This window comes from Janthinobacterium sp. SUN118 (genome assembly GCF_030397695.1).
Lineage (GTDB): Bacteria > Pseudomonadota > Gammaproteobacteria > Burkholderiales > Burkholderiaceae_D > Janthinobacterium.
Window position 1 is genome coordinate 397848 of sequence record NZ_JAPUBV010000003.1, and the last position, 55849, is coordinate 453696.

At 64.9% G+C, this 55849-nt stretch carries 54 protein-coding genes (2 of these 54 only partly in view); 28 read left to right on the forward strand and 26 right to left on the reverse strand.

The genetic code is table 11. From position 1 onward, the window contains the following. The 12 genes from pheA to O0880_RS20975 form a co-directional block, all read left to right on the forward strand. Positions 1-60: the final stretch of a prephenate dehydratase gene (pheA, locus tag O0880_RS20920; protein ID WP_071324917.1), read on the forward strand. The gene continues 1011 nt to the left of window position 1, outside the view; only the last 60 of its 1071 coding nucleotides appear in the window; the start codon falls outside the window, past its left edge; its stop codon occupies positions 58-60. 128 nt (positions 61-188) lie between these two features. Continuing rightward, entirely contained in the window at positions 189-1295 is a 1107-nt protein-coding gene (gene hisC, locus O0880_RS20925; protein WP_289888549.1) for a histidinol-phosphate transaminase, read from the forward strand. A 4-nt stretch (positions 1296-1299) separates the two neighbouring features. Next, positions 1300-2208: a prephenate dehydrogenase/arogenate dehydrogenase family protein gene (locus O0880_RS20930; protein ID WP_289888550.1), complete on the forward strand. Its 909-nt coding sequence runs from the start codon at positions 1300-1302 to the stop codon at positions 2206-2208. A gap of 18 nt (positions 2209-2226) precedes the next feature. Then, positions 2227-3582 (forward strand): 3-phosphoshikimate 1-carboxyvinyltransferase, encoded by a 1356-nt coding sequence (gene aroA, locus O0880_RS20935; RefSeq protein ID WP_289888551.1) that lies wholly within the window; start codon positions 2227-2229, stop codon positions 3580-3582. Between the two features lie 91 nt (positions 3583-3673). Continuing rightward, positions 3674-4342, forward strand: a complete 669-nt coding sequence (gene cmk / locus O0880_RS20940; protein WP_289888552.1) for a (d)CMP kinase — start codon at positions 3674-3676, stop codon at positions 4340-4342. 144 nt (positions 4343-4486) lie between these two features. Further along, a complete protein-coding gene (gene rpsA / locus O0880_RS20945) occupies positions 4487-6199 on the forward strand; it encodes a 30S ribosomal protein S1 (RefSeq protein ID WP_071650172.1) in 1713 nt (570 codons plus the stop codon). 17 nt (positions 6200-6216) lie between these two features. Continuing rightward, a complete protein-coding gene (locus tag O0880_RS20950; RefSeq protein ID WP_008446215.1) occupies positions 6217-6522 on the forward strand; it encodes an integration host factor subunit beta in 306 nt (101 codons plus the stop codon). Between the two features lie 240 nt (positions 6523-6762). Beyond that, on the forward strand, positions 6763-7068 hold the full coding sequence (locus O0880_RS20955; protein WP_071326647.1) for a LapA family protein: 306 nt from the start codon (positions 6763-6765) through the stop codon (positions 7066-7068). Positions 7069-7111: 43 nt separating this feature from the next. After that, positions 7112-8287: a lipopolysaccharide assembly protein LapB gene (gene lapB, locus O0880_RS20960; RefSeq protein ID WP_071324912.1), complete on the forward strand. Its 1176-nt coding sequence runs from the start codon at positions 7112-7114 to the stop codon at positions 8285-8287. A 78-nt stretch (positions 8288-8365) separates the two neighbouring features. Continuing rightward, positions 8366-9733: a UDP-glucose/GDP-mannose dehydrogenase family protein gene (locus tag O0880_RS20965; protein WP_289888563.1), complete on the forward strand. Its 1368-nt coding sequence runs from the start codon at positions 8366-8368 to the stop codon at positions 9731-9733. Then, on the forward strand, positions 9730-10674 hold the full coding sequence (gene rfaE1 / locus O0880_RS20970; RefSeq protein WP_289888565.1) for a D-glycero-beta-D-manno-heptose-7-phosphate kinase: 945 nt from the start codon (positions 9730-9732) through the stop codon (positions 10672-10674). Before O0880_RS20965 ends, rfaE1 begins: the two co-directional genes overlap by 4 nt. 174 nt (positions 10675-10848) lie before the next feature. Further along, positions 10849-11553 (forward strand): helix-hairpin-helix domain-containing protein, encoded by a 705-nt coding sequence (locus O0880_RS20975; RefSeq protein WP_289888566.1) that lies wholly within the window; start codon positions 10849-10851, stop codon positions 11551-11553. An 85-nt stretch (positions 11554-11638) separates the two neighbouring features. On the opposite strand, the gene O0880_RS20980 is transcribed toward O0880_RS20975, so the two are convergent. From O0880_RS20980 to O0880_RS20995, 4 genes are all read right to left on the reverse strand, one after another. Continuing rightward, complete coding sequence (locus O0880_RS20980; RefSeq protein WP_289888567.1) at positions 11639-12484, reverse strand: sterol desaturase family protein; 846 nt, start codon at positions 12482-12484, stop codon at positions 11639-11641. Between the two features lie 178 nt (positions 12485-12662). Beyond that, a complete protein-coding gene (locus O0880_RS20985) occupies positions 12663-13409 on the reverse strand; it encodes a PEPxxWA-CTERM sorting domain-containing protein (protein WP_289888568.1) in 747 nt (248 codons plus the stop codon). A 236-nt stretch (positions 13410-13645) separates the two neighbouring features. Beyond that, positions 13646-15211, reverse strand: coding sequence for a phospholipase D family protein (locus tag O0880_RS20990; RefSeq protein WP_289888569.1), 1566 nt, complete (start codon positions 15209-15211; stop codon positions 13646-13648). 125 nt (positions 15212-15336) lie between these two features. Further along, positions 15337-17106 (reverse strand): cyclic nucleotide-binding domain-containing thioredoxin-disulfide reductase, encoded by a 1770-nt coding sequence (locus O0880_RS20995; RefSeq protein ID WP_289888571.1) that lies wholly within the window; start codon positions 17104-17106, stop codon positions 15337-15339. Positions 17107-17354: 248 nt separating this feature from the next. On the opposite strand from O0880_RS20995, the gene cysM reads away from it, so the two are divergent. Then, positions 17355-18257 carry a cysteine synthase CysM gene (cysM, locus tag O0880_RS21000; RefSeq protein WP_071324906.1) on the forward strand — a complete coding sequence of 301 codons (903 nt, stop codon included), beginning with the start codon at positions 17355-17357 and terminating at the stop codon, positions 18255-18257. Between the two features lie 237 nt (positions 18258-18494). On the opposite strand, the gene O0880_RS21005 is transcribed toward cysM, so the two are convergent. The 5 genes from O0880_RS21005 to O0880_RS21025 all read right to left on the reverse strand — a co-directional run bounded on the left by O0880_RS21005 (position 18495) and on the right by O0880_RS21025 (position 24383). Beyond that, entirely contained in the window at positions 18495-18827 is a 333-nt protein-coding gene (locus O0880_RS21005) for a hypothetical protein (protein WP_034751784.1), read from the reverse strand. A gap of 441 nt (positions 18828-19268) precedes the next feature. Beyond that, positions 19269-20429: a lytic murein transglycosylase B gene (gene mltB / locus O0880_RS21010; RefSeq protein WP_289888575.1), complete on the reverse strand. Its 1161-nt coding sequence runs from the start codon at positions 20427-20429 to the stop codon at positions 19269-19271. 8 nt (positions 20430-20437) lie between these two features. Next, positions 20438-22480: a DUF3488 and transglutaminase-like domain-containing protein gene (locus O0880_RS21015; RefSeq protein WP_289888576.1), complete on the reverse strand. Its 2043-nt coding sequence runs from the start codon at positions 22478-22480 to the stop codon at positions 20438-20440. Beyond that, entirely contained in the window at positions 22477-23469 is a 993-nt protein-coding gene (locus tag O0880_RS21020; RefSeq protein ID WP_289888577.1) for a DUF58 domain-containing protein, read from the reverse strand. Before O0880_RS21020 ends, O0880_RS21015 begins: the two co-directional genes overlap by 4 nt. 5 nt (positions 23470-23474) lie before the next feature. Continuing rightward, entirely contained in the window at positions 23475-24383 is a 909-nt protein-coding gene (locus O0880_RS21025; RefSeq protein ID WP_289888578.1) for an AAA family ATPase, read from the reverse strand. A gap of 235 nt (positions 24384-24618) precedes the next feature. On the opposite strand from O0880_RS21025, the gene O0880_RS21030 reads away from it, so the two are divergent. Continuing rightward, complete coding sequence (locus O0880_RS21030; protein ID WP_071324901.1) at positions 24619-25545, forward strand: histone deacetylase family protein; 927 nt, start codon at positions 24619-24621, stop codon at positions 25543-25545. Here O0880_RS21030 and O0880_RS21035 read toward each other — a convergent pair whose 3' ends face one another. Both O0880_RS21035 and O0880_RS21040 read right to left on the reverse strand, forming a co-directional pair. Beyond that, positions 25546-25941: a hypothetical protein gene (locus O0880_RS21035; RefSeq protein ID WP_289888579.1), complete on the reverse strand. Its 396-nt coding sequence runs from the start codon at positions 25939-25941 to the stop codon at positions 25546-25548. It abuts the gene before it with no gap. Positions 25942-26124: 183 nt separating this feature from the next. Further along, a complete protein-coding gene (locus O0880_RS21040) occupies positions 26125-26988 on the reverse strand; it encodes a hypothetical protein (protein ID WP_289888580.1) in 864 nt (287 codons plus the stop codon). Positions 26989-27116: 128 nt separating this feature from the next. Here O0880_RS21040 and ylqF point away from each other — a divergent pair, with 128 nt between their 5' ends. Beyond that, positions 27117-28064 (forward strand): ribosome biogenesis GTPase YlqF, encoded by a 948-nt coding sequence (gene ylqF / locus O0880_RS21045; protein ID WP_083411975.1) that lies wholly within the window; start codon positions 27117-27119, stop codon positions 28062-28064. Positions 28065-28118: 54 nt separating this feature from the next. Here ylqF and O0880_RS21050 read toward each other — a convergent pair whose 3' ends face one another. Further along, on the reverse strand, positions 28119-28937 hold the full coding sequence (locus O0880_RS21050) for a class III extradiol ring-cleavage dioxygenase (protein WP_289888581.1): 819 nt from the start codon (positions 28935-28937) through the stop codon (positions 28119-28121). A 114-nt stretch (positions 28938-29051) separates the two neighbouring features. On the opposite strand from O0880_RS21050, the gene O0880_RS21055 reads away from it, so the two are divergent. Then, positions 29052-29942 (forward strand): LysR family transcriptional regulator, encoded by an 891-nt coding sequence (locus tag O0880_RS21055; RefSeq protein ID WP_289888582.1) that lies wholly within the window; start codon positions 29052-29054, stop codon positions 29940-29942. Here O0880_RS21055 and O0880_RS21060 read toward each other — a convergent pair whose 3' ends face one another. Together O0880_RS21060 and O0880_RS21065 are read right to left on the reverse strand one after the other, a co-directional pair. After that, complete coding sequence (locus tag O0880_RS21060; RefSeq protein WP_289888583.1) at positions 29943-30827, reverse strand: hypothetical protein; 885 nt, start codon at positions 30825-30827, stop codon at positions 29943-29945. After that, positions 30824-33112 carry a M1 family metallopeptidase gene (locus O0880_RS21065; RefSeq protein ID WP_289888584.1) on the reverse strand — a complete coding sequence of 763 codons (2289 nt, stop codon included), beginning with the start codon at positions 33110-33112 and terminating at the stop codon, positions 30824-30826. The genes O0880_RS21060 and O0880_RS21065 overlap by 4 nt, the downstream gene beginning before the upstream one ends. A 246-nt stretch (positions 33113-33358) precedes the next feature. On the opposite strand from O0880_RS21065, the gene O0880_RS21070 reads away from it, so the two are divergent. From O0880_RS21070 to O0880_RS21085, 4 genes are all read left to right on the forward strand, one after another. Continuing rightward, complete coding sequence (locus O0880_RS21070; protein WP_289888585.1) at positions 33359-34915, forward strand: TonB-dependent receptor; 1557 nt, start codon at positions 33359-33361, stop codon at positions 34913-34915. A 157-nt stretch (positions 34916-35072) separates the two neighbouring features. Further along, positions 35073-35744 carry a thiol:disulfide interchange protein DsbA/DsbL gene (locus tag O0880_RS21075; RefSeq protein WP_071324893.1) on the forward strand — a complete coding sequence of 224 codons (672 nt, stop codon included), beginning with the start codon at positions 35073-35075 and terminating at the stop codon, positions 35742-35744. Positions 35745-35757: 13 nt separating this feature from the next. Further along, positions 35758-35982 (forward strand): hypothetical protein, encoded by a 225-nt coding sequence (locus O0880_RS21080; RefSeq protein WP_071324892.1) that lies wholly within the window; start codon positions 35758-35760, stop codon positions 35980-35982. Between the two features lie 82 nt (positions 35983-36064). Then, the gene (locus O0880_RS21085; RefSeq protein WP_289888586.1) at positions 36065-36811 is read left to right on the forward strand and encodes an SDR family oxidoreductase; all 747 of its coding nucleotides are present in this window, start codon (positions 36065-36067) and stop codon (positions 36809-36811) included. Here the strand turns inward: O0880_RS21085 and O0880_RS21090 are convergent. The 6 genes from O0880_RS21090 to O0880_RS21115 all read right to left on the reverse strand — a co-directional run bounded on the left by O0880_RS21090 (position 36808) and on the right by O0880_RS21115 (position 42532). Further along, a complete protein-coding gene (locus O0880_RS21090) occupies positions 36808-37707 on the reverse strand; it encodes a biotin/lipoyl-binding protein (RefSeq protein WP_289888587.1) in 900 nt (299 codons plus the stop codon). The genes O0880_RS21085 and O0880_RS21090 overlap by 4 nt on opposite strands. Before the next feature lie 48 nt (positions 37708-37755). Next, positions 37756-37956: a DUF1656 domain-containing protein gene (locus O0880_RS21095; protein WP_071324889.1), complete on the reverse strand. Its 201-nt coding sequence runs from the start codon at positions 37954-37956 to the stop codon at positions 37756-37758. Continuing rightward, entirely contained in the window at positions 37946-40096 is a 2151-nt protein-coding gene (locus O0880_RS21100) for an FUSC family protein (RefSeq protein ID WP_289888590.1), read from the reverse strand. The genes O0880_RS21095 and O0880_RS21100 overlap by 11 nt, the downstream gene beginning before the upstream one ends. 10 nt (positions 40097-40106) lie before the next feature. Beyond that, a complete protein-coding gene (locus O0880_RS21105) occupies positions 40107-40613 on the reverse strand; it encodes a MarR family transcriptional regulator (RefSeq protein WP_071326643.1) in 507 nt (168 codons plus the stop codon). 64 nt (positions 40614-40677) lie between these two features. Continuing rightward, positions 40678-42090: an efflux transporter outer membrane subunit gene (locus O0880_RS21110; RefSeq protein WP_071324887.1), complete on the reverse strand. Its 1413-nt coding sequence runs from the start codon at positions 42088-42090 to the stop codon at positions 40678-40680. A 124-nt stretch (positions 42091-42214) separates the two neighbouring features. After that, on the reverse strand, positions 42215-42532 hold the full coding sequence (locus O0880_RS21115; protein WP_289888591.1) for a DUF4148 domain-containing protein: 318 nt from the start codon (positions 42530-42532) through the stop codon (positions 42215-42217). Between the two features lie 285 nt (positions 42533-42817). Here O0880_RS21115 and O0880_RS21120 point away from each other — a divergent pair, with 285 nt between their 5' ends. The 3 genes from O0880_RS21120 (at position 42818) to O0880_RS21130 (ending at position 44192) form a co-directional block, all read left to right on the forward strand. Further along, complete coding sequence (locus O0880_RS21120) at positions 42818-43147, forward strand: hypothetical protein (RefSeq protein WP_289888593.1); 330 nt, start codon at positions 42818-42820, stop codon at positions 43145-43147. Between the two features lie 128 nt (positions 43148-43275). Beyond that, positions 43276-43581, forward strand: coding sequence for a hypothetical protein (locus tag O0880_RS21125; RefSeq protein ID WP_289888595.1), 306 nt, complete (start codon positions 43276-43278; stop codon positions 43579-43581). Positions 43582-43727: 146 nt separating this feature from the next. Beyond that, positions 43728-44192, forward strand: a complete 465-nt coding sequence (locus O0880_RS21130) for a DUF2244 domain-containing protein (RefSeq protein ID WP_289888596.1) — start codon at positions 43728-43730, stop codon at positions 44190-44192. A 70-nt stretch (positions 44193-44262) separates the two neighbouring features. On the opposite strand, the gene O0880_RS21135 is transcribed toward O0880_RS21130, so the two are convergent. Together O0880_RS21135 and mgrA are read right to left on the reverse strand one after the other, a co-directional pair. Beyond that, positions 44263-44745 carry a hypothetical protein gene (locus O0880_RS21135; RefSeq protein ID WP_289888597.1) on the reverse strand — a complete coding sequence of 161 codons (483 nt, stop codon included), beginning with the start codon at positions 44743-44745 and terminating at the stop codon, positions 44263-44265. Positions 44746-44826: 81 nt separating this feature from the next. Further along, the gene (gene mgrA, locus O0880_RS21140) at positions 44827-45867 is read right to left on the reverse strand and encodes an L-glyceraldehyde 3-phosphate reductase (RefSeq protein WP_289888599.1); all 1041 of its coding nucleotides are present in this window, start codon (positions 45865-45867) and stop codon (positions 44827-44829) included. 121 nt (positions 45868-45988) lie between these two features. On the opposite strand from mgrA, the gene O0880_RS21145 reads away from it, so the two are divergent. Beyond that, positions 45989-47542 (forward strand): CYTH and CHAD domain-containing protein, encoded by a 1554-nt coding sequence (locus O0880_RS21145; RefSeq protein ID WP_289888600.1) that lies wholly within the window; start codon positions 45989-45991, stop codon positions 47540-47542. 244 nt (positions 47543-47786) lie between these two features. Here the strand turns inward: O0880_RS21145 and O0880_RS21150 are convergent, their stop codons facing one another. From O0880_RS21150 to O0880_RS21165, 4 genes are all read right to left on the reverse strand, one after another. After that, positions 47787-48653 (reverse strand): Kdo hydroxylase family protein, encoded by an 867-nt coding sequence (locus tag O0880_RS21150; protein WP_289888601.1) that lies wholly within the window; start codon positions 48651-48653, stop codon positions 47787-47789. A gap of 81 nt (positions 48654-48734) precedes the next feature. Then, positions 48735-49106, reverse strand: a complete 372-nt coding sequence (locus O0880_RS21155; protein WP_071324879.1) for a lysozyme inhibitor LprI family protein — start codon at positions 49104-49106, stop codon at positions 48735-48737. A gap of 222 nt (positions 49107-49328) precedes the next feature. Then, entirely contained in the window at positions 49329-49907 is a 579-nt protein-coding gene (gene sodB / locus O0880_RS21160) for a superoxide dismutase [Fe] (protein WP_071078930.1), read from the reverse strand. 330 nt (positions 49908-50237) lie between these two features. Beyond that, entirely contained in the window at positions 50238-51257 is a 1020-nt protein-coding gene (locus tag O0880_RS21165; RefSeq protein WP_071324878.1) for a substrate-binding domain-containing protein, read from the reverse strand. 475 nt (positions 51258-51732) lie between these two features. On the opposite strand from O0880_RS21165, the gene O0880_RS21170 reads away from it, so the two are divergent. The 4 genes in view from O0880_RS21170 to O0880_RS21185 are tightly spaced (at most 49 nt apart) and all read left to right on the forward strand, a layout consistent with a single transcriptional unit that may run on beyond the window. Further along, a complete protein-coding gene (locus tag O0880_RS21170) occupies positions 51733-53022 on the forward strand; it encodes an extracellular solute-binding protein (RefSeq protein WP_289888613.1) in 1290 nt (429 codons plus the stop codon). A 49-nt stretch (positions 53023-53071) separates the two neighbouring features. Next, positions 53072-54058, forward strand: coding sequence for a sugar ABC transporter permease (locus tag O0880_RS21175; RefSeq protein WP_071324877.1), 987 nt, complete (start codon positions 53072-53074; stop codon positions 54056-54058). After that, a complete protein-coding gene (locus O0880_RS21180) occupies positions 54055-54873 on the forward strand; it encodes a carbohydrate ABC transporter permease (RefSeq protein ID WP_071324876.1) in 819 nt (272 codons plus the stop codon). Before O0880_RS21175 ends, O0880_RS21180 begins: the two co-directional genes overlap by 4 nt. A 39-nt stretch (positions 54874-54912) precedes the next feature. Further along, positions 54913-55849 carry the 5' portion of a GH1 family beta-glucosidase gene (locus O0880_RS21185; protein WP_289888616.1) on the forward strand. The gene runs 422 nt beyond the window's last position, so the window shows 937 of its 1359 coding nt (coding positions 1-937); the start codon lies at positions 54913-54915; its stop codon lies beyond the right edge, outside the window.

The window sequence follows — 55849 nt, forward strand, 5'->3', positions numbered from 1 at the left end:
GAGTTGCAGGGCAATGCGGCTTTCTTCAAGGTGCTGGGGTCGTATCCGGTCAGTCTGTGACGCCAACGGTGGTGTCGGATTACGGCCTGCGGCCTAATCCGACCTACAATAAGCTGTAGGTTGGGTTAGCGCAGCGTAACCCGGCAAGAGCCACCAGCCTAATCATTCACCAACTTTTAAAGAACACCATGTCTAAAAATATCGGTCCAGAATACGTCCGCGCCATCGCCCCTTACCAGAGCGGCAAACCGATCGCCGAAGTCGCGCGCGAATTCGGCCTCGACGAGGCATCCATCGTCAAGCTGGCGTCGAATGAAAACCCGTACGGCATGCCGGAATCGGCCAAGCAGGCGATGATCGCCGCCATCGATGACCTGGGCCGCTACCCGGATGCCAACGGCTTCGACCTGAAAGCCGTGCTGTCGCAGCGCTATGACGTGCCGGCCGACTGGATCACGCTGGGCAACGGCAGCAACGACATCCTGGAAATCGCCGCGCACGCGTTTGTCGAACACGGCCAGTCCGTCGTTTATTCGCAGTACTCGTTCGCCGTGTATGCGCTGGCCACGCAAGGCCTGGGCGCGCGCCACATCGTCGTGCCGGCGCAAGCCTATGGCCATGACCTCGACGCCATGGCGGCGGCAATCGCCGACGACACGCGCCTGGTCTTCATCGCCAACCCGAACAACCCGACCGGCACCTTCCTGTCGGCCGCGCAGCTCGAAGCCTTCCTGCAAAAGGTGCCGCAGCATGTCGTCGTCGTGCTCGACGAGGCCTACAACGAATTCCTGTCGGCCGGCGACCAGTACGAGTCGACGGCGTGGGTGCGCCAGTATCCGAACCTGGTGGTCTCGCGCACCCTGTCGAAGGCCTATGGCCTGGCCGGCCTGCGCGTCGGTTTCGCCATCGCCCAGCCGGCGCTGACGGACCTGATGAACCGCATCCGCCAGCCATTCAACGTCAATTCGATGGCGCAGGCGGCAGCCATCGCCGCCCTGAACGACAAGGAATTCCTCGAGAAGAGCGCGCGCAACAACGCGGCCGGCTACCGGCAGTTCACGGAAGCGTTCACGCAACTGGGCCTGGAATACGTGCCGTCGCACGGCAATTTCGTGCTGGTGAAGGTGGGCGAGGACGACGGCGCCGGCGCGCGCGTCAACCTGGCGCTGCTCAAGCAGGGCGTGATCGTGCGCCCCGTGGGCAGCTATGGCTTGCCGCAATGGCTGCGCATTTCCATCGGCCTGCCGCAGGAAAACGCGATCTTCATCGCCGCGCTGACGAAAGCGCTGGCCTGACGCCATGACGACGCCTGCACTGAAAAAGGTCGTCATCTTCGGCGTGGGCCTGATCGGCGGCTCGTTCGCGCGCGCGTTAAAGCATGCGGGCGCGGTGGCCACGGTGGTCGGCATGGGCCGTTCGCCGGCCTCGATGGCGCGCGCCCTGGCGCTGGGCATCATCGACGAGATCGGCGGCGACATGGCGGAGGCCATCGCGGGCGCCGACCTGGTGCTGCTGGCCGCGCCCGTGGCGCAGACGGGGGCGATCCTGGCCTCCATCGCGCCGCATCTGCAGCCGGGCACCATCGTCACCGACGCGGGCAGCACGAAAAGCGACGTGGTGGCGGCGGCGCGCGCGGCGCTGGGCGGCAAGGTGGCGCAATTCGTGCCCGGCCATCCGATCGCGGGGCGCGAGACGAATGGCCCCGACGCCGCCATCATTGACTTGTATCAAGGCAAGAAAGTGGTGCTCACGCCGCTGGCGGAAAATGCCGCGGCCGACGTGGAGCGCGTGGCGGCCGCATGGCGTGCCTGCGGCGCCATCCTGCACGTCTTGACGCCCGCAGAACACGACAAGGTGTTTGCCGCCGTCAGCCATCTGCCGCATTTGCTGGCCTTTGCGCTGGTCGACGACATCGCCAGGAAGCCGCACGCGGGCCTGCTGTTCCAGTACGCGGCCAGCGGCTTTCGCGACTTTACGCGCATCGCCGGCTCATCGCCGGAAATGTGGCGCGACATCAGCCTGGCCAACCAGCCGGCGCTGCTGCATGAACTGGATGCCTACCTGGCGCAGTTGACGGCGCTGCGCGCGCACCTGGCCGCCGGCGACGGCGCCGCCATCGAAGGCGTGTATGCGAACGCCCAGCACGCCCGGCAGCAATGGATCGAGGCGATCGAAACGGCAGAAGTACCGGCCGCGCCCGCACAATAAATATTCAAGGATTCCAGCATGACGCAAACCAAGCAATACCCCCACCATATCGACCTGAAGCCGGTCATGCACGCCGCAGGCACGGTGCGCCTGCCCGGCTCGAAAAGCATTTCCAACCGCGTGCTGCTGCTGGCCGCGCTGGCCAAGGGTACGACGAAGATCGTCGACCTGCTCGCCTCCGACGACACCTTCGTCATGCTGACGGCCCTGACGTCGCTGGGCGTGAAATGGACGCAGGACGAGTTGCAGGGCGACCCGGCCACGGCGCACCAGATCCACCACGTGGAAGGCTGCGGCGGCGTGTTCCCGCACCACGCGGCGGACCTCTTCATGGGCAACGCCGGCACGGCGATCCGCCCGCTGACGGCGGCGCTGGCCGTCATCGGCGGCGATTACACCCTGCACGGCGTGTCGCGCATGCACGAGCGTCCCATCGGTGACCTGGTCGATGCGCTGAATGCCGTCGGCACGCAGATCGAATACACGGGCGAGCGGGGTTTCCCGCCGCTGCGCATCCGCCGCGGTCATATCCACGCGCAGCGCATCGCCGTGCGCGGCAACGTGTCGAGCCAGTTCTTGACGGCCCTGCTGATGGTGGCGCCGCTGATGGCGCGCGATCACGCGGTGACCATCGACGTGACGGGCGAGCTGATTTCGAAGCCGTACATTGAAATTACCCTGAACCTGATGCGCCGCTTCGGCGTGACGGTCGAGCATGACGGCTGGCAGTCGTTCACCGTGCAGCCGGGCCAGCAGTACCAAAGCCCGGGCACCATCCACGTCGAGGGCGATGCCTCGTCGGCGTCGTACTTCCTGGCGGCCGGCGCCATCGGCGGCGGTCCCGTGCGCGTGGAGGGCGTGGGGCGCGACAGCATCCAAGGCGACGTGCGTTTCGTCGAAGCCTTGCAGCAGATGGGCGCGACCATCACCATGGGCGAGAACTGGATCGAGGCCCGTTCGAACGGCGTATTGAAAGCCGTCGACATGGATTTCAACCACATTCCCGACGCCGCCATGACGATCGCCGTGGCTGCCCTGTACGCGGACGGCACGAGTACCCTGCGCAATATCGCCAGCTGGAGGGTGAAGGAAACGGACCGCCTGGCCGCCATGGCGACGGAATTGCGCAAGCTCGGCGCGGACGTGGAAGAGGGGGCCGACTACCTGCGCGTGACGCCGCCGGCCGAGATCCAGCCAGCCACCATCGACACGTATGACGACCACCGCATGGCCATGTGCTTTTCGCTCGCCTCGCTGGACGGCGCCGCGCGCCGCGGCAACGAGATGCGCATCAACGACCCGAAATGCGTGGCCAAGACCTTCCCCGAGTATTTCGCCGCATTCGCGGGGATTGCCAAGGATACTTTGATTTAACCAGGTAACCCCAGGTGAAACCTGGGGTCGGACCCTGAGGGGCCGACCCCGGCGCCGCTTCGGGGTTCAGTCTTTTTATTGTGACAAAACTATGCCGAACTCCAACATCCCAGTCATCGCCATCGACGGCCCCACCGCTTCAGGCAAGGGCACGGTGGCGCACCGCGTGGCCGACAAGCTCGGCTTTCATTACCTCGATTCCGGCGCGCTGTACCGCCTGACGGCCCTGTCGGCGCTGCGCCGGGGCACGGACTTGCGCGACGAACACGCGCTGGCCAAGCTGGCCGAACACCTGCCATGCCACTTCGCCGGCGGCGAAATCCTGCTCGCGCATGAAAACGTCACCGAGCAGATCCGTGCCGAAGAAGTGGGCAATACGGCGTCTAAAATTGCTGTTTTGCCAACTGTGCGCCACGCCCTCGTGGGCTTGCAGCTGGGCTTTCGCAAGACGCCGGGCCTGGTGGCCGACGGGCGCGACATGGGGACGGTGATCTTTCCGCATGCCGCGCTGAAGGTATTCCTCACGGCCAGCGTCGAGGCGCGCGCGCAACGGCGCTACAAGCAATTGATAGACAAGGGTTTTTCTGCTAATATGGAAGACCTTCTGATGGATTTGCAGGCGCGGGACGAACGTGATACTCACCGTGCGATTGCGCCGCTGGTCCCCGCGGAAGGGGCGCATGTCCTCGATACCTCGGGAATGACGGCCGATGAGGCTGTTGAAACCGTGTTGAAATGGTATGCGTCGGCAGCAAAATAAGCAGCAAAATAGCGTGCTTTATGTCATCTGTAATGCCTGCTATGTGGTGCCCGTGACGGCTCCTGGCCTGTCCGGGTGTGTCAAAAACCTAACCCAGTTTAAGTCGCATCGTGCGATCTCTGCTGGATAACCTGTGTGAACCCTATGTCTACTGTTACAACTAACGAATCTACCGGTATGGAAAGTTTTGCTGCGCTCTTCGAGGAATCGTTGTCGCGTCAAGATATGCGCTCCGGCGAAGTTATTTCCGCTGAAGTCGTGCGCCTCGACCACAATTTCGTGATCGTGAACGCTGGCCTCAAATCCGAAGCATTCATCCCTGTCGAAGAATTCAAGAACGACCACGGCGAACTGGAAGTCAAAGTTGGTGACTTCGTTTCCGTGGCGATCGAATCGCTGGAAAATGGTTTCGGCGATACCATCCTGTCGCGCGATAAAGCCAAGCGTCTGGCTTCGTGGCTGGCTCTGGAAAAAGCGATGGAATCGGGCGAAATCGTCGTCGGTACCGTCAATGGTAAAGTCAAAGGCGGTCTGACCGTGTTGACCAACGGCATCCGCGCATTCCTGCCGGGCTCGCTGGTTGATACCCGTCCTGTCAAAGACACCACCCCATTCGAAGGCAAAACCCTCGAATTCAAAGTGATCAAGCTGGATCGCAAGCGTAACAACGTGGTTCTGTCCCGCCGCGCCGTCATCGAAGCTTCGATGGGCGAAGAGCGTCAGAAACTGATGGAAACGCTGAAAGAAGGCACGGTCGTGACCGGCGTCGTCAAAAATATCACCGACTACGGCGCGTTCGTGGATCTGGGCGGTATCGATGGCCTGCTGCACATCACCGACCTGGCATGGCGCCGTGTACGTCACCCGTCGGAAGTGTTGACGGTTGGCCAGGAAATCACCGCCAAAGTCCTGAAATACGATCAAGAGAAAAACCGTGTTTCGCTGGGCGTGAAACAACTGGGCGACGATCCTTGGACCGGTCTGTCCCGTCGTTACCCACAAAGCACCCGTCTGTTCGGTAAAGTAACGAACCTGACCGACTACGGCGCGTTCGTTGAAGTGGAACAGGGTATCGAAGGTCTGGTACACGTTTCCGAAATGGACTGGACGAACAAAAACGTTGCTCCTAACAAAGTTGTCCAACTGGGCGACGAAGTAGAAGTGATGGTTCTGGAAATCGACGAAGAGCGTCGTCGTATCTCGCTGGGTATGAAACAGTGCAAAGCCAACCCATGGGACGACTTCGGTGTGACCCATAAGAAAGGTGACAAAGTCCGCGGCGCGATCAAATCGATCACCGACTTCGGCGTGTTCATCGGCCTGGCTGGCAACATCGACGGTCTGGTGCACCTGTCCGACCTGTCCTGGACCGAAACCGGCGAAGAAGCCGTGCGTCGCTTCAAGAAAGGTGACGAACTGGAAGCCATCGTTCTGGCCATCGACGTTGAGCGCGAGCGCGTTTCCCTGGGCGTCAAGCAACTGGAAGGTGACCCATTCAACAACTTCGCAGCCATGAACGACAAAGGCTCGCTGGTAACCGGTACCGTTAAATCGGTTGAGCCTAAAGGCGCCGTGATCCAACTGTCCGAAGAAGTTGAAGGCTACCTGCGCGCTTCCGAAATCTCGCGCGACCGCGTTGAAGATGCTGGCACGCACCTGAAAGTCGGCGATACCGTCGAAGCAATGGTGTTGAACATCGACCGCAAAGCCCGTGGTATCCAACTGTCGATCAAAGCGAAAGACAACGTTGAAACCCAGGAAGCCATGCAGAAGATGGCAGCTACCGACAACAACGCAGCTTCGGGCACCACCAGCCTGGGCGCCTTGTTGAAAGCTAAGTTCGATAACAAGAACTAAGACTGCGGATACGGCAGATGACAAAGTCCGAGCTGATCAACCGCCTCGCTGAGCGTTATTCTCAGCTGGTGGCGAAAGATGCGGAGTATGCCGTCAAGACCATTCTCGATGCGATGACCAACGCCCTGGCGACCGGTCAACGTATCGAGATCCGCGGTTTTGGCAGTTTTGCCCTGAACAGCAGGCCCCCGCGCATCGGTCGCAACCCGAAATCCGGCGACAAGGTGATGGTTCCCGAAAAACGGGTGCCCCACTTCAAGCCGGGCAAACAGTTGCGCGAGCGGGTGGACGCGATGGTCGGACAACCGATCATCGAGGATTAATCGTCTGCTGGAAGGCGACACAAAGAGCGGCGTCCTTGGATGCCGCTTTTTTTTGTTAATATGCTGTAGAGCACTGATCAAACCTACTGCGCGTCGCGCTTTGCGGCCGGCGATGCTCACCGTACTCAAGTACGGTTGCGCTTCTCGGCCACAAATCGCTGCCGCTCGCTACGGTTTGATCAGCGCTCTGCGTTTGTGCCATGTGGCACGGGCATTTTTTTGTTCACTCTGGACCTATCGATGAAAATCATCTCCACCATCGTTGGCTGTGTTCTTTTCGTCCTGTTCTTCAGTTTTGCGCTGAAGAATGCGCAGGTTGTCGACCTGCATGTCTTCCTCAATTATGAAATTCGCGGCCCCCTGGTGCTGATGCTGCTGGGCTTTTTTGTCGCCGGCGCCAGCCTCGGCGTGCTGGCCCTGACGCCCACCGTGTTCCGTCACCGCCGCGAAGCGACCAAGCAAAAAACCACCATCGCCGCGCTGCAGACCGTCGGCGTGGCCACCAATGTCCAGCCGCAACCGGACAGCGTGAGCGCGCAGCAGTAAGCGCCATCGCTCCTTTCTCTCTTACTCGAATAAAAACAATCGCATGGAATTTGAACTCTGGTGGCTCTTGGGTATCCCGGTGTTTTTCGCGCTGGGCTGGATCGCCGCGCGCGTTGACATCCATCAACTGGTGTCGGAATCGCGCAGCTTGCCGCGCAATTACTTCAAGGGCTTGAATTTCCTGCTCAACGAGCAGCACGACAAGGCCATCGATGCCTTCATCGAAGTGGTCAAGCTGGACCCGGAATCGGCCGATATGCACTTTGCACTGGGCAACCTGTTCCGCCGCCGTGGCGAGACGGAACGGGCCATCCGCGTGCACCAGAACTTGCTGGCGCGTCCCGACCTGCCGCTGGAGCAGCAGGGCCATGCCGCCTACGAGCTGGGCATGGATTACCTGAAGGCGGGCTTGCTGGACCGTGCCGAGGAAACCTTCAACAGCCTGGTCGACACGCAATATGCGGCCCAGGCGCGGCGTGCGCTGCTGGAAATCTACCAGCGCGAAAAGGAGTGGCCGCGTGCCATCGAAGCGGCCGTGGGCTTGCAGGAAGCGGGCGCCGGTGCACGGCAGAAGGAAATCGCGCAATTCTATTGCGAACTGGCGCATGACGCGCTCGTGCACCTGAAGCCGGACGAAGCCATGCCGCTGCTGGAAAAAGCCCTGCAGACGGACCGCAAGAGCGTGCGCGCCACCATCCTGACGGGCGACGTGTTGCTGGCGCGCGGCGACGTGGAAGGTGCGCTGACCACCTGGCGCCGTGTCGAGCAGCAAAGCGTGCCGCACGTGGCCCTGGTGGCGCAGCGCCTGATGGACGGTTACACCAAGCTCGGCCGTGCACAGGAAGGCGTCAACCTGCTGCGTTCCTACCTGGAAGAAGCGTCGTCGATCGACCTCATCGAAGTCGTCTTCAAGGCCGTCATCGAACTCGACGGCGTGGAAGCGGCGAAACAGCTGGTCAGCGCCGAATTGCGCCGCACGCCCACCCTGCTGGGCCTGGACAAGCTGCTCGAAGCGCGCATGATGGATGCCCCGGCCGCCATCTGGTCGGAGTTGTCGATGGTGAAAAACCTCGTGCATGGCTATACGCAAAAGTTGGCCCGCTACCAGTGCAGCCATTGCGGCTTCAAGGCGCGCCAGTTCTACTGGCACTGCCCGGGCTGCAACAAGTGGGAAACCTACCCGCCACGCCGTACCGAAGAATTGAACGTCATGAATTAACCCTACACGCCACCTTGCCCCAGTGCAACGTGGCGTGTACTTGTTTGCAGCATCTATATTTAGAAATACGGTACAACCATGAAAATCACCATTATCGGCACGGGCTATGTCGGCCTCGTGACCGGCGCTTGCCTGGCGGAGCTGGGCAACGACGTTTTTTGTCTCGACCTGGACGCGCAAAAAGTGGCCCTGCTCAACAGCGGCGGCATCCCCATCCATGAGCCGGGCCTGGAAGAGGTCGTGGCGCGCAACCGCGCCGCCGGGCGCATGACCTTTTCCACCGACGTCGAAGCGGCTGCCGCGCATGGCGTGATGCAATTCATCGCCGTCGGCACCCCGCCCGACGAGGACGGCTCGGCCGACCTGCAATACGTGCTGGCCGCCGCGCGCGGCATCGGCAAGTACATGACGGATTACAAGGTCATCGTCGACAAGTCGACCGTGCCCGTCGGCACGGCCGAAAAAGTGCGCGCCGCCATCCAGGGCGAGCTCGATGCGCGCGGCGTGGCCGCCACCTTCTCCGTGGCGTCGAATCCGGAATTCCTCAAGGAAGGCGCGGCCGTCGAAGACTTCATGCGCCCGGACCGTATCGTCATCGGCGTCGACGCCACGCCGGACGGCGAGCGCGCGCGCGAATTGCTGAAAAGCCTGTACGCGCCATTCAACCGCAACCACGAGCGCACTTACTGGATGGACGTGCGTTCGGCCGAATTCACGAAATATGCGGCGAATGCCATGCTGGCCACGCGCATTTCCTTCATGAATGAACTGGCCAACCTGGCCGACAAGGTCGGCGTCGACATCGAGGCCGTACGCCACGGCATCGGCTCCGATCCGCGCATCGGCCACAGCTTCCTGTATGCGGGCTGCGGCTATGGCGGTTCGTGCTTCCCGAAAGACGTGCAGGCGCTCGAGCGCACGGCGCGCGGCCACGGTCAGGAATTGCTGATCCTGCGCGCCGTCGAGGCGGTGAACGACAAGCAGAAGATGGTGCTGGGCGGGAAAGTGGTCAAGCGCTTCGGTGAAGACCTGTCCGGCCGGCATTTTGCCGTGTGGGGCCTGGCTTTCAAGCCGAACACGGACGACATGCGCGAAGCGTCGGCCCGCGTGCTGCTGCGCGACTTGCTGCAGCGCGGCGCCACGGTGGCCGTGTATGACCCCGTCGCCATGGCCGAGGCCAAGCGCGTATTGCAGCTGGACCTGACGCCGGCGCAGCTGGAAAACGTGCGCTTTGCCGCCAGCCCGATCGACGCGCTGACGGATGCCGACGCGCTGGCCATCGTGACCGAGTGGAAAGCCTTCCGCAGCCCCGATTTCGAGCAGATCAAGGCGCGCCTGAAGGAAGCCGTGATCTTTGACGGCCGCAACCTGTTCGAACCGGCCGTCATGGCCGAGGCGGGCATCGAATACCACGGGATCGGTCGCTCGATCCTGACGCGCGCATGAGCGCCCGCGACTTGACGGTGCCAGCCGCGCTGGCCCAGGTGCGCCTGCTGGTGGTGGGCGACGTGATGCTGGACCGTTACTGGTTTGGCGACGTCAGCCGTATTTCGCCGGAAGCGCCCGTGCCCATCGTGCGCATCGAGAAGCGCGAGGAACGCCTGGGCGGCGCGGCCAACGTGGCGCGCAATGCGGCCGCGCTGGGGGCGAAGACGAGCTTGCTCGGCGTGGTGGGCGACGACGAGGCGGGCAGCCAGGTCGAGCATTTGCTCACGGGTAGCGGCATCCATAGCTACCTGAAGCGCGACGCGGCCATCTCCACCATCATCAAGCTGCGCGTGATCGGGCGCCAGCAGCAAATGCTGCGCATCGACTTCGAGGATGCGCCCAGCGATACGGTACTGCGCGACAAGCTGGCGCAATTCAACGCGCTGTTGCCCAACTATGACGTGGTGATCCTGTCCGACTATGCGAAAGGCAGCCTGGTGAACGTGGCCGAGATGATCAAGGCGGCGAGAAAGGCTGGCAAGATCGTCATGGTCGACCCGAAAGGCGATGATTTCAGCCGCTACACGGGGGCGTCAGTGCTTACTCCGAACAAGTCGGAATTGCGCCGCGTGATCGGCAACTGGAGTACGGAAGAGCAACTCACCGAGCGGGCGCAGCAGATGCGCGCGCAGCTGGGCCTGGACGCCTTGCTGCTGACGCGTTCGGAAGAGGGCATGAGCCTGTACACGGCCGACGAGGTGCTGCACATGCCTACCGATGCGCGCGAAGTGTTCGACGTCTCGGGCGCCGGCGACACGGTGATCGCCACTATGGCGGCCATGCTGGGCGCCGGCATGAGCCTGGGCGACGCCGTGCGCACGGCCAACCGCGCCGGCGGCATCGTCGTCGGCAAGCTGGGCACGGCCACCGTCACCCGCGACGAGCTGTTCCCGGAATAATCCGCTTTATCCCGCATCTTGCCTGTGCCAGAGCGTTTGATCTGGCGCAGGCTTTCCCCTTCCGTTGTGCCCCCATCTTGTCAACCGTATCACGTCCCAGCCGTTAAAGTCGTTAAGGCGCTGTTCCTCCCTTGCGTTCGAGTCATCTTGAAACCACATCACGGAGAGATACCTATGTTTAAAAAAATACTGCTGGCCATCGCCACCCTGATTGCGACCATGGGCTTCGCGTTTGCCCAGGTCGACGTCAACAAGGCGGACCAGGCGGCACTCGACAGCGTCAAGGGCATCGGCCCCGTCACCTCGAAAGCCATCGTCGACGAGCGTGCCAAGGGCGGCGCCTTCAAGGATTGGGCCGATTTTGAAGCCCGTGTGAAGGGCATCGGTCCGAAAAGCTCCGTGAAACTGTCGGAAGCGGGCTTGCAGGTGAATGGCCAGGCCAAGTCCGGCGCGCCGGCGGCCCCGGTCGCCAAGCCGGCCGCGGCAAAAAAGGAAACTGCTGTGAAGGAAGTTGCAGCGAAAGAAGCCGCGCCGAAGCCAGCTGCTGCGACCGACACCGCTGCGGCACCAGCCAAGTCGGCCGCTGAAGCGAAGAAGGAAGCCGCCGCTGCCCGCAAGGAAGCCAAGGCCGCCGCTGCCGCCGCGAAAAAAGAAGCCGCCGCCGCCAAGGTCGTGCCTGCCGCAGCGACTGCTCCGGTTGCCGCAGCCGCCGATGCCGCTCCCGTGAAGACGGCTGCGGAAACGAAGAAGGAAGCGGCTGCCGCGAAGAAAGCGGCAACGGCCGCCAAGAAAGAGGCCAAGGCTGCGGAAGCGGCTGCGAAGAAGGAAGCCAAGCTGGCTGCTGCCGAAGCGAAGAAGGCGGAAGCCGAGAAAAAGTAAGCGTGTTGCTGTAAAGCGTGTTGTGTGGTGGTGCCGCGCAGCACGACAAGGAAACCCCGCGTGGTACCGGCCGCGCGGGGTTTTTTTATTCCGCAGTCCCCGTTTCGCCCTTGCCTTGACGCAGGAAGGGAGCCGTCAGCTGCCCTGTCAGCGTCCTGGGCATGGCCGCCTCGATGCCGCAGGCGCTGGGCCATTCGCGCGGCAAGTGGTGGGTGCCGAACAGGCGGTCCAGCACGGGCAGGGTCGAGGCGTAGTTGCGGTTGATGTGCTCGAACTTGCTGTGGTGCCAATGGTGGAAGGCGGGCGTGGCCACCAGCCATTCGAGCGGGCCAAAGCGCCAGCGCAGGTTGGCGTGGATGAAGAAGCCCCAGACGGTGCCGAGCAACAGCAGCAGCACGGGCGCCGCGCTGCCCGCCGCGCCGGGGCCGGCCAGGCCCAGCAGATACAGGGGCGTCAGGCCGAACAGGCGCGTGACGACCATGTCGACGGGATGGGTGCGCGTGTTGGCGAGGAAATACAGCTGCTCCGTACTGTGGTGCACGGCGTGGTAGCGCCACAGCCACGGTATTTCATGGCTGAGTCTATGCCCCCAGTAAGTGCCGACTTCGCCGATCAGCAAGCCCAGCAGCAGTTTGGCCCACAGGGGCAGGGCGGCCAGGGTGGCGGGAATGGCGTCCGGCAGCAGGCGCTGGCCAGCGACGGCGACCAGGGCCAGTGGCGCGGCCAGCAGTATGGCCGGCAGCAGGCTGCTGAGGAAATAAAAGCCCAGGTCGCTGAACAGTTCCGTGCGGGATCGTCCCGCATGCCGTTCGCCAAAGTAGCGTTCGAGCGGCACGAAGATCACGCTCAGCAGTACCAGCCACAGGCCCAGGCGCAGCACATCGACGGCGATGCCGGGAAGTTGCATTTGCACGGTGTGGAGCAGGCTCATGGTAGCGATGTGATTGGGCGGTGAAAACCCGGCCCAGGAAATGCCGGTTCGTATCTGCTGGCACGCCAGGGCGTAACAACACCCTAGCGAGCGGATGCGCGGCGCGGCCGGGCAGCGCAGCTGTACAACAGTACAGCGAGCATCGCAGGGCACGCCCCGCTCCGCGCCGCAGGTTTGGTCAGCCTTTGCGGCGCCGCGCCATGAAGCCGAGCAAGGCCAGGCCGCCGATCAGCATGCCCCAGGTCGATGGTTCCGGCACGGCCGAGACCAGCGAGACGCCATCGAGCAGCATGAATGGCGGCGCGCCGGATGGGCTGCCCTTGGCCATGAACGACAGCAATTCGCTGCTGTTGGTGGCCGTGAAGGTCATGCTGGCCTGGTGCCAGCCCGTGAAACCCTGGCTGACGTTGGCCAGCGAGGTGGTGTGCTGTTTGCTGTTGCCCAGCGACACATCCCAGTAATTGACCAGGTTATCGCCACGGAAGCCCACCTGCTGGCCCGCGCCGTAGGAAAAACTCAGGGTGTAAGCCTGGCCTGGGATCAGGCCGCTGACTTGCTGCGTGACGGGGCCGGGGAAGTAATCCCAGTCGGCCGCCAGCACATTGCCGCCCGTGGGGCTGACGCCCAGGCCGTTTTGCGGACCACGGCCGCTGTACGAGTTTGGCCCCCACAAGGCCAGCGCCGTTGGTGCGTTGGTATCGTCGATGTTGTTGCCATTCAAGACGAAGTTGTAGCCCTTGCTGGACCAGTCGGTCAGGTAGGTGCGGTCGTTGCGGTCGTAGTTGCCTTCGTTCAGCTGTTTCGACGTGCCGTTGCTGGTCAGTTCGAAATCGCCATTCTTGACGAGGTTGCTGGATGCCTGGGCCGTCGTGGCGGACAGCGCGGCAGCGGCGGACAGCGCCAGTACTGGGAATAAGTTACGCATGATCATAGCTCCAAAAGTGACAGGTCAGTGTTGCAGTCTGTCGGCGAGCTTTTGGCCAACGGCGGGTTTCGTCGCGGAAGGGGCGAGAAATGTATTTCTGTGACAACTATTATGTCTTGGTGGCTAAATTATAGCAGCGTTTGGCAAAACAGCATCTAACATGTCTCGAAAACAACAAATATTTTTAATTGGTAATTTTATCAAGATTCAACTCCATGCATGCCGGCAGGCGGCCGCTACAGCTGCGATTCGATCGGCAGCCAGCGCATGACGGCGACCAGCGCGCGGCGCCAGAAACCGGACTCCGGATCGTGCGTCCACACCCTGGGTGGCTCTTCTGTCGCGTCGGACCAGCGCAGCGCGCCATCGTCGAGGAACAAGCGGTAGCTGGTATCGCTCGAGACCGAACGCAGGAACAGCGCGCGCATGTCGCTTGCCAGCGCCGGGTCGGCAAACAGCACGCCCATTTCCGTGTTCAGCTGTGCCGAACGGGGATCGAGGTTGAAGGAGCCGACAAAACCGCGCTCGCCATCGACCACCACGGCCTTGGTGTGCAGGCTGGCGCGGCTCGAGCCCATCAGGCTGATGCGCTTGCGGTGCAGGGTCTTCAATTCATACAGGTCGACGCCGCCGGCGAGCAGCAGCTGGCGGTAGCGCGCATAGCCCGCGTGGACCAGCGCGACGTCGGTGGCGGCCAGCGAGTTGGTCAGGACGCCGACCTTGACGCCGGCGCCGACCTTGCCGCCCAGCGTGGCGCTGAGTGCCGTGCCGGGCACGAAGTACGGCGAGGTCAGCAGCACTTCCTCGCGCGCCTGCGTCAACAGGGGCAGCAAGCTGTGCATGAGCCAGTGCTCGCTCCGCTGCAGGCTGGCCACGGGCGCGGCTTTTTCCGGCGGATCCGACACCACCTGCACGTGCTCGCTCCAGTGCAAACGCAGGCGTCCGTCCAGATGGGCTTGCAGCTGGCCCGCATCGGTCAGTTGCTGCAAGTATGGCGAGGCGCCCACTTCGCCCGTCAGCGCGTCGAGGCGGGCGCGCACGGCCTGCAGTTCCGGTGCGCCGGCGTTCTTGCCGGCATGCAGGGCGCCGATGGGAATGACGGCACGGCTGTTCCAGAAACGGTCGAAGATGTCGCTCGTCTGCTGCACGGCGGGCCCCACCAGCAGCAGGTCGGCATCCTGGAAATTGACTTGTTCGGCGGCATCGAAATATTCGTCGCCGATATTGCGCCCGCCGACGATGGCCACCCTGCCGTCGACGATCCAGGCCTTGTTGTGCATGCGCCGGTTCAGGCTGACGGCGCGCAAGGCCATCTCCACGGCGCGGCGCCAGATGCCGTCGCGGTTGCGGCCTGGATTGAAGATGCGCACGTCGATCAGCGGATGGCTGTCCAGCGCCAGGATGGCCGCATCCTGGCCGCGTGCGTTGATGTCGTCGAGCAGCACGCGCACGCGCACGCCACGGTCGGCCGCGCGCAGCAGTTCGCGCACCAGCAGCCGTCCCGTGACGTCGTTATGCCAGATGTAATATTGCAGGTCGATGCTGCGGCCCGCTTCGCGCGCGCTCAGGGCGCGCAGGGCGAACGCTTCCAGGTTGTCGTCGATCAGGGCCGTGCCGCTTTGCTGCGGACGCTGCGCCAGTTGCGGCGCCAGCACGCGGTCGAGCAAGGTGGCTTCCGCCGCCACGGGCAAGGCTTGCCCTGGCGGCCCCAGCGAACGCTCGGCGAAGCGGCCGTAGCTGTACAGGGCGGCAATGCTGAGCAGAATGAACAGCGTGGCGAACAGCAGCAGTTTGACCAGCATGCGGCGCACCGTCAGCGGACCGCGCGCAGGCGCTGGCGGGCGGGAATGAAGGCGAACTGACGCATGCATGCTCTTTCATCTGGAGGGGAACGCCCGATTGTAGCAGTTTCTATAACGCATGATTTTCAGACTGCGCCGGGCGGCAGCCGCGCCAGGAAGCCGTGAATCTGGGAAACGACGGCCGCTCCTTCTCCCACGGCGGCGGCCACGCGCTTGGTCGAGCCGGCGCGCACGTCGCCGATGGCAAAGACGCCCGGCACGCTCGTTTCCAGCGCCGCCCGCTCCGGCAAGTCGGGCGGCGGGTTGAATAACTGCGCGGCGTGGCCGTGGGCGCGGCATTCGGCGCGCGTGACGTCGAAGCCCGTGCGGATGAAGCCCTGTTCGTCGACGGCGACGGCGCAGTCGTGCAGCCAGTCCGTATTCGGATCGGCGCCGACGAAGAGAAACACGCGGCGCACGGCGCAATCGCACTCTTCGCCGCTGGCATTGTTGCGCCAGCGCGCGCCCGTCAAGCCATCCTCGTCGCCTTCGAGGGCGATGATTTCCGTGTGCGTGTGCAAGGTGATGTTGGGCGTGGCGGCGATGCGCTCGATCAGGTAGCTCGACATGCTGGCCGCCAGTCCCTCGCCGCGGATCACCATGTGGACTCTGGCCGCGTGGCCGGAGAGGAACACGGCCGCCTGGCCGGCCGAGTTGCCGCCGCCGACCAGAATGATCTCTTCCTGCCGGCACAGCTTGGCCTCGATGGGCGAGGCCCAGTAATACACGCCCCGTCCCTCGTAGGTTTTCAGGTTCGCCAGCGACGGGCGGCGGTAGCGCGCGCCACACGACAGCACCACCGTGCGGGCGCGCACCTGGGTGCCGTCGCACAGGGTCACGCGCAGCGGCCAGCTGTCGCACAGCAGGTTGGCGGCGCTGGCCGGCGTGGCGATCTCGACGCCGAACTTTTGCGCCTGCACGTAGGCGCGGCCGGCCAGCGCGCGGCCGGAGATGCCCGTTGGGAAGCCCAGGTAATTTTCGATGCGCGCGCTGGCGCCCGCCTGGCCGCCATACGCGCGCTGTTCCAGGGCCAGCACGGACAAGCCTTCCGAGGCCGCATACACGGCCGTCGCCAGGCCGGCCGGGCCGGCGCCCACCACCAGCACGTCGAAGATCTTGTCGCCGGACAAATAGGGCAGCATGCCCAGGCAGCGCCCCAGTTCCGCATTGCCCGGATTCTTCATGACCTTGCCGTCGGGGCACACCACCAGCGGCCACTCCTGCGGCGCGGGCTGATAGCGCTCGGCCAGCGCGGCGGCGGCCGCATCGCTGGCCGGGTCGAGCACCGTGTGCGGATGGCCATTGCTCGACAAGAAGCTTTGCAGCTGGAACAGATTGCCATTGCCGCGCGGTCCCACCAGCACGGGGCCGCCCGAATTGACTTCGATCAGCGCCACGCGGCGCAGGATCAGGGCGCGCACGATGCGCTCGCCCATTTCCGCTTCCGCCACGATCAGCGCGCGCAAGGATTCCGAGCTGATCACGAGCACCTCCACGTCGCCCACGGCATGGCCGTTGACGAGGGCGGGGCGGCCCGACAGCTGCGCCACTTCGGCGATGAAGTGGCCGGGACCGATTTCGCGCATCAGCGAGGTGCGGCCCAGTCCTTCATGGCGCGTGACGGCCACGTTGCCCGACAGGATGACCAGCATGCCGAAGCTGCTGCTGCCTGCCTCGAACAGGGTGGCGCCGCCGGCGTAGTGGCAGACCTTGCCATAGCGTTGCAATCGGCGCAGTTCCGCTTCGGTGAAGACGGGGGAAATCTGGTGCATGCGGCCCTGGATATCGAGGCTGCTGGCCTGGACGGGATCGTCCTGCGTGGTTTCGGGGATGAATTCGGGTGTGGTGCTGGCCATGACTAATCCATTGATTGAATAAGCAAATTACTAAAATAACTAACCGCCACGAGTCTAGCGCATGCGCGCGCGGGGCGCTGGGAAGCCGCATGGCCTCGCCCGTAACTGCTGCAAAGCAAGGCGCCATGCGGCCTGGCGCCAGGGCCGTCGCAACGCGGCCTGCCTGGCGGGGCAGCGGTTTTTAGCCGTACGCCGTCCAGCATCTCATATTAGAATGGGTCTTTGTTGAAATTACTCAAACAGACACGATGGCTTACAAGACACTGGAAGATACGATAGGCAATACCCCGCTGGTGCAGCTGACGCGCTTGCCGGGCGCCGATGCGATCGCGCGCAATAACGTCATCTTGGGCAAGCTGGAAGGCAATAACCCGGCCGGCTCCGTGAAGGACCGCGCCGCCATGTCCATGCTCAAGCGCGCTGAAGAACGCGGCGTCATCAAGCCGGGCGATACCCTGATCGAGGCCACCAGCGGCAATACCGGCATTGCGCTGGCCATGGCTGCCGCCTTGCGCGGTTACAAGATGCTGTTGCTGATGCCGGATAACCTCAGCGTGGAGCGCCGCCAGAGCATGGCCGCCTACGGCGCCGACATTTTATTGACGCCGAAGACGGGCGGCATGGAATATGCGCGCGACTTGGCCGAGCAGATGCAGAAGGATGGCCGCGGCGTGATCCTCGACCAGTTCGCCAATGAAGACAATTCGCGCGCCCACTATGAAACGACGGGGCCGGAAATCTGGCGCGACACGGACGGGCGCGTCACGCACTTCGTCAGCGCCATGGGCACGACGGGCACCATCATGGGCGTGTCGCGCTACCTGAAGGAACAGAATCCCGCCATCCAGATCATCGGCGCGCAGCCCGAGGAAGGCTCGCAGATTCCCGGCATCCGCAAATGGCCGGAAGCATATTTGCCGAAAATCTACGACAAGAGCCGCGTCGACCAGGTCGAATACGTGAGCCAGGGCGTGGCAGAGCGCATGGCGCGCAGCCTGGCGGCGGAAGAGGGCTTGTTCTGCGGCATCTCCGCGGCTGGTGCATGCGAAATCGCGCTGCGCATTTCGCAGACGGTGGAAAATGCGACGATCGTGTTTGTCGTCTGCGACCGCGGCGACCGCTATCTGTCGACCGGCGTCTTTCCTGCCTGATAGCGGAGCCCGGCTGCAGCGTGGCGCGCTTTGCGGCCAGCGATGCTCACCGTGCTGGAGCACGCTTGCGCTTCTTGGCCACAGATCACTGCCGCTTGCGACGGCTTGACCGGGCGTCGATACAGCTTGGAAAATACGGTGGAAGGCGGAAATATACTGTGGCCAGGACGGCCGGAGAACTGCTGAAAACTACCCCCTCCCCATGGCGGGGAGGGAAAACCTGCATAACTGGCAGGATCAGCCTTGTGGCGTTTCGCCTTCTTTTGGCTTGAATTGCTTGTCGCTGATGCGGAATTTGTTGCGACGGTCACCCATCAGGTAACGCAGGTCACGGATGCTCAGGTCGCTGACTTCATGCATGCGTATCAGCAGCGATGCGCCGACCGGCAGGCGGTGGTGGCGGATTTTGCTGATGACTGGTGGCGCGACTTCCAGTGCGCGCGACAGGGCTGCGTCGTTTTTCAGGCGCAGGTTTTCGATCAGGGTATCGAGCAATCTGTTTGGGTTGTACTGAAGCAGATCGTCGGAGTCCGAATCGCTGTTCATATCAATGCCGACTTGGTTTGTCATGATGTTGTTGTTCCTTCTGTAGTTGCACTGCAAAGTAAAAAACACTCGGAGCTCGCTCTTGCTGCGTTCATGTTCATTCTTTACTAAAAGGAACAAATTCACACACGGTACGATCCGGGAGACAGTTTTTCATAATATATACACAATTGTACAGCAGGATTCAATTTCAGGCTGGAAAGCACTGCAATCTTGCTTGGTACAGAATCGGCGTTGTCTTGCTGCAACACCTATTTATTCTTTATTATTGCTCTATGATAGAACAAAAATTGTACTTTGACAAAAGTTAAGTATAAAACCATTTCTGTATCCCGTGCCGCACAACAGGCTGGCGAGCGAGGCTGGCACGATGTTATCGACTCCACCATAGACGTGTTTGCCGGTCGCTTCAACATCGCTTACGCTTTCTTACAAGTAATATTACAACTTTACACTGACTTTCGGTTAGCGTGCGCGCACTTGACTGATAGCCTTGCCCAGGTCGATTACTGACATGGCATAAAAATAACTTCTGTTGTACTGAGTTATAGCAAAGAAGTTATTGGTTGCCAAGCTATACTCAGTTGCTTCTGAGCCATTTTGCAAGTCGATCAAGCCGAACAGCATGTTTTGTGGCACGGGCGATACGACGCTGACGCCGGCCGCCTGCAGCTCGTCCAGACGGTACTTCGCCTGCAAGCCCTGGCCGATGAACTGTTCCCAGGCGCGGTTGGGCGAAACGTTGACCGGATACACGCTGATGGCCGGATCGTCGCGGCGCCAGCCGTGTTCGACGAGGAAGTGCGCCACGCTGCCGATGGCGTCGGCCGTCGAATTGCGCAAGTCGATGTGACTATCGCCATCGAAGTCCACCGCATATTTCATGATGCTGCTAGGCATGAACTGGGGCAGGCCGATGGCGCCCGCATACGAGCCGAGCAGGGTCAGCGGATCGATGCCATCCTTGCGCGCGAACAGCAGCGCGTTTTCCAGCTCGCCCTTGAAAAATGCCATGCGCGCGGCCCGCGTTGGGCTTTCCGGATAGGAAAACGCCAGCGTGGTCAGCGCATCGAGCACGCGGAAGCGGCCCGTGTTGCGGCCATACACGGTTTCCACGCCGATGATGCCGACGATGATCTCGGCCGGCACGCCATATTCGCGCTCGGCGCGGCCCAGCGCTTCCGCGTTTTCTTCCCAGAATTTCACGCCCGCATTGATGCGCACCGGTTCGATGAAGCGGGCGCTGTACGCTTGCCAGTTCTTCGGCTTGCCCGGGGGCGCCGGCTTCATCAGCTGCACCGTCGATTCCACATAGCGCACCTTGCCGATCAGGGTGTCGAGTTCGGCGCGGTCAAAGCCATGCTTGGCGGCCATCTCGTCGAGGAAGGCGCGTACTTCCTTCCAGTTGGCATAGTCGACAAATTCGCCTTCGAAGTCGAATTTCGCCGGCGCCTTCTTCGCTGCCGGCTTGAGCGCCGCCTTCTTGACGGGCTGGGCCTTGGCCGCGCGCACGGCGCGGGCGCGGTCGGCGGCTGAAATATTGCTGTTTTCACCCGCGTGCGCGCTTGCCATGCACAGGGGAAGGGAGAGGAGCAGGGACAGGGCGGGGTATTTGATCGGTAACAAGGAGCGTCTCATCGGCATTGGGTTAACAGGCGGCGCAAGCTGCGCCGCGCGCGGAGTTGTTCGTCTGGGCTGGCATTACCATACTTCATCGCGGCATAGATTGCCAGAAAGCGCGCGATGGCGGCGTGCGTCTCGGGGGTGGCGGAGCCGGCAGCCAGGCGCGCAGCATAACCGTGCGGCCCCTCGTGCGGCGCACGACTGTAGCCGCGTCGCGCCTGCTGCCGGCAAAAGCGCGCGTACAGGGTGTCGAGCGGGTCGCCCCGCTGCTGTTGCCGCCAGTGTAGCAGTCCGCCGCCCAGCGCCGCCAGCAGGGCCAGCACGGCGCAGGCCAGTGCGATGCGCTGCGCCGGCATGTTCTTCACGCCGTCGAGCATGGCGCGCTGGCGTTGCGGCGTGTAGTCGAGCACCCAGCTGCTCCACGCCTGCTCGGCTTGCTGCCATTGCTGGCGCCATGCGGCGATGGCGGCGCCGGCGCCCCCGTCGAGGCCGACCAGCGCGCGCCAGGCCGCCAGCGGCGCGGGGGCGGGCGGCAGGGCCGCGTCCAGGTTGCGCTCGGTGCGCAGCGGGGCGACGGCGCTGGTGGGATCGACGCGCACCCAGCCCCGGCCAGCCAGCCACACTTCGCTCCACGCATGCGCGTCGGACTGGCGCACCGTCAGGCTGGTGCCGGCGCCGGCCTCCGCCGCATCGCGCGTGCCGCCCTGGTAGCCGGTGACGACGCGCGCGGGAATGCCCATGGCGCGCATCAGCACGACAAAGCTGCCCGCGTAATGTTCGCAAAAGCCCGCCTGCGTGCGAAACAGGAAGTCATCGACGCCATCCTTGCCCAGCAGCGGCGGTTGCAGGGTGTAGCGGAACGGTGCGCGGCGGAAATGATCGAGCACGGCAGCGATGGCCGCCTCGGGCGCCAGCGCCTGTGCGCCCTGGCCGCGCAAGGCGCGGGCCCAGGCCACGCTGCGCGGATTGCTGCCGGCGGGCAAGGCCAGCCATGGCTGCTGTTGCGCCGTGGACAGGCCCGCCTGCAGTCGGTAGCTGAGCATGGAACTGGCGCGGTAGCGGACGGTCGAAGTAATTGGCTGCACCGTCAGCACTTCCAGCGCGGGCGAGACGACATAGGGGTTACCGGGCAGGCGTTCGATGCTGCGCGGCACGTCGAGCGCGAAGATGCGCCGCTGGCCACTGGCTTGCAAGGTGATGTCGTAGTTGCTGGACGGGCCATCGAGCGCGATGTCGATCCTGCCGTCGATCGCCTGGCCGCGGCGGGTGGCCTGGCCGGCGCCGCTGCGCGTCCAGGTGGCGCCGTCGTAGTCGCCCAGCACGACGCCGCGCCAATATAACTGCTCCTGCGCCGGGATCGGCGTGCTGAAGCGGGCCGTGAAGACGGGCTCGCCCGACAGGGCCAGCGAGGCGATGGCGCCCGGCTGCATGCTGTCCGACAAGCCCGTGCGCGCCTGCGCGCCCTCGTGCGGCGCACCCCACAGGGGGCCGCCGGGACGCGGCACGACGAAGAACAGCAGGGCCGACAGGGGAATGGCCAGCGCCAGCATGCGGCCGAGCAAGCGCAGCCGTTGCCACAGCCGTGGCTGCACGGCGCCGTACTGGGCCGACAGCAGGGCGGCCAGCAGCACGATGACGGTGGCCAGCATCCAGGCGGCGCTGAGGATGCCTTGCGCATGGAAAAAATTGGCCAGCAACAGGAAGAAACTGAGGAAGACAAACACGAAGATGTCGCGCCGGCCATGCATTTCCAGCGATTTCAGGGCCAGCAGCAAGGCCAGCATGGCCACGCCCGCATCGCGCCCCAGCAAGGTGCCATAGCTGGCGTGGACGCCGGCAATGCCCAGCAGGGCCAGCGGCAGGAGCAGGGCTAGCTGCGGCTGGCGCGTGCCGCGCACGGTGATGGCGGCGCGCCACAGCAGGGGGGCGGCCATGGCCAGCGACAGCCACGGCGGCAGGTGCAGCGCGTGCGGCGCCAGCACCATGGCGGCCGCCAGCAGCAGGAGCAGGATGTCGGCCTTGTCGCGCGGCAAGTTTGTCAGCCAGCGCCTCATGGCGCCGCCTGGCTGGCGGGCAAGTCGTGCAGGGCCAGCGCGCGCAGGCAGGCGTCGCGGTGGCTGGCGCCCAAGTCCGGCGCCAGGTTCAGCGCCCCCAGGCGCAAGCCATACGGCAGGTTGCGGCGTTCCGCTTCCAGCACCCAGGCGGCCAGGCGCGACAGGCGCGCTTCCGGCGGCAAGGCCGTCAATGCGGCATGCTCGAGCACGATGCGGCCCTGGGCTGCACCCGTGCGCGCGTCGGCGGCAGGCTGGAATTGCTTGCTGAATAGATGCTCGCCGTCATGGCGGGCGATCTGGCGCCAGGCCAGGCGCTGCAGCGGATCGCCGGGCTGGTAGGCGCGCACGCCGGCCAGCTCCAGGGTTCCGCCGGTCGCGCTGGCCTGCTGACTTGCCATCTGCGCCATGCCAGCGGGCAAGGGCAGCGGCGGCGCAGCCGCCTCAGGGCGCGGATACACGAGCACGCGGGCTTCGGGCTGCCAATGGCACCAGGCGTAAAACAGGCCCAGCGGAAAGTTGCACGACAGGCGCACGGGCGGGGCGGCGAGCCAGCCCCGTTGCGGCGCCGCCGCGCCGATGGTGACGGTTGTTTCCGCGTGGACGGCGATATCCGCCAGTGGCGCGGCCAGCTGCGGCGTGGCAGCGGAACCTGACGCCTCGACGCGCAGCGCATGGCGCGCGCGGGGGCTGCGGTTGATCAGGCGCAAGCTGAACGAGGCGTGGCCGCCCGCGAACACGGGCGGGCCCGGCGCGGCCGCCAGCGCCAGTCCCGCCAGGTTGCGGCTGGCAAACAGCATGTCGGCGATGGCGCAGGCGGCCGCGAAGTAGGTTAGCGCGTAGCCCAGGCCCAGATGGTAATTGACGGCGGCGATCCACAGCGCCAGCAGCAGCGCGGCAAACGCCAGTCCCGCGCGCGACGGACGGATGTGCACGCGCTGCGCGCCGAGCCAGGGGCGGGCCGGCAGCCAGGTGATCTTGCGCAAGCGCATGCCGTTCAGACGGGAGTGCTTAACATTAATTGCTGCAGCAGGGCGCGGCTATCCGTCGCCCCTTGCGCGGCGCGCAGCCGGTGGGCGCAGACGGGCAGCAGCATCGCTTGCACATCGTCGGGCGTGACATGGTCGCGCCCCGCCAGCGCGGCCCAGGCGCGCGCCGCCTGCAGCAGGGCCAGCGCGGCGCGCGGGCTGAGACCGTCGGCGAAGGCGCCCGGCGCGCGCGTCGCCTGCACGAGGGCCAGCACGTAATCGACGACGGCGGCGGACACGTGGATGGCGCGCAAGGCCGCCTGCGCCTGCAACAGTTCATCCGCGCTCATCACGGCCGGCAAGGTTTGCAGCATGGCGCGGCGGTCGGCGCCCAGCAGCAGGGCCCGCTCGGCGGCCGCGTCAGGATAGCCCAGGGTGACGCACATGAGGAAACGGTCGAGCTGCGATTCGGGCAGGGGAAAGGTGCCCAGCTGGTGCGCGCAGTTTTGCGTGGCGATGACGAAAAACGGCTGCGGCAGCGCGCGCGTGACGCCATCGAGGCTCACTTGCCGCTCTTCCATCGCTTCGAGCAGGCCGGACTGTGTCTTCGGCGTGGCGCGGTTGATTTCGTCGGCCAGCAGCACTTGCGTAAACAGGGGGCCGGGGTGGAAGATGAAACTGGCGCTGCCGCGGTCGTACACGCTCATGCCGGCCACGTCGGCCGGCAGCAGGTCGCTGGTGAATTGCTGGCGCTTCCATTGCAGGCCCAGCGAGATGGCCAGCGCATGCGCCAGGGTCGTCTTGCCGACGCCGGGCACGTCTTCGATCAGTAGGTGGCCGCCGGCCAGCACGCAGGCGAGGGTCTGGCGGATCTGCAAGTCTTTGCCGACGAGAACGTCGCCGATCTGGCGCGCGGCCTGATGTATTTTCGAAAACATGCTATTTCTATCACAATACACGGGATTATTTAATTTACAATCGCTTTGGCCAGATCAAACGGCGCCGCCCGCCACCTGCGCGCCCGTGGTAGATTCGCTATGATGCAAGGACGGCACAGACCAGCCAGTGATTTTATGCGAGAACGCGCCGGGCAGGCAGGAATGATCGGCAGTATATCCGGCGCGCGTTCCCGGTATGGATAGAGAGCAGAGACAGAGGTAACCAGTACAGCGCATGAGCACAGCCATTTATACCCACCCCGATTGCCAGCGCCACGAGATGGGCGACTGGCATCCCGAATCGCCGGCCCGCTTGCAGGCCATCAACGATCAACTGATCCTCGCGCACATCAGCGACCTGGTCGAGCACCGCGATGGCGTGCGCGCGCAATTGTCCGACATCGAGCGCAATCACAGCGCCACGGCCATCGGCCTGGTGCGCGACAACGTGCCGCCGGCCGGCGATTACTACCCGCTCGACGGCGACACCCTGCTCAACGCGCACAGCTACAACGCAGCGCTGGCCGCAGCCGGCTCGGCCGTGGCTGCCACGGACGCCGTCATCGATGGCGAGATCAGCAACGCCTTCTGCTCGATCCGCCCGCCCGGCCACCATGCGCGGCCCAGCGAACCGATGGGTTTCTGCCTGTTCAATAACGTCGCCATCGCCGCCAAGCATGCGCTCGACGTGCGCGGGCTTGAGCGCGTCGCCATCGTCGACTTTGACGTGCATCATGGCAATGGCACGGCCGAATCCGTGGCGCACGACCCGCGCATCCTGATGGTCAGCTTCTTCCAGCACCCGTTTTACCCGTACAGCGATGTCGAGTCCTACACGGATACGCGCGTCAACGTGCCCGTGCCGGCCCGCTCGAAAGGCGACGTCGTGCGCCAACTCGTGCTCGATCACTGGCTGCCGGCGCTGCACCGGCAGCGGCCGCAGATGATCTTCATTTCCGCCGGTTTCGATGCGCACCGCGAAGACGACGTCGGTGGCATGGGCCTGGTGGAAGCCGACTACACGTGGATGACGCAGCAAATGATGGCGGTGGCCAGCCAGTATGGCCAGGGCCGCATCGTCAGCTGCCTCGAAGGGGGCTACAACCTGTCGTCGCTGGGCCGCAGCGTGGCGGCGCACGTGAAGGCGCTGGCGGAACTGTAGCTACAGCAGGCTCGGGCGGCTGCGCGAATTGGTGTGGCGGTGCGTCTGGTAGTCGAGCGCGTCGCCGGCCATGAAATGGCGCCAGGCTTGCGTGTAGACGCCTGACGATTTTTCCGCGTCGAAACTGTCGAGTTGCAGCATGTCGCGGTGGTGCTTGATTTCATTGACCAGCTGGTCATACAGCATTTGCAGGCCATAGCTGTCGGCGCTCTGGCGTTTCAGGCGTTCTTCCAGTGCCGCCACGTGCAGCTGCAGCTGGCGGCACTCCTTCTTCAACTGCAGGACGCTGCCATTGCGCGGCGCCCGCTTGGCCACTTTGCCCGGGCGGACGCGCAAGCCGGCACGTTCGGGTTCCGTCTGTGCCGCTGGCGCCACGCCAGTGTGTTCCATCATCATATTGCCGATTCCCCATTGCTGATTTTCCCGCGCGCCGCTGGGCGCCAGCCTGGAAAATAATTGCTTTTCATTTAAGAGGCGATATTAAAGCACACTTTTTTGTTGCTTTCAGTAAATATAAAAATCTATGTGGAAATATTTGACGTGCTTTTCCCCTGCACGCGTGTGGACGGCATGCCAGGCTTATTGGGGAGGAGCGGCCGTTGCCGGGGCGGCGCCGGCGACCCTGGCATCGCTCGCGTATGTCAAGGTCAGCAGGGTATCGTCGCTCCAGCTCTGGTCATGCAGCGGCGGCACGTAGCGAAGGTGGTCGTCCGTGACGCGGATCTGCGCCGCGCGTTCGCCCGAGGTGGCCTGCACGGCAACGAGCGCGCGCGCCACGGGAAACGGCACGTGGATCAGCGACGAGTGGCAGGGCCCGCCCGCCAGCTTGAACAGGTTGCGCGTGACAAACGACAGCTGGTCCTGTTCCACGGCCCAGCGGATTTCGCATTCGAGGCGCAAGTCGCCCAGGCGGCGCACGTTGTCGGGCAGGCCCGGCGTATGGATGTCTGGCCGCCAGCGCAGGCTGGCGCGCTTCTTGTTGCTGACCAGGTCGGCATTCGCATCGTAGGCCGTCTTGTCGCGCGCCAGGATGAAGCTGCCGTCCGGCGCCAGCGGGATGGGAATCGACAGGTTGTCGGCCGACAGGTGCAGGGTCACGCCGTCGAGCCTGGCCGCGGGCGTGGCGGGCAGCAGCATGAAGCGCAGCGGCGCGGCCGGCGCCAGGCGCAGGTGGTCGGCATACGCGTCGAGTCCCCTGAGCATGGTGCGGTAGGGGCGCAGGTCGGGATCGCGCGTGCTCTGCACGTCGACGATCTGCTGCATTTCCCGGTTCACGGCGTCGCCTGGGGGGACTGGTTGCTCCTGGGCCATGGCGGGCAGCAGGCAGGCGGCGAGGGTGGCGAACAGGGAAAAGCGGGAAAAATGCATGGAAAGCGCGCCCGGTGTAGTGTGCGATGGAAAGTAGTCGGCCCCGATGGCCGAATGGCGGATCTTATCATTCATGTAACTGACAAATTATCACCAATTGTCTCGTTCGTGTCGCACGCGAGCCATTGCTGGCAGTAAACGGGACGCTGCGGCGGCAACCACGTAAAATAGCGGATTGACCGAACGATTTTGAAAGCAAGAGCATGGCGATACAATGGTACCCAGGACACATGAACGCGGCCCGCAAGAAAGCGGCCGAGACCATGGAAAACACCGATCTGGTGATTGAAGTGGTGGACGCGCGCCTGCCGGCAGCCAGCTGCAATCCCATGGTGGACGAGCTGCGCCTGTTCCGCCAGCGCCCCTGCCTGAAAATCCTCAACAAGACCGACCTGGCCGATCCAGCCGCGACGGCCGCCTGGGTCGCCTATTTCAATGCCCAGGAAGGCGTGACCGCGTATGCGATGACGACCAAGAAGCCGGGCGACGTGGCGCGCATTCCGGAGCTGGCCAAGTCGCTGGCGCCGCACCGTGGCGTGCCGACGAAGCCGCTGCGCATCATGATCATGGGCATCCCCAACGTGGGCAAGTCGACGCTGATGAATGCGCTGCTGAAAAAGCGCGTGGCCAAGGTGGGCGACGAGCCGGCCGTGACGAAGATGCAGCAGAAATTGTATCTGGACAAGAACACCATCCTCGTCGATACGCCCGGCATGCTGTGGCCGAAGATCGCCATCCCCAGCGACGGCCTGATGCTGGCGGCCAGCCACGCCATCGGCTCGAACGCGCTGATCGAAGAAGAAGTGGCCGTCTTCCTGGCCGAGGAATTGCTCAAGCGTTACCCGGACTTGCTGGCGGCCCGCTACGGCACCAAGGTCGATGAAGTCGACGCCATCGGCGTGGTCGAAGGCATCGCCGCCAAGCGCGGCTTCCGCATCAAGGGCGGCGACTACGATTTCGAGAAGGCTTCGCACACCCTGCTGCTCGACTACCGCAGCGGCATCCTGGGCCGTATCTCGCTGGAAACGCCGGACACGCGCGCGGCCCTGCTGGCCCAGCACGCGGCCGAGATGGCGGAAAAAGCGGCGAAGGCGGCGGAGATCGCCGCCGAGAAGGCCAGGAATGCGGCGCGGGGCAAGCGCGGCACGTAAGTTACCGCCTCACCATGCAAAAAGCGCCGCGACAGGAATGTCGCGGCGCTTTTTTTATGCGGCGGCGCCTTCCCCGAAGCGGAAGCTGGTGACAGCTAATGCTCCAAAGAAATCCTCCTCGTGGTAGGCCACGTGCGCCGCTTCCTGTTCGGCCGCGCCCAGCGCCACCATCAGGGGCAGCAGATGGTCTTCCTGCGGATGGGCCTGCCGCGCGCCCGGCGCCTGGTCCCAGGCCAGCAACTGTGCCAGCCGCTGCTGCGGCGGCAAGGCCATGGTCTGGCGCAGCCAGGCGTCGAACTGATGCGAGGCGACGGCGCCCGCCTGGCCGAACTGGCGCAGGTTATGGTAACTGAGGCCACTGCCGAGTATCAGCACGCCCTGGCGGCGCAGGCTGGCCAGCGCGCGGCCCACCTCGACGTGCGTGAGCGGATCGTAGCCGTGTTTCAGCGACAGCTGCACCAGCGGCATGTCCGCCTGCGGATAGATGGGGAACAGGGCGCTGAAAGTGCCATGGTCGAAACCCCGCTCGTGGTCGAGGCGCGCCGGGTGGCCGGCCCCGTCCAGTAACTGTCTCACCTGCGCCGCCAGTTCCGGCGCGCCGGGCGCCGGGTACTGGATCTGGTAGGTGTGCGGCGGAAAGCCCGAATAATCGTAGATCATGCCCGGGCGCGGGCTGGCCGAGACGAGAAATTGCGGCCCTTCCCAGTGCGCCGTGACGACCAGCACGGCCTTGGGGCGCGCCCCGACCTGGCGCGGGATGTCTTGCAGCGACGCTTCGAGCACGTCGTAGCGGCCGCCGAACTGCTCTTTCATGAACGGCCAGGGGCCGCCGCCGTGCGACAGGAAATAGGTGGGGAAGGTGTGCTCTTGCATGGCGGCTCCTGAGTGGAATGGCTGATGATGGAACGATGATAGTCATGCGCGGTCAGTTGATCAAGATCGCTATTATTGATATATCATTTCCAATTTGTTGATGATTGGACCGTCATGGATACCTTGCGCAGCATGCGCGTGTTTCGCGCCGTCGTGGAGCTGGACAGTTTTGTGCGCGCCAGCGAGCGCCTGGACCTGTCGCCGGCCATGGTCAGCAAGCACGTGATGCACCTGGAACGCCACCTGGGCGCGCGCCTGCTGAACCGCAGCAGCCGCCACCTGAGCCTGACGGAAATCGGCAAGGTGTATTTCGAGCAATGCCGCGACATGCTCGACAATCTCGACGAGGTGGAAGCGACCGTGGGCCGCACGACGGTGGTGCCGCGCGGCATGCTGCGCCTGAGCGCGCCCGTCTGGTTCGCCAACGCCATCTTCACGCGCACCCTCGCGGCCTACCGCGAGCGCTTTCCGGAAGTCACGTTCGACATCGACTTGAGCGGGCGCGTGGTGAACCTGGTGGAGGAGGGCTTCGACCTGGCCCTGCGCGTGAGCCAGGCGCCGTCGCCGGCCCTGATCGCACGGCCCATCGGCAGCATCGCCTTTCACCTGGTGGCCGCACCGGCCTACCTGGTGCGCGCGGGCCGGCCGCAGGCGCCGCAGGACCTGGCGCAGCACGCCATGATCAGCTATTCCTTGTTATCGAACGGAAATGAACTGGCCTTCGACGGGCCGCAGGGACGCGAAACGGTGAAGTTCTCGCCCGTCCTGCAATGCAATAACGAAAGCCTGCTGCATGCGGCCGCGCTCGACGGCATGGGCATCGCCCTGCTGCCGTCGTGGCAGACGGATGCCGACCTGGCGGCCGGGCGGCTGGAGCGCCTCTTCGACGGTTACCGGCTGGCGGGCGGCAGCGTGTATGCCGTCTACACGAGCCGCCGCTACCTGTCGTCGAAAGTGCGCACCTTCATCGACTTTCTTGCCGATGAAGGGCGCCTCGGTCACTGACTACGCTTGCGAGCGTTTCACGTCGATCAGCGCGAACAGGCGCGCGCTGCGCATCCACGCCAGCACCAGCACCGCCAGCTGCGTCAGCAGCCAGCCGGCCACGATGACCAGCGGGCCGGGCGCGGCCAGGTTCAGGCGCGCCACGCCCAGCAGCGCATACAGCGCCAGTCCCAGCAAGGTGATGACGAGATAGATGGCCAGGCAGGCCAGCGGACGCTGGCGCAGCATGCCCAGTCCCCGCCACCATGCCTTGACGGCCGAGGTGCGGCGTTTGTCGACGGCCAGGGCCGCGCGGCCGGCGTCGACGGTGATGCAGGCCAGCAGGAACAGCAGGCCCGTGAGCAGCAGGGCCAGGTGACGCACCAGGTCGGCATCGGCTTCCAGGATGGCTTGCGCCGCGTGCTTGTCGGCCAGTTTCAGCGCGCCGGCGCCGATGGCCAGCGCCACGCCCAGCGGCACGATGCTCCACAGCAGCATGCGCAGCATGCGGCCGTATTCGCTGAAAGCGCCCGTCAGCAGGGGGCCGAAGCGGGGCGGCGTGGGCGCGCGCGCGGCCGTCACCACCAGGCCGCTCAGCAGCGGCGACAGCAGCAGGGTCAGGATGATGCCGGCGATGGCGGCCTGGCCGATGGCGGCCCCGTTGCGGTTGGCATTGGCCACCAGGTCGGCCAGGGTCATCAGGTCGAGCTTGTGCGCCAGCGCCGCCGCATGCACGGCATTGTCGAGGCTGGCGCTCAGGGTGCGCCAGACGGGAATGACGGCGACGATGGCGGGGATCAGCAGCAGTCCGGCCCACAGCAGCAGCAAGCGCCATTGCAGGGCGGCGCGGCTGGCGCGCGTGGTCAGGGTCAGGCCGCTGGCCTGGGTCGTGGAAGTGGCGCTCATACGATGGCAATCAGGGAAAGGAGGTATTGGAAGGCGGCGGCGATGTCGAAGCTCCAGCGCCGCGCGGCGGACTTGTCGGCCTTCAAGGTGCGGCTGTCATCGAGCTTGTTGACGTCGAGGTAGTGCACGCGGTCGGGGTCCAGCTCGGCCGAGACGGCCTTCACGGGCTTGGTCCAGGTGTAGCGCTGCCACAGCTGGTCGTTATCCCAGACCACGCGTTCGGAAGTGCCGTCGGCGAATTTCACCAGCAGCACCTGCGGCACGGGCGCGCCACGGCGGCGCACGACCACGCTGGTCAGGTAGGGATAGGGGCCCGTGCCGGGCTTGGCGTCAGGATGCGCCTTGTCCCACGCCTCGCGCACTTTTTCCTCTTCCTTTTCCAGCGCCTCGGGCGTGCGTTCCACGCGCTTGCCGTTCACCAGCGCCAGGCCGGCCAGCGGCGTCTGCTCCTCGCTGGTGAAGCTGCCGATGCGGTCGTCGATGTTCGCGCTGGCATAGACTTGCTGCGCGAAGACCTGTTCCACGATGCGCCGCTGGCCCGTCGCTTCGGCCAGCGTCTCGCGCAGGTCGGCCACGCTGGGGTGGCGGAATTTCCACTGTTCGTAATAGGCTTTGAAGCCCCGTTCCATGGCTTCGCTGCCGATGCGCGCTTCGAGGTCGCGCATGGTGACGGCCGTGCGGCTGTAGACGGGGCCGACGCCCTGCAGGCGATCCCAGGCGTTCTGGCCCAGCGGGTCGGCCGCATCCTGGCGCGGTGCGGCCAGGCGCTCGAATTCGAAGACCTTGAAGACGGGATCGAAGCCCAGGCGCTTGAGCAGGGGCGTGGTGGCGTGGATGTCCTGGCCGCGCGCGCGCAGCATGCGCTGGTCCCAGTATTCGTTCAAGCCTTCGTCGAGAATCGGTTCCTCGAACTCGTTCGAGGCCAGGATGCCATAGAAATAGCCATGGCCGAATTCATGGATGGTGACGAAATCGAGGCCGAATTCGGGAATGGTCTTCGGCTGCAGGTTGGCGTAGCTCGAGGCCGTGATGAAGGTCGGGTACTCCATGCCGCCCGCTTCGGCCGCGTTAAACGGCGGAATCACCACCGTCAGGGTCTTGTACGGATACGGGCCCAGGGTGCGCGAGAAGTAGGTGAGCGAATCCTTGGCCGCCTGCAGCGCGGGCGCCGCGTTGGACGCGTACTCGGGCGGGTACAGCACCTTGATGGCCACCGGCGGGCTGCCCGGGCCGCTCCAGCTGCCCAGCAGGGGCTGCGCGCTGCGCTTGTCGGCCGTCCAGGCGAAATCGTGCACGTCGCCCTGCACATAGTGGTGCGTGAGCATGCCGTTCTTTTCCTGCGGCGCGCCTTGCAGTTCGCCCGTGGCGCCCACCGTGTACTCCTTGGGCACCGTCAGCTTCACGTCGTAGTGGCCGAAATCGGCGTAGAACTCCGAGTTCAGGTGGAATTCATGCGCGTTCCAGCGCGGTGCGGTGGCGCCCCGCTCGCCGGGCAGTTCCAGCACGGCGATCTTGGGGAACCACTGGCCCACCAGGTGGAAGCTGTCGAAATAGCCGGTGCGCGCGATGACGCGCGGCAGCTGGTCGAAGAAGCGGATGTCGAGCGTCGTTTCGGCGCCCGGCGCGACGGCCTGCGGCAAGTCGACGCGCACCACGGTGCGGTCGGTGGCGGGGCCGTTGTCGGGCTGGACGAAATGCCAGGGCGCCTTGGCGCCGTTCTGCGTCATGCTGCGCAGTTCGATATAGCCCCACTCGCCGTCGCGCGTGTCGACGCCCGAGCGGAAGCCCGTGTCGAGCTTGCGCTTCTCGGTGAAGAAGGTCGAATGCTCGCCCTCGAAGGCGTTCAGGTACAGGTGCAGGTAGACGCTGCTGACGGCTTGCGCGCTGCGGTTGCGCCAGCGCAGTTTCTGCTGGCCGTCGATCGTGTGCTTGACGGGATCGAGCGTCGCTTCGATCTGGTAGTCGACGACGCGGTCCGACAGGGTCGCTTGCGCGCCCGTGCGCGCGCCGCCCCAGGCGTTGCTGGCGCTGGGCGTGGCGACGGCGGCCGCGCGCGGCGAGGCGAGGGCGATGCCGTCGGCCGGCGGCGCCAGCGGCACGGCCGCGCCGGCCGGACCGCCCTTGCCCGGCTGGGCGAACAGGTCCGCCTGCAGGGCCATGCCGGCCAGCAGCAGGGCGGTGATGGAGAGGGCCTTGAGCTTGCCCGAGATGGGGAAAAAACCAATGCTGCGGCGCGTGCCGCGGGGACTTGGCGGCCCCCGGCGCGTGATGCTACGACTTTCCATGCGTAACTCCTACAATGACTTCTTATTGTTGATTTTCAAATGCAGTCGGTTGCGCCCAGGATGGCGGGCGCACCTTAATATACCCACAAAAATGCCAAATTACCAATAAAATATTGACTGGAGGAAAGCACCGCCGGGCCGCCGCTTGCGACGGTGCATACCGTGCGTATAATGATTCGCTTTTGCCGTCCCTTCCGCCCTACTAGCGTGCGCCCGCGCCGCAGTGACGCCTTCAAGCCTTTCGCCATGATGCCTGTCTCCTTCGCCCTGACCATCGCCACGCGCAGCCTGCTGCTGTGCGCCCTGGCCATGCCGGCGTGCGCGCAGGAAGGCGTGCCGCGGGATGGCGGCGCGGCCGGCGTCACGCATGGCGACTTTTCCGCCGAGCTGGCGCAGGGCGGCCAGCACAGCGTGCGCGGCGCGCTGTCGCGCGACCAGGACGGCATGTCGCTCGACGCGACGCTCGACGAGCAGCGCAACGGCAATTACCGCGACGGCAGCGTGTTTCACCAGCGCGGCTTCAGCGGCGGCGCGGAATGGAAGGTGCGGCACGGGCGCTTCGGCTTCAGCGCCGACCGGCAGGACCAGGACACGCGCTATCCGGCGCCCGATGCACCCTATCTGGCCCTGCTGGCGGCGCGTCCCGAGGACCGCTACCGCTACGACGTGCGGCGCGCCAGCGCCTTCGTGCAGCGCTATGTGGGCAATGTCGAACTGGGCGTGGAGCTGTCGCAGCGGGAAAAGCGCGCCACGGCCGTGTATGCGGGCGAGGACGGCAGCGGCGAGTCGTCGTACAGCAGCCGCCGGCGCCAGCTGTCGCCCCGCATGCGCCATTACGGCAAGGTGGGCGGCGTCGGCACGGATACGGAACTGGGCCTGGACCTGATGCAGTGGGAGCGGCGCTCGGGCAGCGCGCTGCTGGGCCGCGACGGCGATGCGCGGCGACGCCAGCATTCGCGCGCGCTGCTGCTGCGCGAGGAGCTGGCCTTTGGCGGCCCGCATGCGCCGCGCCTGCTGCTGGGGCTGCGCCACGAGCAGTTCCGGCTCGACCCGGCCGACATGCCGGCCGGCGGCAGTGACTGGGAAAACCAGAACGCGTGGGATTTGCAGGGCAGTTTCCTGCTGCGGCCCCAGATCAGCGTCTACGCCAAGGCCGCGCGCAGCTACCGCATCGATGACGATGGCTACACGAGCGCCGGCTACCGCCCGCTGGCGGGCCAGTTGCGACGCGAGGTGGAAGTGGGCGCCACCTTTGGCGACGCGGCGCGCAGCGCCTCCGTGCGCGTCTTCAGCGAACGCCTGAACAACCAGATCGTCTTCGACCAGAGCCTGGGCCAGCTTGGCTTTGCCGGCAACCTCGATCCTTCGCGGCGCGACGGCATCGCCATCGAAGCCAGCGTGGCCCTGGCGCGCGACTGGCGCCTCGACGGGCAGGTGCGGCAAGTGCACGCGCGCTATGACGACTACGCCTATACGGGACCGGATATCGCCCTCGTGCCCAAGACCCTGGCCACCTTGCGCCTGTACTGGACGGGGCAGGGCGGCGCCAGCGCAGACGCGGGCGTGCAGTGGCTGCGCGCGCTGCGCTATGGCCACGACTTCGACAACAGCTGCCTGGCGCGCGTGCCCGCCTTCGCCACGCTGGACGCCCGCTATGCGCGCAAGCTGGGTGCCTGGGAGCTGGAGCTGGCCGGCAGCAACCTGGCCAACCGCCGCCATTACGGCGATGCGCCCGGCTGCCGCTCGAGCATTTACCAGAACGATGCGCGCCAGCTGCGCGTGTCGGCGCGCTACCATTTTTGAAGCGCATGCGGGGATGGGGCGGCGCCAGCGCTTAAGGCAGGCTTAATCGGGCGCAAACAGGGCGGGGAAACGCGCCTTTTTTATGCCCGATGTTCAATGGACGGCGCAAAAAGTGGTAATCTCGCCTCGTTCTCGACCACTATCATGAAGGATTATTATGCGTTTTCTGCGTTTCTTGCGTCCCCTGCTCGCCGCTGTCACCCTGGTGGCGGCCACCGGCGGCGCCATGGCGGCCGATACCGGCTTCACCACGCTGTCCACGCCGGTGCGTACGGACACGGGCAAGAAGGTGGAAGTGGTCGAGTATTTCATGTACTCGTGCCCGCATTGCTACGCGCTCGACCCGCTGATGCACGACTGGGTCAAGAAGCAGGGCGACAAGATCGCCTTCCGCCGCATCCACCTGGCCTTCTCCGGCCCGAAGGATCCGCAGGCGCACGCCTACGCCACCCTGGAGGCGATGGGCCAGCTGGACCAGTTCCACGACAAGATCTTCCGCGCCATCCACGTCGAGCGCAATCGCCTGAATCGCGATGACGCCATCCTCGACCTGCTGGTGAAGAACGGCATCGACAAGGCCAAGTACCTGGAAATGTTCAATTCGTTCGGCGTGCAGACCAAGCTGAAACGCAACGAGCAGCTGATCGCCGCCAGCAAGATCGACAGCGCGCCGACCATCGTCATCGATGGCCGCTTCGTGACGTCGCCATCGCTGCTGTCGCGTCCTGGCCAGTCCGAGCCGCAGACCCAGGCGGCGACCCTGCGCGTGATGGATGAGCTTGTGGCGCGCACCCTGAAAGAGCGCGCTCCCGCGCCAGCGAAGAAGTAAACCGGAGATCGTCATGAAACAGCTGCCATGGACTCTTTGCGTGCTGGCCGTCGCCCTCGTGGCCTGGCTGGCGCTGGCCGTCGTCAACGTGGAAAACCAGCGCAATGCGCTGGCCAGCAAGGCGTGCGTGGATCCGGCGTTCAAGAACGAGGTCGATGCGAAGTGCCTGGCCAGCGTGCAGACGCGCGAGCACTGGTGGCAGCACCTGTCCTACGCCATGACGCATTTCCGCCCTTGACCGCAGCCTCGTCGAAAAACCCGCCATGCGCGGGTTTTTTTTCGTCCGCGTATGATGGGGATACAACCATCCGGGAGGGACGATGAAGGAAGTGATACTGATTACGGGCAGCAGCCGCGGCATCGGCGCGGCGACGGCCTTGCTGGCGGCGCGCCAGGGCTACGCCGTGTGCGTCAACTATGTGCGCGATGCGCAGGCGGCCGAGGCGCTGTGCGCGCGCATCGCCGCTGACGGGGGCGAGGCCATCGCCGTGCAGGCCGACGTCAGCGACGAGGCCGACGTGGCACGCCTGTTTGCCGAAGTCGATGCGCGGCTGGGACCCTTGACGGCGCTGGTCAACAATGTCGGCGTGCTGGAACAGAAATGCCGGCTCGCCGATATTTCCGTGCAGCGCCTGGAGCGCGTGCTGCGCACCAACGTGATCAGCTACTTTTTGTGCTGCCAGCAGGCCGTGCGACGCATGTCGACGGCATCGGGCGGGCAGGGCGGGCGCATCGTGAATGTCTCGTCGGCGGCGGCACGCATCGGTTCGGCGGGCGAATACATCGATTACGCGGCCTCGAAGGGCGCCGTCGACACGCTGACCATCGGCCTGGCGAAGGAGGTGGCGGCCGAGGGCATCCGCGTCAACGGCGTGCGCCCCGGCATCATCTATACGGAGATCCACGCCTCGGGCGGCGAGCCGGGCAGGGTGGCGCGCCTGGAGTCGAGCGTGCCGATGCAGCGCGGCGGCCAGCCGGAGGAAATTGCCGACGCCATCCTGTACCTGCTGGGGCCGGGCGCCAGCTACGTCACGGGCAGCATCCTCGACGTGGCCGGCGGCCGTTAAGCCTTGTGCGGGGCGGCTGGCGCGGTGCTGGCCGGCGCCGAATGGGGCGTGATGACGACGGTGCAGGTGGTGCCGGCCACCAGCAATTGCCCCTTGGGCTGCTCGTCGATGTGGATGCGCACGGGCACGCGCTGCGCCAGACGCACCCAGTTGAACGTGGGGTTGACGTCGGCCAGCAGTTCGCGGCCCGTGGCGGCGTCGCGGTCGGTGATGCCGCGCGCGATGCTTTCGATGTGGCCGTGCAGGGTGCCGCCGCTCATCAGATTCATTTCCGCCCTGTCGTCCTGTGCCAGCATGCCCAGCTTGGTCTCTTCGAAGTAGCCGACGACATAGTACGAGGCGCTGTCGATGACGGCCAGCTTGGCCGCGCCGACGGCGGCGAAATCGCCCTTGTGCACGTTCAGGTTGGTCACGTAGCCGCTGACGGGGGCGCGCACGGTGGTGCGCTCCAGGTTCAGCTGCGCCAGCGCGCGGGCGGCCAGCGCGGCCTGCACCTGCGACGAGGCGGAGCTGGCGGCAAAGGCCGCGCTTTCGCGGCTTTCCGTGGAAATGATGCTGGCGTCAAGCCCGGCGCGGCGCTGCGCTTCCTTGCCGCGGCGGCCCTGCTCCGTCCTTTGCGCGGCCAGCACGGCGTCGGCCTGCGCCAGCGCGCTTGCATAGCGTTCCTTGTCGACGACGAACAGGATATCGCCCTTCTGCACCACCTGGTTGTCGCGCACCAGCACGTCCGTGACGGTGCCGGCCACGTCGGCGCTGATGTTGACGATGTCGGCCTTGATGCGGCCGTCGCGCGTCCACGGCGACTCCATGTAGCGGTCCCACACGGTCTTGCCGATCCAGAGCGCCGCGGCCAGCAGCAGCAGCGTGATTGCATAGCGGGTCAGTTTGGTTACCATGTCGGCACCCCTTCCTTGATCAGATTGAACATTTTTTTTATTCGAGCGTTATTTGTAAAGCGATAAAGCCAGCGCGCCGAAGATGGCGATGAAGATGCACAGCCGCGCCAGCGACGGGTGCCACACCATGCGGTACACGCCGAGCCAGCCCAGCACGCGGTCGAGCAGGGTTTGCAGGCCGATGCTGAGGAGGAACAGGGGCAGCAGTGTGGGAATCAGAATTCCGAACAGGGCGAATTCACGCGGCATGGTGGTCTCCGGCGCCAGGCGCCATGTGGTCGAGTAATGAGGTGTAGATCGAGTGCAGGTCGGCCAGCGCCGTCTGCAGGCGCGCGCCGCGTTCTTGTGTCGCGCCGGCTTCGGCCGCGGTGTCCTTCTGCGCCGTGCGCACCACGGCGCCCGCCTGCAGGGTGGCCGCCAGCGCCGCCTGCAGCTGCGCGTCGCCGCGCGTGCGCAGCCAGCTGGCGATGTGGTCCACGCATTGCTGCAGCGCGTGGCGCGTGGCGCCCGGGCGGGCGCTGGCGATCAGTTCGCGCAGTTCGATCACGGAGTGGCCGATTTCCAGCAGCGTCAATGCCTGGCGCACGACGGCGCGCGTGGCCTCGCCCGGCGCCGGGCCGGCCGCCGCATTGAGCTGGCTGAGCAGGTCGCGCACGCGGTTGTCGAAGCGGTGCTTCACGCGGCGCGCCGGTGCCGTGCACGCATGCAGCGCTTCGCGCCACAGGGCTGGGCCGACATGGTCCCTGTGGCCCATCGTGTGCTCGGGCAGCAGCACGGCAAACACGAGGGCGGCCAGCATCAGGCCCACGATCAGCGCCATGCCCGTGTTCAGGAAGGCGGCGCCATCGACGTGCATCAGGTTGGTCGGCGCCATCTGCGTGACGAAGGTCGACACGCCCAGGCCCACGCCCAGCTTGGCGGGATTGGTCATCAGGTACAGGCCGACGGCGAGGAAAGGCGCAAAACTGAGCACCAGCATGGGGAAGCCGTCGCCGTGCACCAGCACGAAGTACACGCAGACGAGCGACAGCGGCATGGCGATCAGAAAGCCCGTCAGCACCTGGCGCACCATCATGATGGGGCGCGGCGAGGACGAGGCCAGCGCGCAGAACACGGCCGCCATCAGCATCGCCGTGCTGGCGTAGGGCCAGGCGAGGAAATACGCGCCCAGGGCCAGCAGGGCCAGGCTGATGCCAGCGCGCGCGCCGCTGGCGATCACCAGGCCGGGCGGCGTCTTCGGCGCATACGCCTGCGGCGTGCTCACTTCCAGCGGCGTGTCGTGGGCCAGGCTGAAATACACTTCGTGAAAGCGGCTGATGTCGCGCGCGAAGCGCTCGAGCAGCTCGCACACGGTGTCGAAGTCGATGCGCTGCGCATGCGCGATGGGCGCACTGTCGATGTCCATGCGCGCCTGCGCCAGGGCCGTTTGCAGGTGCTGCTGCATGGTGTCGAGCGAGCCTTGCGACGGCGTCGCCTGCAGCGCCTCGGCGACGATGGCGTACAGCGGCGCGCACGCCTGCATGACCTGTGTCTCGCCATCGCGCTGCAGGCGGTCGAACAGGCGGTGGAAGGTATAGAAGGTGGTCAGCGCCGTCATGAAGGTGGCGTTGAAGGCGTGCAGCTTGCGGTTCTGCGCGCGCGCGTGGCCGACGGCGCTCGTGACTTCGAACAGGGCGGCCGAGCGGCCCAGTTCCAGCGCCGCCACGTCGGCGGCAAACTGCAGGTGCGTCAGTTCCACCTGCGCCGGCGTGAGCTTTTGCTGCAGCACGTCCTGGCAGAAGGTGAGAAATTTGCCGTAGCGCGCCTGCACCGTGCGCATCACCTGCGTGCCCTGGTGGCGCGGCAGCAGCACGCTGGAGACGGCCGCCGAGCAGATGATGCCCAGGCCCACTTCGGCCACGCGCGTGACGGCCAGCGCGAATACCTGCGTCGGCTGTTCGATGGCGGGCAGCACGATCATGCAGGCCGTGTAGCCGGCCAGCACGTACACATACGATTGGGCGTTGCGGTGCAGCGCCGAGCCGCTCGTGCACAGGCCCACCCACAGGGCCAGGCCGGCGAACAGCAGCACCGGCTGCTGCGGGAACAGGCCGATCAGGGTCAGCGCGGCCGTGCAGCCGAGCAGGGTGCCGCACAGGCGGTAAAAGCTTTTTTCCAGCACCATGCCGCTGCTGGGCAGGGCCAGGATGATGGTGGTGGTCATCGCCGTGCTGGGCGAATCGAGGCCCAGGCGGTAGGCCAGCCACAGCGCGCAGAAGGCGGCGATCAGGGTCTTGCCGACGTAAATCCAGCGTTCGCCTTCCGTCTTGCGCCAGTCTTGCAGCGCCAGCGCCAGCCAGTGGGCCGCCCGCGACAGGGGGCCGTATGTAGGTGTGGTGGCTGGCGTCATCGATAGGCTATCAGTTCTGGTTGTTGAGATTGTTGAGGTTGCGCAACTGGCGCACGTACAGCTTGTCGAGCACTTGCAATTCTTCCGGCGTGAAGCCTTCGTACAGGGCCGAGGTTTCCTGGTAGACGTCCGGCAGCGCCGTTTCGATCAGGGCGCGGCCCTTGTCGGTCAGCGAAATCATCACCGAGCGGCGGTCGCCGGGGCGCGTGCCGCGGTGGATCAGGCCGCGCGTTTCCAGGTCGTTGCACACGCGCGTCAGGTTGGCCGGCTTTTCATGGCAGGCCATGCCCAGCGTGCAGGCGTTCGAGGTTTCGTCGTCCGTGCCGTACAGCACGGCCAGCACCATGTAGCTGGCATCGACCAGGTCGTGCTTTTTCAGCGCGGCATTGGTCAGGTCCTTCATGCCTTTCTGGATGTGGTACGTCATACGCAACAGGCGCATCAGTTCCATGGGGAAGCCTGGCATGCGCGTGCGGATATTTTGCAGCCGCTTGGAGGTGGCGTCAAAAGCGGTCATGTCGTATTCCTTCATGTGTCAGTAAAGCTCCGATTGTATCTTGTTGGGCTATGGCAACGCGAGTCTAGATGCCGCCTCCCAGTGCATTCATCAAGGAAACGTACAGATCGAGTTCGCGCGCCCCATTCTGCGCCTGCTGCTGCTCTTCCGCCAGCAGCGCCACTTGCGTGTTGAGCATGTTGATGGCGTCGCTCATGCCCGCCTTGTAGGCCTTTTCCGCCAGGTCGCGTGCGCGCTGCGCCGTGGCCAGCGCCTGCACGGTCAGCCGGTTCTGCTTTTCCAGCGACTGCGCTTTCGTGACGGCGTTGGCCACGTCCGACATGGCGTTGACGACGGTGGCGTTGTACTGCTCGACGGCGCCGTCGTACACGGCCGTCTGGCTGCCCAGCTGGGCGCGCAGGCGGGCGCCGGCGAAGATGGGCAGGCTCAGCGCGGGCGAGGCGCCGCGGATCTGCGAATTGGCGTCGAGGAAATGGCTGAAGCCAAAGGCCTGGAAGCCGGCAAACGCCACCAGGTTGACGTTCGGGTAAAACTCGGCCTTGGCCACGTCGATGCGGCGCGCCGCCGCTTCCACGCGCCAGCGCTGGGCGGCGATGTCGGGCCGGCGGCCGATCAGGTCGGCTGGCAGGGCTTGCGGAATGGCCAGCGGACGGTCCAGGCGCAGGGTGGGCCGCGCCAGCGCCGCGCCGGCCGCCGGGCCCTTGCCCGCCAGGGCCGCCAGCTGGTTGCGCAGCAGGGCCAGCGATTCGGCCGCCTGCTCCAGCTGGCGCCGTCCGGCCGGCAGGGTGGTTTCGATCTGCGCCACGTCGATGTCGGTGCCGATGCCGGCGGCCTTGCGCTGGCGCGTGATGTCGAGGATGCGCGCGCGCTGCGCCAGGCTGCGCCCGATCACGTCCTGCACCGTGAATTCATACGACAGCTGGATGTAGGTGCGCACCAGCGCCGTTTCCAGCGCCAGGCGGGCCATCTGCGACTCGGCCGACGCCATCTGCACGTCGCCGAGGGCGGCGGCCAGGGCTTCGCGGTTGCGGCCCCACAGGTCCAGATCGTACGAGGCCGTGACGGTGGCCTGGTTGCGCCAGGCGTAATTGCCGGCCAGCGGCGCCGGCGTGCTGCCGTGCTGCGAATACAGTTCGCGGTTGATGGAGACGGACGCGTCCGCCTGCGGGCGCGTCTTGTCTTCGGCCGCGCCGGCCAGTGCCTCGGCCTGGCGCACGCGCGCCTGGGCGCCGCGCAGGGTGGGGCTGTCGGCCAGCGCCTGCTCCATCAGGCGATTCAATTGGGGGTCTTGCAAGTCTTGCCACCATTGCGCGCGCGGCCATGCGATGGCGGCGCTGGCGGCAGCGTCCATGGCCTGGCTGGCCTGCAGCGCATTGGCGTCGAGCATGGCCGATTGCGGCGCGATATGGCCCATGTCGGCGCAAGCGCTCAAGGCAAGGGTCAGGCTGGCGGCAAGCAGGCGGCGGTGCAGGGACATGCGAGGACTCCGGGACGGGATAGTGTTGGGGGGATTGCTGACAGCTCGCCGCGGTGAGCGCCGGGAGTGGCCCGGGTGCTGCGCCGCAACTGAGTTGTGCTACTGAAACCGGCTGACTGGTTTCTTATTTGACGACGTGCTTGCTTGTTTGCGCGACGTCGAAATCCGCTTCCGTTTGCGGGATCTGGCCAGCCTTGCGGGCGGCGTAGAACTCGGCCATGACTTGCTCGCGCGTCACGTTGCTGGCGGCGGTGGCAGGCGTTTTCGGATAATCGGCTTCGCTGGTGGCAATTTCGCCGGCGTTGCGGGCACGGATGTATTCAGCCGTGACGTCGGCGCGCGTCAGCTGCTGGCCGGTGGTGGCCGGTGTGGCGCTTTGCGCGAAAGCCGAGGTGGCGGTGGTGATGGCGAATAGTGCCGCGATCAGTGATTTGGCTTGCATGATAAGACTCCAATATGTGCATGATGGCTGGGTGGATGGGCCGGCTCGCCACGTACCGGTCGGTTTGACGGCACCTCGCGGTGTGGGCTTGGTGTCGTCAATGAAGCATTTCTGGGTGAGAAGCTGCTTACTTGAATTAACTATAGCAATGAATAGTACATTTGTGAAGTAATTTCTGAAAATATTTGTGCGATGCCGCATTTCCCAAGGGGAAACGGGTCGGCAGGCGTGCGCCGTTGCCCGGGCCAGCGGAGTAAGCTGACTTTTTATTAACAGGAGTCAGCCATGAGCAGCAGTTCTCTGGATCCCGATCATTTGCCCGTCACTCCCGACCGCGTACTGGGCAGCGGCCATGGCAAGGGCGCCCTCGGCCCCAGCGACAGTTCCGACAGCGGCAGCGACATGCAGGGCGTGCCTGGCCAGGACGCGGATGCGCTCGACAGCGACAGCGACGCGGCCGGCACGGGCGAGCGGGCCGGCGTCGAGCCGCAAAACACGGCGCCCGATGGCGGCGATATCGATGTCGACCATGTGGAAAGCGTGGCGCCCGTGCAGCCTGCCGGTGGCGACGAGGACGATGCGGGAGCCAGGCAGGCGCCCGCGCCGCGGCCGTGATGGGCTGGCCTGTGCCGCGAATTGCCGCCGTCCCGGCGCCATCAGCGTAAAATGATGGCAGGGCGGCCAGCGTGCCGCCATGGCCAGCCGGCCGGCACAGGATAGGATGTCACAGGATGCACATGCACATGTCGGAAGACAAAGAAAAAGACTTGATGTCGATGTACCGCGAGACGCGGCCCCGCGAGTTCGTTGGCGAGAAGAGCCAGACCAATCACCTGGCCTGGAGCTTGCTGGTGATCTTGCTGGCACTGGCGTTCTGGCTGGGCGTGGCCCTGACGGCCGCGGAAAACCAGCGCTACGCCCTGCAGACGGGGGTATGCCAGGATCGCGTGTTCCCGGCGGAAATCGACACGGCTTGCCTGAAACAGGTCAAGTCGCGCGACCACTGGTGGCAGCACCTCGGTCACGCGCTCGTGCACCTGGACAGCTGAGTCTAGCGTAGCGCGCCTGCCGTGGCCGTGATGACCGAGTGCGGGGGGGCGGTGTTGCTGGTCGCGCGCGCTCACTGGGCGCGCCGGGCGGCTGGATGGGGGTGTCCGGTGCCTGTGAGGGCCGATGCGATGTTGCGGGAGGCGCCATGCCACGCGATAGTTCGCGCGAACAGCCGCAATGGCGGTTTGCGCGCCACAGTGCCTTGACGGCGCGCCAGCTGCTGCGCGCCTACGCCTTGCTGTGCCTGTTTTCCACGGCCATCGCCGCCGGCTTCGCGCTGCGCGGCTACTGGTATATCCCCGTCTTTTCATTTGCCGAACTGAGCCTGGTCGCCCTGGCCCTGCTGTACTACCTGCGCCATGCGCGCGATTACGAGCAGATTGCCCTGCGCGACGGCTTGCTCGTCGTCGAGCAGGTCAGCGCCGGCCGGTGCCGGCGCAGCAGCTTTGCGCCGTGGCGCGCGCGCGTCGTGGTGCCGCAGGGGCCGCGCCAGCTGATCCGCATCGGCGACGGCATGACCGAGGTCGACGTGGGCGCCCTGGCCACGCCCGAGCGGCGCCTGCAGGTCGCGCACGAGCTCTGCGCGCTGCTGCCGCGTCCGGGATCCTGATGGGAGCGCTGCACGCGCCAGGCGCGCGCCAGGATGCGTGGCGGCCTTCGCCGTGGTCCTTGTCGTGGATTTATTTCGGGCCGTAAAACTGGAAGGTCTGGACCACCAGCAATTGGGCAGGGAAGCCCGTGATGGTCTTGAATTCCTTGACGCCGGTAATCTTGTAGGCGCCCGCCTGGAATGCCTCGCCTTCCTCCCAGCTGTGATCCTTCATGGCAAACTGCAACAGGCGCTTGTCGTTATAGCGGTAGCTGAAGATGGTGTAGGCGCCGACGCGGCTGGTGACGACGAAGCGTTCGTCCTGCGCGTCGGCGATGAGCAGGATGCCCGGATAGCGCCCGATGCCCGCTTCCTCGTTCTGGATTCGGAGGATCACGTCGGTAAAACTGCATTCGGCGTCGCGGATCTTGTCGCGCTGCGTGGCGATCTTCATGACCTCGTCGTAGCTCTTGTCATGCACGATCGACCAGCGCGGCGAGTCGCAATAATTGGCCGCGCGGGCGTTGGCCGCGCAGAGCAGCAGACAGAGAGTAATGGCGGGAAAAGCTTTCATGGGACCTTGTGGCGCTGTCTTGTGGAGCCGGCAGTCTAGCGTCTGGCTGCCGCCGCCACAAGCGCCGGGCGACGGGACAGATCAGGTGGCGCGCGACGGGCCTTCCCACAGGTTGATGTGGCCTTCGCGCGCCTGCACGTCGATGGCCGCCAGTTCATCGGCCGTGAACGTCAGCTGCCGCAGCGCCGCCACGTTTTCGCGGATTTGCGCGCTGCTGCTCGCGCCGATCAGGGTCGAGGTGACGCGCGCATCGCGCAGCACCCAGGCCAGCGCCATCTGCGCCAGGGTCTGGCCCCGCTGCGCGGCGATCTGGTTCAGCGCGCGCACGCGGGCCAGGTTTTCCGCGCTCAGGTGCTTCTGCATCAGCGAACCGCCGCCGGGGCGGTTGACGCGCGCATCCTGCGGCACGCCATCGAGGTATTTGTCGCTGAGCAAGCCCTGCGCCAGCGCCGTAAACGTGATGCAGCCCATGCCTTGCGCCTGCAGGGTGTCGAGCAAGCCGTCTTCCTCGATCCAGCGGTTGAGCATGTTGTAGGCCGGCTGGTGGATCAGGCACGGCACCTTCCATTCTTTCAGCAGGGCTGCCGCCTCGGCCGTCTTTTGCGGGGAATACGAGGACAGGCCCACGTACAGCGCCTTGCCCTGCTGTACGGCGGTGGCCAGTGCGCCCATGGTTTCCTCCAGCGGCGTGTCGGCGTCGTAGCGGTGCGAGTAAAAGATGTCGACGTAGTCGAGGCCCAGGCGCTGCAGGCTCTGGTCCAGGCTGGCCAGCACGTATTTGCGCGAACCGCCGCCCTGGCCGTACGGGCCCGGCCACATGTCCCAGCCTGCCTTGGTGGAAATGATCAGCTCATCGCGGTAGGGCAGGAAATCGTCGCGCAGCAGCTTGCCGAAATTGCTTTCCGCGCTGCCATACGGCGGCCCGTAATTGTTGGCCAGGTCGAAATGCGTGATGCCCAGGTCGAAGGCCGTGCGCAGCATGTCGCGCTGCGAAGCCAGGCTGTTGCTGTCGCCAAAGTTGTGCCAGAGGCCCAGCGACAGCAGCGGCAGTTTCAACCCGCTTCGCCCGCAGGTGCGGTATTGCATGCTGTCATAACGGTTTTCGGCGGCGTGGTAGGTCATGGCATCTCCTGGATAAATGAATCGCCTATTTTCGCGCAAAATCAAGGTGTGCGTGTGCGGCCCTTGCGCGCGGCCGGACGCGCCTTACAATAAACGTTCGGTAGTCTCGCGAGGAGTGGTCATGGAAGTCGAATTGAAATTGCTGCTGGCGCCAGACGATGCGCCCCGGCTGCGCGCGCACCCGCTGCTGGCGCAGTCGGCGCAGGGACAGGCGCAGGTGTTGCACCTGCACGATATCTATGTCGATACGCCCGACCTTCAATTGTGCCGCCACCAGGCGGGCTTGCGCGTGCGCCAGGTGGCGGGGCGCTGGCTGCAGACGCTGAAGGCGGGCGGCAGCGCCAGCGGCGGCTTGCACAGCCGCCATGAGTGGGAAGGCGAAGTCGCGGGTCCGGTGCCCGACCTCGACGCCCTCGATGCGGCCATCGGCCGCAAGCAGGCGATCCGCGCGCTGCTGCGCCAGGAGGCGATCCGTGATGGCTTGCGGCCGGTCTTTACCACGCGTATCGAACGCAGCGTGTGGCAGCTGAGTACGCCGCAGGGCGACCAGATCGAATGCGTGCTGGACCAGGGCGTCATCGAGAGCGGCGCGGACGGCGCCGTGCGCAGCGTGCCCGTCAGCGAGATCGAACTGGAATTGAAAGAGGGCCAGGCGTCCAGCCTGTTCGAGGTGGCGCTGGCATTGCTGCGCGAAGTGCCGCTGCAGCTGGGCCACATGAGCAAGGCGGAGCGCGGCTACCGGCTGGCCGCGGCGCAACCCTTGCGCGCCGTCAAGGCCCAGCCCCTGGCGCTGGACGCGGCGATGACGGTGGAGCAGGTTTTCCTCGCCATCTGCCACAATTGCCTGGAACAGGTCAGCGGCAACCAGGATGGCGTGGCGGCGGGCGAGGATGTGGAAAGCGTGCACCAGATGCGCGTGGGGCTGCGCCGCCTGCGTTCGGCGCTGGGCATGTTCAAGGCGCTGCTGGCCCTGCCCGATGCCTTGAAGACCGAGCTCGACTGGCTGGGCGGAGCCCTGGGCGAGGCGCGCGACTGGGATGTGCTGGCCGGTCATACGCTGGCGCGGCTCGATGGCGACGCGGCGGTCGATGCGGCGGCGCTGGCGCAGGCGGCGCACGAGCAGGCGCGCGTCAGTCACGCGCAGGCGGCCCAGGCCGTCACCTCGCCGCGCTACACGGCATGGATGCTGGGGCTGCAGCGCTGGCTGCAGGCACGCGACTGGCGCGCCGGCGGCTCGCCGCGCCAGTTGCAGCGGCTCGATGCGCAGGTGCCGGCCTTTGCCCGCAAGACCTTGCGCGAGGATCAGCGCCGCCTGATGAAGCGCGGCCGGCGCTTGCTGCACGCCACGCCGCAACAGCGTCACAAGGTGCGCATCGCGGCCAAGAAGACGCGCTATGCGACGGAATTCTTTGCCTCGCTGTTTGCTGCCAGCGCCGTCAAGCCATACGTGGGGCGGCTGTCCACGCTGCAGGATGAACTGGGCTGGCTCAACGATGTGCAGGTGGCGGACCGCCTGCTGCAGGAATTGCCCGATGGCCAGGCAGGCCACGCGCAATTGCGGCTGCACGCGGCCTTCATCCGCGGCTATCTGGCGGCGCGCGCGCAGGCCCAGGGCGCGGATGGCCGCATGGACAAGGCCTGGCGCCGCTTCAAGGCGATACGCTTGCCCGTGTGAGCGTGCCGGACGGCATGGGCTGGCCGGGAATCCCGCGCCCAGATGCATGCCTTCCAGATCCATGCTTTCCAGATGCATGCTTACCAGATGCATGTCTGCGCCGTTGGCGTTCCGCCAGGGCGGGCACTGGCCGTCGTGCATGGCTTGCCGCCGTATCGCGTGGCTCGCCGCGCATCCGCTGGACGCCCGGTCCGCGTTCCGGCCGTGTTGCCGGCAATTGTCCGCAATTGCCGGCAAGACGATCCTAGGCCAGCGGGCGTTTCAACTGGCGCTCGAGCATGGCCAGCGGCGATTTGTCTGGTTCGGTCATGGCCTTGACGGGCAGCAGCCAGGTTTGCTCCAGCGCATGCTGTCCGCGCAGGGCCGCGTGCGACACCACATCCGTAAACACGATCCAGGACTGGCCCGGCGCGAATGCGTGCATGTGCTGTTCCACCTGCGCCTGGTAAGCGAGATCGGCTTTCATGGCGTCATGCAGTTGCAGCATGTAGTGGTCGTAGGGCGTGCGCCGGGACTTGGTGATGTGCAAGCATTGCAACAGGGCGGCGGCTCCCGGCCATGGGCGCGCGGCGCTGGGCAGGAAGCGCTGCGCCACCTGCGCGAATGGCGCCCCCAGCTTCCACACGCGCGGCGCGCCGCGCGGATGAATGTTGGTAAATATGCGCAGGATGCGCCGGCCCTGCGTGGGCGAGGCGGGAAAGCTGTCGACATGCAGGCGCGTATCGTCCTTGCGCCAGGAAGAGGCGCGCCCGGTGATTTCCACCGGGCGAAAACTGCTTTTGCCTTGCTGCAGATGCGGCAGGTAGGCCGGCAGCAGGCCGCCCAGCAGGGTGCGCGACTGGCGCGCGTAGCGCGGCATCAGGGCCGCCAGCAGGGCCGCATCGTGCGCCGGGCCTTGGCCACGCACGCCGCGCAGCGGTTCCCAGCTGATGTTCTTGGCCTTGCCGGCAGCACCATCGAGCAGCGCATGCTCCTCTTCCCGCAAATCGAAGCCGAGGCCGGGCAGCCAGACGACGTGTCCATCCTCGAGCGCCTGCCGGGCCGCGGCTTGCTGCGCGGTGGTGCAAGGGGCATCCCATCGGTTGAGGGAAACGTCGACAAGTTGGCTCATGGACGCAAGACGGGGCAGGAATCGGTAGCATCAGTATGCATGCCATCCCGCGTGCCCCGTTTGCGCTAGCGCAGTGTCAGCTCACAGTTTGCTGTTCTGGCAGCCGGAGCTCACGCATTCGCGCACGCGGTCCTGCAGGAATTGCGCGCGTTCGATAGTGGTCTGGGTGGCGCAATCGAGGTTGACATAAAAACCCGATGATTCGCGTTTCGAGCACGTATTGTTACGCTTGCTTATCCATGCCAGCTGGCCCGATTTCAGGGTTTGCTTGCCGTTGGCATCGAGCTGGGCGGCGAGTTTCTTGTAGTTGGCGTTCAATTCCTTGTCCGCTTCCTGGTACACCTTGTTCAGGCAATACAGACCGTCGAAGTCGTTGCGCGGCGTGTCGCAGGCCGAGTTGGCCAGGGCGGAACCGGAGGCAAGGACGAGCAGGGCAAGCATGAATTTTTTCATTGTTTTCTTTCAGCAAGTGGATGAGGCTGGAGCGGGCGGGCGAAGCGCTGCCTGCGCTTGCGCATCTTATAACATTCCTGCGTGCCGATCTTGTCCGTTTGACTAGTGTGTGCCGTCGGCATGTACTTTCTGAGTGGACATAAAAAAAGCCCGCGCTCGCAAGCGCAGGCTTCTTTCCAGGACACGCTCGCGCGTGTCCGTTTTACGTTGACAGGAACGCGCTTACGCGAAGTTCTTGGCAACGAATTCCCAGTTGACCAGGCCCCAGAACGTTTCCACGTACTTGGCGCGCAGGTTGCGGTAGTCGATGTAGTAGGCGTGTTCCCACACGTCGCAGGTCAGCAGCGGCTTGTCGCCGGTGGTCAGCGGGCAGCCGGCGTTCGAGGTGTTGACGATGTCGACGGAACCGTCGGCTTTTTGCACCAGCCAGGTCCAGCCCGAACCGAAGTTGCCCACGCACGACTTGGTGAATTCTTCCTTGAACTTGTCGAACGACGACCATTTCGCGTTGATCGCGTCAGCCACGGCACCGGTAGGTGCGCCGCCGCCGGCTGGTTTCATGCCGTTCCAGTAGAAGGTGTGGTTCCACACTTGTGCCGCGTTGTTGAAGATGCCGCCCGACGATTTCTTGATGATCTCTTCCAGCGACAGGTTCTCGAACTCGGTACCCTTGATCAGGTTGTTCAAGTTGGTCACATACGCCTGGTGATGCTTGGCATAGTGGTATTCCAGGGTTTCTTTCGAAATATGCGGCGCCAGAGCGTCCATTTCATATGGCAGTGGTGGCAGAGTATGTTCCATGTGATGTCCCTTTGTGGTGAGTGTTCGGAGTCGACCGGCCTGGGGCCGGAGGGTTGAGCCTTGCGTGCTTGAGTCAAGCATTCTTGCTGAACGAGCCACTATTGTAAAGCGGATGCGCCATTGCTGCAGATTCGGGCATGCATTGCCCGCGTCGCCATGCGTAGTGATTCTCGTTTAGGAAAACAATGATGGATGGGGATGCTTCAGCGCCTGGAGAAACCATCGCGAGCAAGCCCGCCAGCGGGTCGAGTCGCGCAGCTGTACGAAAAGCACGGCGAGCAACGCCGACCCGAGCGTGGGCCGCGCAGCAGGTTGATCATGGCGCAATCCTTAGCGGATGCGGCGCGTGGTTTCACGCACGATGAGTTCCAGCGGCGGAATGGCCGCCTGCACGGATTCGCCATTGATCAGCCCCAGCAGCGCCTGCGTGGCGATGCGGCCGATGTCGTACAGCGGCTGGTGGATGGTGGTCAGCGGCGGCGTCGTGTAGGACGAGCCGGGCAAGTCATCGAAGCCCACGAGCGAGATATCGTCGGGCACGCGGATGCCCTTGCGGTACAGGCACAGGCGCACGCCATAGGCGGACAGGTCATTGGCGGCGAAGACGGCGCTGAATTGCTGCTGCGTATCGAACAAATGGTTCATGGCCAGCATGCCGCTCGCTTCGTGGAAATCGCCTTCCACCGTCAATTTCGGGTCGATGGCGATATCGGCTTCGCGCAGCGCCCGCTGGTAGCCCGTCAGGCGCTCGGCCGCATCCGTGTTGTTGGCGGGGCCGGCGACGAAGGCGATGCGGCGGTGGCCCAGTTCGATCAAGTGGCGCACGGCCAGGTAGGCGCCGTATTCATTGTCGAGCTTGAAGCCGATGGCGCTCTTCGTCGCCAGCAGCCGTCCCGTCGACACGATGGGGCGCTGCTGCGAGAAGTCGAGCACGCTCTGATCCGAGATACGCCCCGACAGCAAAATGATGCCGTCGACTTTCCTCGCCAGCAGCAGGCGGATGCGGTCCGCTTCTTCCAGCGCATTCCAGTGGCCGCTGACGATGACGGAAGCATAGCCCGTGTCCTTCAAGCCATCGTCGACACCGCGCAGGCTTTCGTCGAAGAAGGGGCTGGAAATATCCTGCACCACGATGCCGATCGTCATCGAGCGGCCTTTCTTCAGCCCCTGCGCCATCTGGTTGGGCGCGAATCGCATGTGCGCGATGGCGGCCAGCACGGCGTCGCGCTTGTCGTCGGACACCTTGGCCGTGCCGTTCAGGATGCGCGAGACGGTGCTGGGCGACACGCCTGCCTGGCGGGCGACGTCGAGCAGGGTGGAGGGAGGGGCGGCGTGGGCGCTATCGGTCAAGGCGATTCCTGGGTGTCAAGATGGCTGGCTGTCAGTGCTCTGAAAACCTTTTCAGTGAAAGATTACCATAAACGGACGATCAGGCTGCAGGCCAGGGCAGGCCGGAGCAGGGTAGAGCAGGCCGGTGTCGGTCGGCGTAGGTCGGCTTAGCCCGCAGGGCGTAAGCCGACACCGCAACGCCCAAGCCCACGCCACGCCACGCCGCAGCCACGCGCCGGATCGCCTACGCAGGGCCACTCCGGCCTGCGTCTCCCTACATCTGAAAACGTTTTCACAAAAAACAACAACATCTCCGGCCGCCAACTTTCACCGCTTTTCATAGGAGAGAACGCCCGGTGCAGCCCAACTCGCCACGATGGCCTCAATAAAAATGACAACTTTTTCGGTTGACTTGATTTTCTTTGCGGTGTTAAATGAACGCATGTTGTGAAAACGTTTTCAAGATAGAAGACGCTCAATAAACGGAGATGAAAGAATGAAGTCAAGCATCCTTGGCGCCGCCCCCCTGGCGGCGCTGACCCTGGCCTTCGGTGCGGCCGCCGCGCCCGCAGCCGCCCCGCCTGCCGCCGTCCTGCCCGCGCTGGCTCCCGCCACCATTACCGTCGCCTCGTTCCCCGACCTGGACCGCGCCGTCAAGACGGCCTTGCCCCTGTGGGAAAAACTGTATCCGCAGGTGAAGGTCAAGCTGGTCAGCCTGCAGATCGACGACCACCATAATTCGATGACGACGGCGCTGGCGGCTGGCGCGCGTCTGCCCGACGTGATGGCGATCGACTTCCGCTATGTCGGCAGCTTCGCCGAATCGAAGGGCATGGAAGACTTGCTGCAGGCGCCCTACGGGGCGGGGCAGTACCGCGACCGGTTCGTGCCGTTCACTTTCGTGCAGGCCACCAGTTCGCGCGGCACCCTGGGCGCCATGCCGGCCGACCTGGGGCCGGGCACCCTGTTCTACCGCAAAGACCTGATGGACAAGGCTGGTATCAAGGAAGCCGAGCTGACGGCCTCGTGGGAGTCCTACATCGCCGCCGGCAAGAAGCTCAAGGCGGCCACGGGCACCTATCTGCTGGCCGGCGCCAGCGACCTGGCCGACATCGTCATTCGCGCCAACCTGAAGGATGGCGAAGGCATTTATTTCGGCGACAAGGGCCAGGTGCTGGTCGACTCGCCCCGCTTCGTCAAGGCGTTCGAGCTGGCGAAGGCAGCCAGGGTGGCCGGCATCGATGCGCGCACCGTGGCCTGGACGGGCGAATGGGCCGAAGGCTTCAAGCGCGACAAGGTGGCCAGCCAGATGATGGGTTCCTGGCTCAGCGGCCACCTGGCCAAGTGGCTGGCGCCGGAATCGAAAGGCCAGTGGCGCGCGGCGAACCTGCCGGCCGGCGCGCTGGCGTCGTATGGCGGCTCGTTCTACGGCATCCCGAAAAAAGCCGCCAACAAGGCGCAGGCGTGGGAATTCATCAAGTTCATGACCGTCAACAAGGATATCCAGCTGCACTCGCTGAAAGAGATCGGCGCCTTCCCGGCCCTGAAGGCGGCCTATGCGGACCCCATGATGGACGAGCCGCAGGCGTATTTCGGCGGCCAGAAGACGCGATTGCTGGCGCGCGAGACGGCGGCAAAGATTCCCGTCATCCGCGTCGACAAGTTCGACGCCGTGGCGCGCGACATCGTCAATATGGAGCTGGAAAGCGTGCTGGCGCAAGACAAGGATATCAAGACGGCGCTGGCCGACGCCAAGGCCCTGATCACCCACCGCGCGCGGCGCTAGGAACCGGCATGACTCTTATTCCACATCCAACCCAATGCGGAAAGCGGCCATGAGCGCGCCCTCCGCATCGCTGGCGCAAGGCGCGTCCGCCCCGGCGCGGCCGGCAAAAAGGCGCTTCGACAGGAAGAAATGGGCGCCGTATATTTTCATCAGTCCCTTCTTCATCCTGTTCGCCGTCTTCAGCCTGTTCCCGCTGCTGTTTTCCATCTATTTGTCGTTCAACCAGTGGGAAGCGGCCAGCGGCGTGGAAGCCATGCAGTGGGTGGGGCTCGACAACTATAAGTACGCGTTGAGCGACCCGTGGTTCCTGCGTTCGCTGGGCAACACCGTGTGGCTGGCGCTGGCCTCGGGCGTGCCGCAGCACCTGGTGGCCATTCCGCTGGCCGCCTTCATCCACAACAGCTTCAAGCGCTCGCGCAACCTGGTGATCGGCATTTACTTCTTGCCGTTCATCACCTCCAGCGTGGCCATCGCCATGGTCTTCAACACGCTGTTTTCGCGCGACTATGGGCAGATCAATGTACTGCTTGAATGGTGCGCCAGCCTGCCGCTGGTCGGCGGCCTGTTTCCGGCGGAATCGATCGACTGGCTGGGCAGTTCGCTGTTCATCAAGCCGGCCGTCGCCTTCGTCATCTTCTGGCGCTACCTGGGCTGGAACCTGGTGCTGTACCTGTCCGCGCTGCAGGTCATCCCAAAGGATCTGTACGAGGCGGCGACCATCGATGGCGCCTCGACCCGCCAGCAGTTCTGGTACATCACCCTGCCGCAGCTGCGCCCGATGATCTACCTGGCCGTCACGCTGACCATCATGGGCAATTTGCAGCTGTTCGAGGAGCCGTTCGTGCTGGTGGCCGAATCGAGCGGCGTGAGCCAGTCCGTGATGACGACGGCCATCTTCGTCTACAAGACGGCGTTTTCCTCGGGCGACTTCGGCACGGCGTCGGCCATTTCCTGGCTGCTGTTCCTGATCATCGCCAGCACCACCTGGGTGAATAACCGCATCTTCAGCCGCAACGAACGCAGGGAGGCCAAATGAAAACCACACGCTGGACGGCCTACGCCATGGTGGCCATCGGCGCCCTGATCATGGTCGCGCCGTTCTACTTCATGTTCGTCTTCGCCACGCATACGAGCGCGGAAATTTACAGTCTGCCGCCGCCGCGCTGGTTCGGCACGGCCCTGCTCAATAACCTGGAACTGCTGCAGGAGCGCCTGCCGTTCTGGCGCAATATCGGCATCAGCCTGTACGTGGCCCTGATGACGACGGCCCTGACCCTGTTCTTTTGCTCGCTGGGCGGCTATGCGTTCGCCATGTACGAGTTCCGCTTCAAGCAGCCCTTGTTTACCCTGGTGATGGCGTCGATGATCATCCCGTCGTTCATGAACATGATCCCCACCTTCATGCTGATGGATTTCCTCGGCTGGCTCGACCAGCCGCGTGCCCTGTACGTGCCGGGCGCCGCCGGCGCGCTCGGTATTTTCCTCATGCGCCAGTACATCGGCACGGCCATCCCGAAGGATTTGATCGAGGCGGCGCGCATCGACGGCTGCGGCGAATTCGCCATCTACTGGCGCGTCGTGCTGCCGCTGATCGGCCCCGCCATGGGCACGCTGGGCCTGATCACCTTCATCAACTCGTGGAACAATTTCATCACCCCGCTGGTGGTCATGCGCTCGGTCGAGAACTACACGATCCCGCTGGCCCTGCGCAGCATGCAGGCGCCGAACAACACGGAGTGGGGCGCGCTGATGACGGGGGCGGCGATTGCCGTGCTGCCGCTGCTGCTGATGTTCTTCGTCGCCTCGAAGCGCCTGATCGAGGGTCTTACACAGGGCGCGGTAAAAGGTTAAGCCTTTCTTTTTTAATCCATTCACACGACACCAAACACCATGCATAACGACGACACCGATACCAACTTCCCCGCCACCTTCACCTGGGGCGTGGCCACCAGCGCCTACCAGATCGAAGGCGCGGCCGCCATCGACGGCCGCGGCCCGTCCATCTGGGATACCTTCAGCCACACGGAAGGCAAGATCATCGACGGCAGCAATGGCGACGTGGCTTGCGACCATTACCACCGCTACGCCGATGACGTGGCGCTGATCGCCAAGCTGGGCGTGAACGCCTACCGTTTTTCCATGTCCTGGTCGAGGGTGCAGCCGACGGGCTCCGGCGCCTGGAACGAGGCCGGCTTCGCTTTCTACGCGCGCCTGCTCGACGCGCTGGCCGCCAAGGGCCTCGAGGCGCACCTGACGCTGTACCACTGGGACTTGCCGCAAGCCTTGCAGGACGAGGGCGGCTGGCTCAATCGCGCCACCTGCTACCACTTCGCCGCCTATGCGGCCGAGGTGGCGCGCCGCTTCGGCGACAAGGTCGCCAGCATCGCCACGCACAACGAGCCGTGGTGCACGGCCGTGCTGGGCCACGGCACGGGCCAGTTTGCGCCTGGCATGGCCGATCCGGCCGCCGCCGTGCAGGTGTCGCACCATCTGCTGCTGTCGCACGGCCTGGCCATGCAGTCCATGCGTGCCGTCCATCCGTCCGCCAAACTGGGCATCGTGCTCAATCAATGGACGGCCACGCCGGCCACCGACAGCGCCCAGGACCGTGAACTGGCGGAACTCGACTATGCGCGTTCGGTGCAGTGGTATATGGACGCCATCTTCAAGGGCCGCTATCCGGCGCTGGCCCTGAAACACGTCGACGCTTCTGCTTTGTCCATCTTTGAAAACGATTTCATGGATATCCGGCAGCCCATCGATTTCCTCGGCGTGAATTACTACACGCGTGCCTACGTCAGCGCCGAGACGCCGCCGCGCAAGCCCG

Excerpts from the sequence above, each read along its gene's own strand:
- hisC (WP_289888549.1), top strand. The coding sequence starts at position 189 with ATGTCTAAAAATATCGGTCCAGAATACGTCCGCGCCATCGCCCCTTAC.
- O0880_RS20930 (WP_289888550.1), top strand. The coding sequence starts at position 1,300 with ATGACGACGCCTGCACTGAAAAAGGTCGTCATCTTCGGCGTGGGCCTG.
- aroA (WP_289888551.1), top strand. The coding sequence starts at position 2,227 with ATGACGCAAACCAAGCAATACCCCCACCATATCGACCTGAAGCCGGTC.
- cmk (WP_289888552.1), top strand. The coding sequence starts at position 3,674 with ATGCCGAACTCCAACATCCCAGTCATCGCCATCGACGGCCCCACCGCT.
- rpsA (WP_071650172.1), top strand. The coding sequence starts at position 4,487 with ATGTCTACTGTTACAACTAACGAATCTACCGGTATGGAAAGTTTTGCT.
- O0880_RS20950 (WP_008446215.1), top strand. The coding sequence starts at position 6,217 with ATGACAAAGTCCGAGCTGATCAACCGCCTCGCTGAGCGTTATTCTCAG.
- O0880_RS20955 (WP_071326647.1), top strand. The coding sequence starts at position 6,763 with ATGAAAATCATCTCCACCATCGTTGGCTGTGTTCTTTTCGTCCTGTTC.
- lapB (WP_071324912.1), top strand. The coding sequence starts at position 7,112 with ATGGAATTTGAACTCTGGTGGCTCTTGGGTATCCCGGTGTTTTTCGCG.
- O0880_RS20965 (WP_289888563.1), top strand. The coding sequence starts at position 8,366 with ATGAAAATCACCATTATCGGCACGGGCTATGTCGGCCTCGTGACCGGC.
- rfaE1 (WP_289888565.1), top strand. The coding sequence starts at position 9,730 with ATGAGCGCCCGCGACTTGACGGTGCCAGCCGCGCTGGCCCAGGTGCGC.
- O0880_RS20975 (WP_289888566.1), top strand. The coding sequence starts at position 10,849 with ATGTTTAAAAAAATACTGCTGGCCATCGCCACCCTGATTGCGACCATG.
- O0880_RS20980 (WP_289888567.1), bottom strand. The coding sequence starts at position 12,484 with ATGAGCCTGCTCCACACCGTGCAAATGCAACTTCCCGGCATCGCCGTC.
- O0880_RS20985 (WP_289888568.1), bottom strand. The coding sequence starts at position 13,409 with ATGCGTAACTTATTCCCAGTACTGGCGCTGTCCGCCGCTGCCGCGCTG.
- O0880_RS20990 (WP_289888569.1), bottom strand. The coding sequence starts at position 15,211 with ATGCTGGTCAAACTGCTGCTGTTCGCCACGCTGTTCATTCTGCTCAGC.
- O0880_RS20995 (WP_289888571.1), bottom strand. The coding sequence starts at position 17,106 with ATGGCCAGCACCACACCCGAATTCATCCCCGAAACCACGCAGGACGAT.
- cysM (WP_071324906.1), top strand. The coding sequence starts at position 17,355 with ATGGCTTACAAGACACTGGAAGATACGATAGGCAATACCCCGCTGGTG.
- O0880_RS21005 (WP_034751784.1), bottom strand. The coding sequence starts at position 18,827 with ATGACAAACCAAGTCGGCATTGATATGAACAGCGATTCGGACTCCGAC.
- O0880_RS21015 (WP_289888576.1), bottom strand. The coding sequence starts at position 22,480 with ATGAGGCGCTGGCTGACAAACTTGCCGCGCGACAAGGCCGACATCCTG.
- O0880_RS21020 (WP_289888577.1), bottom strand. The coding sequence starts at position 23,469 with ATGCGCTTGCGCAAGATCACCTGGCTGCCGGCCCGCCCCTGGCTCGGC.
- O0880_RS21025 (WP_289888578.1), bottom strand. The coding sequence starts at position 24,383 with ATGTTTTCGAAAATACATCAGGCCGCGCGCCAGATCGGCGACGTTCTC.
- O0880_RS21030 (WP_071324901.1), top strand. The coding sequence starts at position 24,619 with ATGAGCACAGCCATTTATACCCACCCCGATTGCCAGCGCCACGAGATG.
- O0880_RS21035 (WP_289888579.1), bottom strand. The coding sequence starts at position 25,941 with ATGATGATGGAACACACTGGCGTGGCGCCAGCGGCACAGACGGAACCC.
- O0880_RS21040 (WP_289888580.1), bottom strand. The coding sequence starts at position 26,988 with ATGAATGATAAGATCCGCCATTCGGCCATCGGGGCCGACTACTTTCCA.
- ylqF (WP_083411975.1), top strand. The coding sequence starts at position 27,117 with ATGGCGATACAATGGTACCCAGGACACATGAACGCGGCCCGCAAGAAA.
- O0880_RS21050 (WP_289888581.1), bottom strand. The coding sequence starts at position 28,937 with ATGCAAGAGCACACCTTCCCCACCTATTTCCTGTCGCACGGCGGCGGC.
- O0880_RS21055 (WP_289888582.1), top strand. The coding sequence starts at position 29,052 with ATGGATACCTTGCGCAGCATGCGCGTGTTTCGCGCCGTCGTGGAGCTG.
- O0880_RS21060 (WP_289888583.1), bottom strand. The coding sequence starts at position 30,827 with ATGAGCGCCACTTCCACGACCCAGGCCAGCGGCCTGACCCTGACCACG.
- O0880_RS21065 (WP_289888584.1), bottom strand. The coding sequence starts at position 33,112 with ATGGAAAGTCGTAGCATCACGCGCCGGGGGCCGCCAAGTCCCCGCGGC.
- O0880_RS21070 (WP_289888585.1), top strand. The coding sequence starts at position 33,359 with ATGATGCCTGTCTCCTTCGCCCTGACCATCGCCACGCGCAGCCTGCTG.
- O0880_RS21075 (WP_071324893.1), top strand. The coding sequence starts at position 35,073 with ATGCGTTTTCTGCGTTTCTTGCGTCCCCTGCTCGCCGCTGTCACCCTG.
- O0880_RS21080 (WP_071324892.1), top strand. The coding sequence starts at position 35,758 with ATGAAACAGCTGCCATGGACTCTTTGCGTGCTGGCCGTCGCCCTCGTG.
- O0880_RS21085 (WP_289888586.1), top strand. The coding sequence starts at position 36,065 with ATGAAGGAAGTGATACTGATTACGGGCAGCAGCCGCGGCATCGGCGCG.
- O0880_RS21090 (WP_289888587.1), bottom strand. The coding sequence starts at position 37,707 with ATGGTAACCAAACTGACCCGCTATGCAATCACGCTGCTGCTGCTGGCC.
- O0880_RS21095 (WP_071324889.1), bottom strand. The coding sequence starts at position 37,956 with ATGCCGCGTGAATTCGCCCTGTTCGGAATTCTGATTCCCACACTGCTG.
- O0880_RS21100 (WP_289888590.1), bottom strand. The coding sequence starts at position 40,096 with ATGACGCCAGCCACCACACCTACATACGGCCCCCTGTCGCGGGCGGCC.
- O0880_RS21105 (WP_071326643.1), bottom strand. The coding sequence starts at position 40,613 with ATGACCGCTTTTGACGCCACCTCCAAGCGGCTGCAAAATATCCGCACG.
- O0880_RS21110 (WP_071324887.1), bottom strand. The coding sequence starts at position 42,090 with ATGTCCCTGCACCGCCGCCTGCTTGCCGCCAGCCTGACCCTTGCCTTG.
- O0880_RS21115 (WP_289888591.1), bottom strand. The coding sequence starts at position 42,532 with ATGCAAGCCAAATCACTGATCGCGGCACTATTCGCCATCACCACCGCC.
- O0880_RS21120 (WP_289888593.1), top strand. The coding sequence starts at position 42,818 with ATGAGCAGCAGTTCTCTGGATCCCGATCATTTGCCCGTCACTCCCGAC.
- O0880_RS21125 (WP_289888595.1), top strand. The coding sequence starts at position 43,276 with ATGTCGGAAGACAAAGAAAAAGACTTGATGTCGATGTACCGCGAGACG.
- O0880_RS21130 (WP_289888596.1), top strand. The coding sequence starts at position 43,728 with ATGCCACGCGATAGTTCGCGCGAACAGCCGCAATGGCGGTTTGCGCGC.
- O0880_RS21135 (WP_289888597.1), bottom strand. The coding sequence starts at position 44,745 with ATGAAAGCTTTTCCCGCCATTACTCTCTGTCTGCTGCTCTGCGCGGCC.
- mgrA (WP_289888599.1), bottom strand. The coding sequence starts at position 45,867 with ATGACCTACCACGCCGCCGAAAACCGTTATGACAGCATGCAATACCGC.
- O0880_RS21145 (WP_289888600.1), top strand. The coding sequence starts at position 45,989 with ATGGAAGTCGAATTGAAATTGCTGCTGGCGCCAGACGATGCGCCCCGG.
- O0880_RS21150 (WP_289888601.1), bottom strand. The coding sequence starts at position 48,653 with ATGAGCCAACTTGTCGACGTTTCCCTCAACCGATGGGATGCCCCTTGC.
- O0880_RS21155 (WP_071324879.1), bottom strand. The coding sequence starts at position 49,106 with ATGAAAAAATTCATGCTTGCCCTGCTCGTCCTTGCCTCCGGTTCCGCC.
- sodB (WP_071078930.1), bottom strand. The coding sequence starts at position 49,907 with ATGGAACATACTCTGCCACCACTGCCATATGAAATGGACGCTCTGGCG.
- O0880_RS21170 (WP_289888613.1), top strand. The coding sequence starts at position 51,733 with ATGAAGTCAAGCATCCTTGGCGCCGCCCCCCTGGCGGCGCTGACCCTG.
- O0880_RS21175 (WP_071324877.1), top strand. The coding sequence starts at position 53,072 with ATGAGCGCGCCCTCCGCATCGCTGGCGCAAGGCGCGTCCGCCCCGGCG.
- O0880_RS21180 (WP_071324876.1), top strand. The coding sequence starts at position 54,055 with ATGAAAACCACACGCTGGACGGCCTACGCCATGGTGGCCATCGGCGCC.